Annotated in this window: 49 protein-coding genes and 1 riboswitch (2 of these 50 cut by a window edge); of the genes, 24 read left to right on the top strand and 25 right to left on the bottom strand. The window is 60.7% G+C overall.

The genetic code is table 11. The features are described 5' to 3' along the window. From BLW55_RS08295 to BLW55_RS08285, 3 genes are all read left to right on the top strand, one after another. Positions 1–1,021, top strand: partial view of a M23 family metallopeptidase gene (locus BLW55_RS08295; RefSeq protein ID WP_177175052.1) — the 3' portion only. 545 nt of this gene lie to the left of the window's left edge; only the last 1,021 of its 1,566 coding nucleotides appear in the window; its start codon lies beyond the left edge, outside the window; the stop codon is at positions 1,019–1,021. A gap of 315 nt (positions 1,022–1,336) precedes the next feature. Continuing rightward, positions 1,337–2,002, top strand: coding sequence for a flavodoxin family protein (locus BLW55_RS08290; protein WP_090328178.1), 666 nt, complete (start codon positions 1,337–1,339; stop codon positions 2,000–2,002). A gap of 6 nt (positions 2,003–2,008) precedes the next feature. Then, positions 2,009–2,884 carry a sigma-70 family RNA polymerase sigma factor gene (locus BLW55_RS08285; protein ID WP_090328176.1) on the top strand — a complete coding sequence of 292 codons (876 nt, stop codon included), beginning with the start codon at positions 2,009–2,011 and terminating at the stop codon, positions 2,882–2,884. Between the two features lie 56 nt (positions 2,885–2,940). Here BLW55_RS08285 and add read toward each other — a convergent pair whose 3' ends face one another. From add to BLW55_RS08270, 3 genes are read right to left on the bottom strand one after another with little or no spacing between them, the layout of a single operon-like run. Then, the gene (gene add / locus BLW55_RS08280) at positions 2,941–3,945 is read right to left on the bottom strand and encodes an adenosine deaminase (protein ID WP_090328173.1); all 1,005 of its coding nucleotides are present in this window, start codon (positions 3,943–3,945) and stop codon (positions 2,941–2,943) included. A gap of 43 nt (positions 3,946–3,988) precedes the next feature. After that, on the bottom strand, positions 3,989–4,660 hold the full coding sequence (locus tag BLW55_RS08275; RefSeq protein ID WP_143038425.1) for a histidine phosphatase family protein: 672 nt from the start codon (positions 4,658–4,660) through the stop codon (positions 3,989–3,991). A 59-nt stretch (positions 4,661–4,719) separates the two neighbouring features. Beyond that, on the bottom strand, positions 4,720–6,270 hold the full coding sequence (locus BLW55_RS08270; protein WP_090328168.1) for an MFS transporter: 1,551 nt from the start codon (positions 6,268–6,270) through the stop codon (positions 4,720–4,722). A gap of 309 nt (positions 6,271–6,579) precedes the next feature. On the opposite strand from BLW55_RS08270, the gene BLW55_RS08265 reads away from it, so the two are divergent. Continuing rightward, entirely contained in the window at positions 6,580–7,047 is a 468-nt protein-coding gene (locus tag BLW55_RS08265) for an RrF2 family transcriptional regulator (protein WP_007007366.1), read from the top strand. Between the two features lie 517 nt (positions 7,048–7,564). On the opposite strand, the gene BLW55_RS08260 is transcribed toward BLW55_RS08265, so the two are convergent. From BLW55_RS08260 to aztA, 8 genes are all read right to left on the bottom strand, one after another. After that, entirely contained in the window at positions 7,565–8,350 is a 786-nt protein-coding gene (locus BLW55_RS08260) for an ABC transporter permease (RefSeq protein WP_007007382.1), read from the bottom strand. Continuing rightward, complete coding sequence (locus BLW55_RS08255; RefSeq protein WP_007007383.1) at positions 8,347–9,240, bottom strand: ABC transporter permease; 894 nt, start codon at positions 9,238–9,240, stop codon at positions 8,347–8,349. Before BLW55_RS08255 ends, BLW55_RS08260 begins: the two co-directional genes overlap by 4 nt. Before the next feature lie 37 nt (positions 9,241–9,277). Next, on the bottom strand, positions 9,278–10,768 hold the full coding sequence (locus tag BLW55_RS08250) for an ABC transporter substrate-binding protein (protein ID WP_090328164.1): 1,491 nt from the start codon (positions 10,766–10,768) through the stop codon (positions 9,278–9,280). Between the two features lies 1 nt (position 10,769). Further along, the gene (locus tag BLW55_RS08245) at positions 10,770–11,480 is read right to left on the bottom strand and encodes a (2Fe-2S) ferredoxin domain-containing protein (protein WP_100213114.1); all 711 of its coding nucleotides are present in this window, start codon (positions 11,478–11,480) and stop codon (positions 10,770–10,772) included. Between the two features lie 229 nt (positions 11,481–11,709). Then, positions 11,710–11,920: riboswitch (cobalamin riboswitch) on the bottom strand. 266 nt (positions 11,921–12,186) lie between these two features. Beyond that, entirely contained in the window at positions 12,187–14,019 is a 1,833-nt protein-coding gene (locus tag BLW55_RS21095; RefSeq protein WP_090328161.1) for a ZinT/AdcA family metal-binding protein, read from the bottom strand. 69 nt (positions 14,020–14,088) lie between these two features. Continuing rightward, positions 14,089–15,024 (bottom strand): zinc ABC transporter substrate-binding protein AztC, encoded by a 936-nt coding sequence (gene aztC / locus BLW55_RS08235; RefSeq protein WP_244509021.1) that lies wholly within the window; start codon positions 15,022–15,024, stop codon positions 14,089–14,091. A 16-nt stretch (positions 15,025–15,040) separates the two neighbouring features. Beyond that, a complete protein-coding gene (gene aztB / locus BLW55_RS08230; RefSeq protein WP_090328156.1) occupies positions 15,041–15,919 on the bottom strand; it encodes a zinc ABC transporter permease AztB in 879 nt (292 codons plus the stop codon). Continuing rightward, positions 15,916–16,713 carry a zinc ABC transporter ATP-binding protein AztA gene (gene aztA / locus BLW55_RS08225; RefSeq protein WP_090328153.1) on the bottom strand — a complete coding sequence of 266 codons (798 nt, stop codon included), beginning with the start codon at positions 16,711–16,713 and terminating at the stop codon, positions 15,916–15,918. Before aztA ends, aztB begins: the two co-directional genes overlap by 4 nt. A gap of 107 nt (positions 16,714–16,820) precedes the next feature. On the opposite strand from aztA, the gene BLW55_RS08220 reads away from it, so the two are divergent. The 8 genes from BLW55_RS08220 to BLW55_RS08185 all read left to right on the top strand — a co-directional run bounded on the left by BLW55_RS08220 (position 16,821) and on the right by BLW55_RS08185 (position 23,544). Then, entirely contained in the window at positions 16,821–17,249 is a 429-nt protein-coding gene (locus BLW55_RS08220; RefSeq protein ID WP_090328151.1) for a Fur family transcriptional regulator, read from the top strand. A gap of 22 nt (positions 17,250–17,271) precedes the next feature. Then, positions 17,272–18,513 (top strand): CobW family GTP-binding protein, encoded by a 1,242-nt coding sequence (locus BLW55_RS08215; protein ID WP_090328148.1) that lies wholly within the window; start codon positions 17,272–17,274, stop codon positions 18,511–18,513. 15 nt (positions 18,514–18,528) lie between these two features. Continuing rightward, complete coding sequence (locus tag BLW55_RS08210; protein ID WP_090328146.1) at positions 18,529–19,206, top strand: CobW family GTP-binding protein; 678 nt, start codon at positions 18,529–18,531, stop codon at positions 19,204–19,206. A gap of 7 nt (positions 19,207–19,213) precedes the next feature. Next, positions 19,214–19,483, top strand: a complete 270-nt coding sequence (locus BLW55_RS08205; protein ID WP_007007391.1) for a hypothetical protein — start codon at positions 19,214–19,216, stop codon at positions 19,481–19,483. Between the two features lie 201 nt (positions 19,484–19,684). Further along, the gene (locus BLW55_RS08200) at positions 19,685–20,482 is read left to right on the top strand and encodes an ABC transporter ATP-binding protein (RefSeq protein ID WP_425286777.1); all 798 of its coding nucleotides are present in this window, start codon (positions 19,685–19,687) and stop codon (positions 20,480–20,482) included. Beyond that, on the top strand, positions 20,479–21,507 hold the full coding sequence (locus tag BLW55_RS08195; RefSeq protein WP_090328142.1) for a FecCD family ABC transporter permease: 1,029 nt from the start codon (positions 20,479–20,481) through the stop codon (positions 21,505–21,507). The genes BLW55_RS08200 and BLW55_RS08195 overlap by 4 nt, the downstream gene beginning before the upstream one ends. Continuing rightward, positions 21,504–22,571 carry a FecCD family ABC transporter permease gene (locus BLW55_RS08190; protein ID WP_090328140.1) on the top strand — a complete coding sequence of 356 codons (1,068 nt, stop codon included), beginning with the start codon at positions 21,504–21,506 and terminating at the stop codon, positions 22,569–22,571. The genes BLW55_RS08195 and BLW55_RS08190 overlap by 4 nt, the downstream gene beginning before the upstream one ends. 13 nt (positions 22,572–22,584) lie before the next feature. Beyond that, complete coding sequence (locus BLW55_RS08185; protein ID WP_007007395.1) at positions 22,585–23,544, top strand: ABC transporter substrate-binding protein; 960 nt, start codon at positions 22,585–22,587, stop codon at positions 23,542–23,544. A 149-nt stretch (positions 23,545–23,693) separates the two neighbouring features. On the opposite strand, the gene BLW55_RS08180 is transcribed toward BLW55_RS08185, so the two are convergent. Next, positions 23,694–25,766 carry a TonB-dependent receptor gene (locus BLW55_RS08180; protein WP_177175051.1) on the bottom strand — a complete coding sequence of 691 codons (2,073 nt, stop codon included), beginning with the start codon at positions 25,764–25,766 and terminating at the stop codon, positions 23,694–23,696. Between the two features lie 373 nt (positions 25,767–26,139). On the opposite strand from BLW55_RS08180, the gene BLW55_RS08175 reads away from it, so the two are divergent. After that, positions 26,140–26,910 carry an IclR family transcriptional regulator gene (locus BLW55_RS08175; protein WP_090328135.1) on the top strand — a complete coding sequence of 257 codons (771 nt, stop codon included), beginning with the start codon at positions 26,140–26,142 and terminating at the stop codon, positions 26,908–26,910. Between the two features lie 12 nt (positions 26,911–26,922). Here the strand turns inward: BLW55_RS08175 and BLW55_RS08170 are convergent, their stop codons facing one another. Beyond that, positions 26,923–28,233 (bottom strand): NtaA/DmoA family FMN-dependent monooxygenase, encoded by a 1,311-nt coding sequence (locus BLW55_RS08170; protein ID WP_090328132.1) that lies wholly within the window; start codon positions 28,231–28,233, stop codon positions 26,923–26,925. A gap of 444 nt (positions 28,234–28,677) precedes the next feature. Between BLW55_RS08170 and BLW55_RS08165 the strand changes: the two genes are divergently transcribed. From BLW55_RS08165 to BLW55_RS08140, 6 genes are all read left to right on the top strand, one after another. Further along, positions 28,678–29,586, top strand: a complete 909-nt coding sequence (locus BLW55_RS08165) for a LysR family transcriptional regulator (protein ID WP_090328131.1) — start codon at positions 28,678–28,680, stop codon at positions 29,584–29,586. Between the two features lie 105 nt (positions 29,587–29,691). Further along, complete coding sequence (locus BLW55_RS08160; RefSeq protein WP_090328128.1) at positions 29,692–30,363, top strand: SAM-dependent methyltransferase; 672 nt, start codon at positions 29,692–29,694, stop codon at positions 30,361–30,363. Between the two features lie 199 nt (positions 30,364–30,562). Beyond that, a complete protein-coding gene (locus BLW55_RS08155) occupies positions 30,563–32,122 on the top strand; it encodes an ABC transporter substrate-binding protein (protein WP_090328126.1) in 1,560 nt (519 codons plus the stop codon). Between the two features lie 45 nt (positions 32,123–32,167). After that, a complete protein-coding gene (locus BLW55_RS08150) occupies positions 32,168–33,154 on the top strand; it encodes an ABC transporter permease (RefSeq protein WP_007007402.1) in 987 nt (328 codons plus the stop codon). An 82-nt stretch (positions 33,155–33,236) separates the two neighbouring features. Continuing rightward, the gene (locus tag BLW55_RS08145; RefSeq protein ID WP_244509018.1) at positions 33,237–33,971 is read left to right on the top strand and encodes an ABC transporter permease; all 735 of its coding nucleotides are present in this window, start codon (positions 33,237–33,239) and stop codon (positions 33,969–33,971) included. Then, positions 33,968–35,500, top strand: coding sequence for an ABC transporter ATP-binding protein (locus tag BLW55_RS08140; protein WP_177175050.1), 1,533 nt, complete (start codon positions 33,968–33,970; stop codon positions 35,498–35,500). Before BLW55_RS08145 ends, BLW55_RS08140 begins: the two co-directional genes overlap by 4 nt. A 119-nt stretch (positions 35,501–35,619) precedes the next feature. Here BLW55_RS08140 and BLW55_RS08135 read toward each other — a convergent pair whose 3' ends face one another. From BLW55_RS08135 to BLW55_RS08105, 7 genes are all read right to left on the bottom strand, one after another. Continuing rightward, positions 35,620–36,201 (bottom strand): ATP-binding cassette domain-containing protein, encoded by a 582-nt coding sequence (locus tag BLW55_RS08135; protein WP_025030664.1) that lies wholly within the window; start codon positions 36,199–36,201, stop codon positions 35,620–35,622. Next, a complete protein-coding gene (locus BLW55_RS08130; protein ID WP_244509017.1) occupies positions 36,198–36,932 on the bottom strand; it encodes an ABC transporter permease in 735 nt (244 codons plus the stop codon). Before BLW55_RS08130 ends, BLW55_RS08135 begins: the two co-directional genes overlap by 4 nt. After that, complete coding sequence (locus tag BLW55_RS08125; protein ID WP_090328118.1) at positions 36,929–37,831, bottom strand: ABC transporter substrate-binding protein; 903 nt, start codon at positions 37,829–37,831, stop codon at positions 36,929–36,931. The genes BLW55_RS08130 and BLW55_RS08125 overlap by 4 nt, the downstream gene beginning before the upstream one ends. 1 nt (position 37,832) lies before the next feature. Next, on the bottom strand, positions 37,833–38,837 hold the full coding sequence (locus BLW55_RS08120; RefSeq protein ID WP_025030258.1) for a class I SAM-dependent methyltransferase: 1,005 nt from the start codon (positions 38,835–38,837) through the stop codon (positions 37,833–37,835). After that, positions 38,831–40,909: a TonB-dependent receptor gene (locus BLW55_RS08115; RefSeq protein ID WP_090328115.1), complete on the bottom strand. Its 2,079-nt coding sequence runs from the start codon at positions 40,907–40,909 to the stop codon at positions 38,831–38,833. Before BLW55_RS08115 ends, BLW55_RS08120 begins: the two co-directional genes overlap by 7 nt. 86 nt (positions 40,910–40,995) lie before the next feature. Continuing rightward, positions 40,996–41,916 (bottom strand): helix-turn-helix domain-containing protein, encoded by a 921-nt coding sequence (locus BLW55_RS08110; protein ID WP_244509016.1) that lies wholly within the window; start codon positions 41,914–41,916, stop codon positions 40,996–40,998. A gap of 305 nt (positions 41,917–42,221) precedes the next feature. Then, entirely contained in the window at positions 42,222–44,342 is a 2,121-nt protein-coding gene (locus BLW55_RS08105) for a TonB-dependent receptor (protein ID WP_090328111.1), read from the bottom strand. Between the two features lie 444 nt (positions 44,343–44,786). Between BLW55_RS08105 and BLW55_RS08100 the strand changes: the two genes are divergently transcribed. Beyond that, positions 44,787–45,431, top strand: coding sequence for a TetR/AcrR family transcriptional regulator (locus tag BLW55_RS08100; protein ID WP_090328109.1), 645 nt, complete (start codon positions 44,787–44,789; stop codon positions 45,429–45,431). A 30-nt stretch (positions 45,432–45,461) separates the two neighbouring features. On the opposite strand, the gene BLW55_RS08095 is transcribed toward BLW55_RS08100, so the two are convergent. Genes BLW55_RS08095 through BLW55_RS08075 form a run of 5 tightly spaced genes read right to left on the bottom strand, consistent with a single transcriptional unit; the run spans position 45,462 to position 51,818 of the window. Beyond that, positions 45,462–46,457 carry a siderophore ABC transporter substrate-binding protein gene (locus tag BLW55_RS08095; protein ID WP_090329925.1) on the bottom strand — a complete coding sequence of 332 codons (996 nt, stop codon included), beginning with the start codon at positions 46,455–46,457 and terminating at the stop codon, positions 45,462–45,464. A 37-nt stretch (positions 46,458–46,494) separates the two neighbouring features. Beyond that, complete coding sequence (locus BLW55_RS08090; protein ID WP_090328107.1) at positions 46,495–47,445, bottom strand: iron chelate uptake ABC transporter family permease subunit; 951 nt, start codon at positions 47,443–47,445, stop codon at positions 46,495–46,497. Next, positions 47,442–48,386 carry an ABC transporter permease gene (locus tag BLW55_RS08085; protein WP_090328104.1) on the bottom strand — a complete coding sequence of 315 codons (945 nt, stop codon included), beginning with the start codon at positions 48,384–48,386 and terminating at the stop codon, positions 47,442–47,444. The genes BLW55_RS08090 and BLW55_RS08085 overlap by 4 nt, the downstream gene beginning before the upstream one ends. A 34-nt stretch (positions 48,387–48,420) precedes the next feature. Next, positions 48,421–50,172, bottom strand: a complete 1,752-nt coding sequence (locus tag BLW55_RS08080; RefSeq protein WP_090328102.1) for an ABC transporter ATP-binding protein — start codon at positions 50,170–50,172, stop codon at positions 48,421–48,423. Then, positions 50,169–51,818, bottom strand: coding sequence for an ABC transporter ATP-binding protein (locus BLW55_RS08075; RefSeq protein WP_210184096.1), 1,650 nt, complete (start codon positions 51,816–51,818; stop codon positions 50,169–50,171). The genes BLW55_RS08080 and BLW55_RS08075 overlap by 4 nt, the downstream gene beginning before the upstream one ends. Here BLW55_RS08075 and BLW55_RS20775 point away from each other — a divergent pair. From BLW55_RS20775 to BLW55_RS08055, 4 genes are all read left to right on the top strand, one after another. Continuing rightward, positions 51,793–52,491: a hypothetical protein gene (locus tag BLW55_RS20775; protein WP_177174987.1), complete on the top strand. Its 699-nt coding sequence runs from the start codon at positions 51,793–51,795 to the stop codon at positions 52,489–52,491. The genes BLW55_RS08075 and BLW55_RS20775 overlap by 26 nt on opposite strands. A 476-nt stretch (positions 52,492–52,967) precedes the next feature. Beyond that, positions 52,968–53,627, top strand: coding sequence for a helix-turn-helix domain-containing protein (locus BLW55_RS08065; protein ID WP_143038423.1), 660 nt, complete (start codon positions 52,968–52,970; stop codon positions 53,625–53,627). A 148-nt stretch (positions 53,628–53,775) separates the two neighbouring features. Beyond that, complete coding sequence (locus tag BLW55_RS08060; RefSeq protein ID WP_177175048.1) at positions 53,776–55,044, top strand: MFS transporter; 1,269 nt, start codon at positions 53,776–53,778, stop codon at positions 55,042–55,044. After that, positions 55,041–57,671 carry the 5' portion of an ABC transporter ATP-binding protein gene (locus BLW55_RS08055; RefSeq protein ID WP_177175047.1) on the top strand. Its footprint extends 951 nt past the window's final position, so the window shows 2,631 of its 3,582 coding nt (coding positions 1–2,631); its start codon is at positions 55,041–55,043; its stop codon lies off the right edge, out of view. The genes BLW55_RS08060 and BLW55_RS08055 overlap by 4 nt, the downstream gene beginning before the upstream one ends.

Here is a 57,671-nt window from a genome sequence, read left to right as displayed (position 1 = left end):
CGCAGGACAAGATGGATCACAGGTGCGCATCGATCTGGCGAAATTCACGCCGGAGCAAGGCCCCCCGCGGCTTCTCGCGCGTGTAGACGAGGCAACCTTTGCAGAAATCAGGCAACCTTCTGTCTACGAGCGCCTCGTGGCCGAGGCCCTTTCAGGCATGCAGAAGAAAAAAGCCTCGCTGGAAGACCAGAATCTTTCCGGAGAGTTCGAAAAGGCGAAAAGTGAGTTCCCGCATCTCACGACTCTCCTGGCGGAAGCCAGGGTGCCACCGGAGGTATCCGTTCAGGTGGCGACACTGGTACGCTCCAACAATATTGATGTCGCCCGTCACCCACACCTGAGCGCCAAACTCGACTTGGTCTTTCGCACCAATGCGGATGGCAGGGACGAGTTGGTGTCTCTTTCCTTCAATGATGGAAAGTCACGTCAGCGTTTTTTTCGCCACCGGGTTTCCCCGGATGTGGAACCTGAGTTCTTCGACGAGGATGGCCGCTCCGTGTCAAAATTCCTGATGGCGAAACCGGTTCCGGCGGGCCGATGGGGCGACAAGTTTGGCTGGCGCATTCATCCAATCCTCGGCTACCGGAAATTCCACAATGGGGTGGACTTCCCCGCGCCAAAAGGCTCGCCCATTCTGGCAGCGGGTGACGGGGTCATCCAGCGCATCGCCTGGCAGGCCGGCTACGGCAACTATGTGCGCATCAGGCACGACCCTGGCTATACAACCACTTACGCACACCTCTCGGGCACGCCAGAGACGCTCAGGGTCGGCCAGCGCGTCTCTCAGGGGCAGGTCATTGCGTATGTCGGATCGACCGGTCTCTCCACCGGGCCGCACCTTCACTACGAATTGCGTGTTGATGGCCGCCATGCAGATCCCACCAAAACACGCCTTCCGGCCGGGACCAATTTGAAAGGCAAGGCGCTTGAGGCGTTTCGCGATCGGATTGAACACATTGAACACATCTCCGGGCTTATTGATCCCTCGGCACAACCGGTGAATGCAAATCTGGTGCGATAAGGGAAACCGCCGTAGAGGCTGTTCCCTCGACGGTGTGGCTGTTTCTCGACCGGAGCGTCATCGCGTATGAAAAAGACGGCGCATCCGGGCCGCCTTTTCTGGAAGGGAGCAGTGCACGATAGCGCGCCGAGGAAGTGCTGGACGCCGCCCTCGCTACCGCGAGGCACATCTGGAATCGGCACGGTGCCATCGCACGAACGGGCCACCCCACCGGCCACAGACCGCATGAACAGGCATGATCTCGCGACCATCGCATGTCACAATGCGCCAGGCAGTCCTGTCATGTCATTCATAGCGTTCACGAAGGAGCAAAGCATGGACAGCACAGGCACAAGCGACAAAGACGGGTCTGTCGAGCCGGCGCCACCAGCGCCCACGACCCGCATCGCCATCGTCTATCACTCGGGCTATGGCCACACCGCACGGCAGGCGGAAGCGGTCGCGGCCGGCATCAGGCAGGTGCGCGGCGTCGGGGTCCTGCTTCTGACGACCGACGAGGCGCAGATGCGCTGGGAGGAGTTGAACGCCGTGCAGGCGATCGTCTTCGGCGCGCCGACCTATGTCGGCGCGGGTTCCGCATCCTTCAAGGCGTTCCAGGAGGCCAGTTCCAACGCCATCATGGCCAAGGGCTATCTGTGGAAGGACAAGATCGCGGCGGGCTTCACCAATTCCGGCACGCAGTCGGGCGACAAGCTGTCGACGCTCCTGCAGATGGCGCTGTTCGCCGCGCAGCACGGTATGCACTGGGTCAACCTCGACCTGCCGCCGGCAAACTGCTCCTCCACGGGCTCGGATGAGGATCTGAACCGGCTCGGATTCTGGCTCGGCGCAGCGGCACAGTCGAATGTCGATCACGGGCCGGACCTAGCGCCGCCCGAGGCTGACCTTGCAACCGCCCGGCATCTGGGTCAGCGCGTGGCAAGCGTCGCCCTGCAGTTTACCCTCGGGCGCGAACCGGCGCTCGCCGCCCTGGCGGGATAGGCCGCGATGTCGGCGGCGGATACCGATGCGATCTTCACCGGCCTTCGGCCAGGGCTGATCCGGCTGGCCTACCGCATGCTGGGTTCGGTCGCCGACGCGGAGGACATCGTGCAGGACGCATGGCTGCGCTGGTTGAGCCATGAGCGCAGCGATGTCCGTGAGCCGGCGGCCTTTCTGCGGACGATCGTGACCCGGCTCTGCGTCAACGAACTGAAATCGGCGCGCCGACGGCGCGAAACCTACATCGGCCCCTGGCTGCCCGAACCGTTTTTCGATCCGGAGAACGAAGGCGAGCTAACCGAAGACATCACTCTGCCGCTGATGATGGCTCTGGAAAGACTGTCCCCTCTGGAGCGGGCGGCCTTTCTGCTACACGATGTGTTCGGCGTCGGTTTCGAGGAGATTTCCGCAGCGCTCGGCCGCGACGCCGCCGCGTGCCGTAAGCTCGCCAGCAGGGCGCGGCTCCACATCCACCAGGCCCGGCCCCGCTTCAGCGCCACCAAAGAGGAAGGGCGAGCGCTGGCCGCCGCCTTCTACACGGCATCCCGAACCGGCGACATGCAGGCCCTGAACGGCCTTCTGACGAAGGACGTAGTGATCTATACGGATGGTGGCGGTCGGATTGCAGCCCCCACATCTCCGTTGACCGGGATCAATGCCGCCCTGAAATTTTTCAGGGGGCTGGCCCGCTACTTTGCACGGTCGCCATCGCGCCTCGTCCGCTATGCCACAATCGACGGCCTGCCCGGCTTCATCACAATCGAGGCCGGCGGCATCGTCCAGACTTCAGCCATTCTGGTCAATGACGGCAGGATCGCGGCAATCTATGTAACACGAAACCCGGAAAAACTGCATCACCTCCCTCGATGCGGCCCTCATTGACAGCCCGAACAGCATGCCTGAAACGAATGGCAGCAGCAGATGCCGCCACAGTCACGCTATTCGCTCATCTGATCCGAGGCATTGATGAGTTGGCTTGATCGTTCTCTATCCATGAAGGCCGAGCGAAATGCGTTGCGTTGAACCAGAGCAAGTGTCGCTTCGTCGAGAACGCCCGCTTCGTGCAAAATTCTGTAATGCTCACTTAGATAGCCGTTGAAATATGCAGGATCATCCGTGTGGATGGACACATTCAGGCCGCGGTCGAGCAACCTTAGAAAATTATGCTCCGCGAGCTCGCGAAACACTTTGAGATGAATGTTGGACAACGGGCAAACCGTAAGGGGCGTAGCCGTTTCCGCCAGCCGCTCGACCAGCCTATCGTCGACCTCACACTGCACTCCGTGATCGATGCGATCGACCTGCAATATGTCGATGGCTTGCCAGATGTAGTCAGCGGGGCCTTCTTCGCCGGCATGCGCGACCGCCTTCCATCCCATGGTTCGTGCATAGGCGAAGCACTCCTCAAACAGGCCCGGCGGATAGCCCAGTTCTGCACCGTGCAGCCCGATGGCGAGCACGTCGTCCCGATAGGTCCTGGCGTATTTCTTGAGCATGGCGAGCGCCTCGCCGACCGGGCGATGCCGCAGGCAGGCCAGTATCGGCCCGCCTGTGATTCCGAAATCGCGATAGGCATCCTTGAAGGCCGATATGATACCATTGAACGCTGCTTCATAGGGCACGCCGCGTTGCGCCGGGCCCTGCGGGGAAAACGCCATCTCCGCATGAACGATATTGTCTTCGGCAGCACGCTTCAGGTACCCGAAGGCGATCTCGTAAATGTCTTCCTCGGTCTGAATGGTTGCCGAATTACGCCCCATTACAGAAACGAAGTCATTGAGGCCGTCGAAGGTGTATTCGGTTCTCAGCCTCTCCAGCGTTTCCTGTTCGAGCTTCACATTGTTGCGAGCCGAAAACCGGATAACCTGCTCAGGCTCGAGGCAGCCTTCAAGATGGACGTGCAGCTCTGTTTTGGGAATTTCTTTGAATATGTCAGCGTTCATTATCGAAACGCCCCTTTTTGATGCATCGATGAAGAAGGGCGCGTCAATTGTGTTTGGGTGCGGCGTCCATGCGCCCAGAGTGCATTGTCGCGTCGATTATGACGTCATTCCAACCGTTGGCGGGTACGACGCCAAGAAACTCTGGTTTACCGTCGGAAACAGAAAACACCGCAGTGTCGCCTTCGGCCAGGTGCCCGCCCAGCGCGGCAGAGTATGTGCCCAAGTGGGTAACAAGGACCGTGTTTTGCTCTTGGCGCGTTCCTTCCAGGATCAAAGCCTCAAAGGTGCTCCGCACGGTGTCGGGGTCTGTTCCCCTGCCAAAGAGTGCCTCGTTGGCTTCAACCCGGCCAAACATCAGACGGGCGGTTTCAAGGGTGCGGCACATGGGGCTCGCGAAAACATTTCCGACAGGAAGGTTCAGAAAGCGGATGACCGCGCCGTTTTCCATGGCATTCGCGTGGCCTGCGACGGAGAGATTGCGCTGGGTTTCGCAACTTCCGATCTCAAACTCACGATCATCCGGAATGAAGGCGTTTGTTCTCTCATGACGAACCACAAGAACATGCCCGCCCGACTTGAGGCGTTCAATCAGAGCCGCAGTTTCAGGCTTGAGGTGCTGGTGCGACATTCCTTGTTTCTGGGCGGCAAGTGATGAAGCCGCTGTTGCCAGGAAGAAGAATGAGACTGACAGGATCCTGAGTGTACGGGAAGTCATATATGATTGTCCTTCTGTAGGGGAGGAAGGCCAGCCGGCCTTTTTTTGAACCAGAGAGATCACGGGCGTGACTGGTCAGGGCTTTTGTGGGCCTCGAAAGAAGCATCACTGCTGCTTTCCTTCAGGGCGGCACGCAGCGAGATCGCGATCAGCCCCGCATAGATGGCGATCGGCAACCAGAGCACGTTCTGAAATGCCGACACATGGAGTTGCGGGGCGTCTGCCTGCGTCAGAGACGAGAAATAGATCTGTCCGAGGATGGCGATGCCGAGGGCAATACCAACCTGTTGAAGTGCCTGTAACGCTCCGGAACCTGCACCGGCATCTGATGCTTCAACTTCACGCAGGATGGACTGAAACAGAGCAACGATCGCTGTTCCTGCACCGGCGCCGATTAACGTCAAAGGTCCCCACAACACCAGAGGCCAAGCTTCAAGGGCAATGAGCCTTTGCATCAACAGCATTCCCAAAAACAATGCTGCAAATCCAAACAGAATACGTTTCTGCAGATGCCGCGCTCCCAGTCGGCCGGTCGACAGAGACGCGGCCATGGCGGCGAGCGGGTGAGCCGCAAGTATCAGCCCTGCACTGGCAGGCGAGTGTTCCAAGCCTGTCTGCAACACGATTGCAAGGATTACGACCGAACCGGCCAGCCCCGTGAAGAGCAGTGTTGTTTTGGCCAGTCCCGATAGAAATCGGGGGCTTTGAAGGAGGTTCGCCGGCACCAATTGCGACCGGCCGCGTTCGGCCAGCTTGTGTTGCCGCCCCCAGAACAACGCAAGAAGTACAAGAGAGATGACAAAGAGTACCAATATCTCCAGCGGCCATCCCCTGCTGCGCCCCTCGATTAAAGGGTACATCAGGGCAATTGTCCCACCAGCAAAAAGCACAGCACCAAGCCAGTCGGGTTTGCGGGTTTCGGCCTCCGGTAGAGGTTTCAGGGACAGTAAAACGCCAAAGAAAGAGATTGCACCGATTGGTAGGTTGATCAGGAAAATCATGCGCCACCCAAGGCCGAAGAAATCGGCAGAGATGATCGCTCCTCCGATCAATGGTCCTGCCAGCGCTCCAAGGCTGCTGACCATTGCGAGGTAGCCGATGGCTTTGCCCTTCTCGTGCGCGGGAAAGGTCGCGTGCACGATGGCCAAAACCTGTGGGAGCATGATTGCGGCCGAAAGCCCCTTGAACAGGCGCGCGGCGATGAGTGTTTCCATGTTCGGCGCCAGCCCACACAGCGCCGAGCTTGCGAGAAATCCAGCGAGCCCCCACAGGAACAGTTTACGGCGTCCAAACACGTCGCCGAAGCGGCCGAACGGCAAAAGTCCTCCCGCAAAGGCCAGTACATAGCTCACAAGAACCCATTGAATTGCGGTGTCGGTCGCATTGAACTCGGCCTGTATCGAGGGCAAGGTCAAATTTACAATTGTAGTGTCGAGCAGGTTTATGAAAGCCGCGCCAAACAGAAAGCATGCTGCCTGCCAATGCCGTTGGAGCGACAGCATTGTCTTCGATCCCTGGGCCTGCTCCCCTGCCTCCTGATCTGCTTCCGGATGAACGAAGCCTTTCCGCGAGGCCTGAGCAGGTTTTTGAGAAACCTTGGCGGAGGTCATTTGTGTATCCTTTTCGAGCAGGGCTGGTCGGTCGGCGATGGAAACAAGGCGCGGTCAGAACTGGCACCCAGGGCGGATATCGTATTTTGTAATTCTATGAGTTACATTATAGTCGCCCTGCCGCGAGTTCAAGAACTTTGATTGTTACAATTCTTCTGATGTGATAGAGCCAGGCCCAGGATCGCCATGCGTCTGTTCGGGCACGTAGGAAGAGTCTAAATCATTGTCGGAGCATCGACGTATCCGGAATGTGGATTCGACGTTTCGGTCCGATACTCTGCAGACATTCAACGACCGGTGAGGACCGACGTGCCGCGCGACAACAGGATATCTCGTCTTCTGCATGTTCTTATCCATATGGATCGGCATGTAGAGCGCCCGACTTCGGAACAGATTTCCAAGATGCTCGGGACCAACCCCGTGGTGGTGCGCCGCATGATGTCCGGGCTTCGCTCGGCGGGTATCGTGTCCGCCGAACGCGGGCAAAACGGCGGCTGGGTCCTGAATAGATCCTTGTCCAGGCTGACGCTGTTGGATGTCTATGAGGCGCTGGGTGCACCGTCACTCTTCAACGTTGGCCCAGGCAGGGAGAAGGCTGAGTGCTATGTGGAGCAGGCCGTTGACCAACGTGTGAAGGCAACTCTGGAGAGGGCTGAGGCCCACATCAGGCAACAGTTTTCAGAGATCACGGTCGAAGACATCGCCAGGGATTTTGAGAGCCGGATGGCCTCGGAAGCACCGGCGCGCCCAGCCTCGTTTCGATGTTCGCACCGGTGACTCTTCTGGAGAGGCGAGGAACCTTGCCCCGGAGGGAGCGCAATATCTCAGCCATCAGCGCCCCCGTTTCACCGATAAGTCTGCGACACAAAGAACGCGCGACTTCTCAACTGGTTCAAGGGTAAATCGAATACGCGTTTGTTGCCGAGCATTGTCGATCATCGGGGCCTGAATTGCCCCCCGGGATTTGTGGACGCCTTCTTCACTAACTTTAAGGGAATGAGGCCCTGACGGGCACTCGCAATTTCAGCGATGCGTTCAAGCGCGATGCTGTCGCGAAGATTACCGAGTGGGGCTATCCGGTTGCGAATGTGTTGAGCTTGTACCGTGCGCGGCGATTGTTCGAAGTCGCCAGACGAATGTCCTTAGCATAGCTTCGCAGACGTGGTGCAGGTTTCAAGACTGAAAGTATCGTTTCGGTCCTGCTCTGCCCCCATTTCGGTCGCGCAGGTATAGGCACCCGTTGCTCGAAAACGGACACTGGCCGAGCGCGAGAGCGGCTGTTGTATAGGCCAGTTCACCGGGCTTCATGAGGTCGTACGTCGTCGAAGGCCATGTTGATCAGAGTTGCCATCGATGCGATTGCCAGACCGGGCCAGATCATCAGCATGGGGTCATCGAAAATGAACATCCGATATTCGAACAGCATGGAACCCCAGTCGGGTTTCGACGGGTCTGCTCCCAGTCCGATGAAGGCAAGCGAAGCATAATTCACCACCGATTGTCCGGCATTGCTGCCCACATGGGTGAACATGATCGGCAGCGTGTCGGGCAGTACGTGCCGCACCACCAATCGTGGCGTATCAGCGCCCAGTGCCTGGGCCGCCTGCACATAGGACAGGGCCAGTGTGCGGTGGGTCAATGAATTGGCGAGTAGGGCGTAAGGTCCGATCCCTGCGAGCCCAAGCGCCAATCCAGCGGACAAAGGCGAGAGCCCGAAGATTGCGGCAGCCGTCAGGGCCCAGATCAAGGTTGGCACCACGATGAACAGTTCGCAGAAGCGCAGCATCAACCGTTCGGTCCCGCCGCCCAGGATCGCTGCAAATGTCCCCAGGAGCGATCCGCCGAGAAAGCCGACAGTGCCTACAGCGAGTACCACCAGAGCCGTGCGCCAGCCGGCGACAAACATGCGCGAGGCGATATCTCGGCCAAGGTTGTCGGTACCGAGAAGGTGTTCAGTCGACGGACGCTGATGACGAGACAGGATGTCTACCGCGTCGGGGTCGTGCGGCTGCCAGAAGCCTCCCGCCAGCAGGGAGATGGCGAACACGAAAAGCAGCGTGAAAACTACTGTGCGCCTCATGCCGAGCGCGGGTCCAGCCGTCGCATCGTGAGTTCCATCGCAGCGTTCATGGTCAACATCCAGACGGCGACAGTCATGATGTAGGCAAGCAGAGCGGAATAGTCGCGCGCGCTGATGGACTGCACCAGAAACTGGCTGACACCCGGCAGACCGAACAGCACTTCCAGCGTTGCCGTCGTGCCGATCGCCCAGCCTGCCTCGGAGCGCACTGCCGACAGCATTGCATAGAGCGCGCTGCAATGGCAGTGATGCCACATTGCCTGCCTACGGGTCAGTCCCTTGGCGATAGCGGTGCGGAAGTAGGGTTGCCCGGTCTGTTCAAGCATGTCGCGCCGGTAGATGCGCGCAAACAGACCAATTGAATGCAGTGCGATGAGGACGATGGCCAGCGCATAAATCGATGGCCCGCCCGAAAACGGTCGTATGAGCTGAAATTTGACGCCAAGCACCCAGATCAGGAGCAGTCCGAGCCAGAAGGCAGGCACCGCCTGCACGCTGATTGCGAGGCCGCGGCTGAAACGGTCAGCAATGCCCCGCGGCCGCAGAGCGGCAGCGAAGCCCAACGGCACCGCCAGTACCCCCGCGAGCACCAGGCCGGAAATGCCGAGCGTAAGCGAGAGTGGCAGGCGTTTCATGAATTCGTCAAAGACAGGCTCCCCGGTGCGGAACGAGCGCCCCCAGTCGCCGGTGACGAAGCCCGCGAGCCAGTTGAAATAGCGCTGTGCCAGCGGCTGATCGAGCCCCCATTCGGCGCGCATCGCCGAGACCGTTGCTGGATTGGCGGGCAGGTTCCACGCGCGGATGGCGATCTCGACAGGGTCGGCCGGCATCAGAGCGACAACGAGGAAGGCGAGCGCGGAGACCGCCAGTAAACTGGCGGCCGCACGCAAGCCCAATCTCAGCGTATGCTCCAGCACGCGAGTTCGTTCAGCGCGCCTCCCCCATCTCCGGTCGGAACACGTGATAGTCTGAACCCCACGGCTTGTAATTAGGCAGGCGCTGCGAGAGGCCGACATGCCAGCTCGGTGACACGAGGAAGGTTGCAGGAGCATCCCTATAAAGCTGCTCCTGCGCCTCCAGCGCAATCTCCGTGCGCTCTTCCAGCGTTCCCGCCGTCGAGAATTCGGCAATGATCGCGTCGAACGCGTCGCTCTTGTAGCGCGAATGATTGAGCGGACCATCGCTCTTCAGCATGGAATTGAAGAAGTAGGCGGGGTCTCCTGCGGGCGCCGTATGCTGCGCCCAGAGCGCAATGTCGAAGTCGCCACCGGCAGCATAGTCGCCGATGTTCTCAACGACCCTGGTATCGGAGGCAATGCCGACGCGGGCGAGGGCCGCTTTGACCACCGGCATCATGGTGACAAGGTCCGGTCGCTGCGGATAGGTGACGATCAGTATGGAAAGTGTCTCGCCGTTCTTCTCCTGGATCCCGTCACTGCCGGGTGCCCAGCCGGCCTCAGCCAGTAGAGCCTTCGCCTGGTCGAGATCCGTTACGCGCGGCTCCTTCGCCGCAAAGGGGAAGTAAGGCGCAAAGGCGCCGGTGGCCCGCGAGCCTGCATTGATCGCCGCGACCAGTTCCTGGCGATCGATGGCAAGGTCGATTGCCTGTCTCACCCTGACGTCGGAAGTGAAAGGTCGTTCAGTGTTGATGAAGCCGAAATACTGGTAGCCGACCGGAAAGGATTTGACCGCGAGATCCGGATTGGCTTTCAGACGCGAAAGACCTTCGGACGGCAGGCCGAAGGCAAGATCGAGTTCTCCGGCCTCGAAGGCCAGCGCCATCGTTTGCGCGTCGCCGAAACGGCGTAGGTTGATTGGTGAGCGGCTTTCCGCGCCGGGAAAATGCGGATTGGGCGTGAGTTTAAGGTTCTGGTCGACATTGAACGCCTCCACCGCATAGGGGCCGGTGAACAGGAACGAGCCGTCATCCTTCACGGTATAGGCCATCAGCGGCCACTCGGCGAAGAGAGCGGCGATCAGGGGAACGGGTCGCTCGGTGGTGAGCGCGAGTGTGAGATCGTCCAGCGCCTCGAACTCGATCATGCCGCCGGTGGATTTGGCTGCCGGCAGATTGGCGAAGGTGTGGTCGAAACCCTTTTTCAGCGCGGTCGCCGTGACAGGCGAGCCATCGGAGAAGAAGCGGCCTGGCGCGAGCTTGACGGCCCAGCTTAAATCGCCCGTACGCTCGGCCGTTGCGGCCAGCTCGGGTACGAGATTGCCTTCGCTGTCGACCATGAAAAGTTTCTCACCGATGCCATGGCTGACCAACGCCCAGCTTGAAGAGCCCTTGGTTGGGTCAATCGCGGCGGCAATGAAGGTCGCGCCAGCCTGGATGGCCTCCTGCGCAACTGCCGGCAGGGCAAGCATGCTGGAAGAAGCGATCAGCGCGGCAAGCGCTGCGCGGGTAATGTGTCTCATGTCAGTCTCCTGTTGGATCGGAATGGGTATTGTCGCGCAGGCGCTGTTTGCGTCCCGTCGGGTGATAGGCGAACTCGTCGACGACGCGGTCACCGAGCAGATGCTCTTCGACGATGCGGTCGATCGCCGCCTCTGTAACGCCGCCGTAATACGTGCCCTCGGGAAACACCTGCACCACCGGGGCGAGCGCACAGGGGCCGAGGCACGTGGATTTCGCGGTCATCGTGCCGGAGCCCGACGCGCGCAGCTTGCGGCGCTGTTGCTCGTTGCGCAGATGTCCCCAGATCGCGTCCGCCCCGGCGGCGTTGCAGGCTCCGCCTTCGCAGACCAGGACGCGCCGCTTCTGTGCAGGCACCAAGGACGCCGCGGGTTTTTCTTTTTCAGGAACAATGTCGGGGGCCATGGCCGCGCCTTCGATCAAGGCGGCGAGCAAGGGTTCGAAATGCCGCTCCTGCGCAATATCGCGGGTGACGCGTATCGGTGGCCAGCCGCCGGCAGCCTCCGTCTGCCAGCGCTTTAGCGAGCGTGTCAGCCAGTTCATGAAGCCAGGCTCCATCGGCAGCACCAGCGGAACGATCAGAATGGATGTGAAACTGCGGTCACGAAGATCGAGAAGCGCCTCCCGCAGCGACGGTTGACCTTGTTCGGAAAAGCATGACGTGGCCTGCGCCACACCGGGAAGGCGCGCGGCCATGCGCGCCAGTCGCTGCATTTCAGCATACGGTGCGGCGGCAAATGCGGATTTTGCCACAAGAAGGACAGCCTGGCCTTTGAGGGAATGTCTGTCCCCCAGGTCGTATTGGCCTGTGTCCGCTGACGTTGAAGCCCGTTCCAATCAAAAACCCCCGTTGCGATGCAGACGGGGATCCGGAGACGTCGCGCGTGTTCAGTTCTTGCGAACCGGACACAGAGTGCGCGCTCCTGCGGCAATCCCCGGCCACGGAACTCTATGCGGTCAGGCAGGTCTCCTGGCTCGCGGGTCATCGCTGCTTTGCCTGTCTTCCCGGCTAAAACGCCAGTGACATCGATGGCAAAGCGGCTCTCCGCTCACAGTTGCGGGTCAGCTCCGGCATTCCCCGAAAGGTCACCGGATTCCCTCTTAGCTCCCTCCCGGCAATGCCGGCAGGGAGAACCTTGACGCGGCGAAAGTCTCGAATTGTGTTCCACTTGTCAATCGCGATTGAGCCGTTTTGCTCAGCCTCCACGATCAAGGCGCCAATGCCGTCAGTCGATTGTCGGGCGCACGATGTTTGTTGGTTGAAAAGCGTTGTCCCGCGCGCCGAGGAACCTGGTCACACCGGAAGGCGGTTCGAGGGTTTGGCTGTGTCGAGCATGGCAAGTCCCCTGACTTTGGGATGATCGAAAGGTTGCGCCCGGCTGGAAGCCGGGCGCGGGTTCATTGAAAGAAGCGTACCTAATCAGTGCGCGATCATCTCGTGAACGATCTCATCGGCCTTGAGAGAGGACGGATAGTAGGTCGGCCAGTTCGTCAGTTCTTCCAGAATGGCAGCACGATCGTCGCCCCAGTAGAGGTGATAGTGGTCGGTCACCTCGGGCGCGATCCTGTGATCGCTGAACTGGATGAACGCAGGCGCGTCGTCGTCGCCTTCCGTCTTCTTGAAGATGAAGCGGACGCCGCGATTGCCCTTCTCATAGGTCAGGATCTCGTAGCCGTCATAGGCGTAGTGGCCCTCAACTGGCTGGCCGTCGCGGTAGAAGGTGACGACGTCACCCTTGATCGTGATCCGCTCGACATCGGTCTTGTAGCCCGTGTCGTAATAGGCCTTCCACTCGTCGGCGGTCTTGTCTCCGTTTTCAGCCTTGTGCTCCCAGACCGGATCAAGCGTCCCGTCCTTCAGATGCGGATAGACCGACTGCCAGTCGCCTGCATAGTCCGAGAGGGGGCGGTCCTTGATCTGGCTGTCCTCGAAATAGCCCTTGTAGACCTTCTCGTCGCCGTGATCGTGAGCGTGGTCGTGCCCCTTGTCATGAGCGTGACCGCCATCATGGCTGTGGTCGTGGCCTTCCTCTCCCTCATGAACCTTGCCGCTGCCGCCTGCGACAGCGATGTTGTAAGGCATGCCCTCGACTTTGATGGTTCCGGCTTCCTGAAGCGTATCCTTGGCAATTCGCCGAACCAGACCGGCCTTCGGATCGCTCATGACGATCTCGTCGCCAGCCATGGCGATCCGCGGGCGAGGGTCATTCCAGTGGCCATCCATCGAGTAGGGCTCGGTCACCTTTTCGCTTTTGGCGACCTTGCCATCCAGAACGTCGACCTGATGCAGTGAGCCGTCTTCTGTCAGCACATAGCCGAAGCGTGCATTGGCGGGATCGAGCGCGAAATCGATGCGCCGGAACGGGAGCTCGATGTAGCGGAAGTGCGGTTCGTCGGCAGGGTCAACCACGACCAGGCCTTTGGCCCCGTAGTTTCCAAGGAAGACCTGCATGCTCTTTGCACCGAGCAGCGTTCCCGTCTTCCCACCGGCCGGCAGGTCGCTGGCGTAGTTCAGCATCTTGAAGGTGGGTGCATCGCTCCCGGCCGTGACGGTCAGGACGCCTTCATCGCATCCCGCCGCAAGGAATGCACCGGAGAATGCTTCACCATGGATTCCGGTGCAGGTGGCAACTTCGCCAACAGGCGTTCCGTCTTCCTTGACCGTTTGCATGCCAACCCGCTTGGGAGAAGCATCGCCTTCAACCGGCGCGTCCGAAGCGACCGTTGTGACCCAATGCTTGCCGATGGGTGCCGCAAAGCCGTGATGCGCGCGGGCTTGAGGCAAACGAGTGGATTCAAGTTCACCATCAGAAAGTTCGTGAGCGTCGACAATCTCGTTATACCCGCCGCGATCAAAATTGATCACCACCTTGCCGTCATGGTCGATGACGTGGAACGGGCGCGGACCGGTCAGGCTTGCTTCGACCGCCTTGGGGTCCTCAATGTCGATGTCGGAATGGTCGCCGTGCGCGTGCAGCGAGATGCCGCTGTCGATGAAGTTCACGACGTCGTTGTTGGACTGCACCGCTACAATAGCCGCGCCTTCGTCAACACTATAGAGCTTGACCTGGCCAGTGGTTTCGAACGACCAGCGCTTGTCCGGTTCACCGAGGTCAAACGCGGTGATCTTGCCGGCCTCATGGTCGCCAACGAAAACGCGATAGAGCGTGACGTCTTCCTCCGCGAAAGCCACGGGGCCGGTGAGCCCCACGGTAAGGGCAAGGGTGGATACACCCAGGATAAACCGTCTCATTCATCTCTCCTTTGGTACGGTATTACGTTACATATGAGGAGCAAATTCACCCCCCATCCTTGTGGGCATTCACTCGCCGTTGATGGCGGTCACAAGCGTCCCGACATTGTGACGCATCATGTCGAGATAATTGGCTGCCGGGCCACCTTCTGGCGAAAGGGCGTCGGAATAGAGCGTTCCACCGAGCGTCAATCCGGCTTCAGACGCAATCTGCTCGACCAGGCGTGCATCAGAGATGTTCTCGGCGAAAACAGCAGCGGCGCGCTTCTCTCTGATCTCGCGAATGAGTGCGGCGACATCTGCAGCCGAAGCTTCGGACTCGGTCGAGATGCCTTGGGGCGACAGGAACTGGATGCCATAATCGCGCTCGAAATAGCGGAACGCATTGTGCGCGACGACGGCGACGCGGCGATCCTCGGGAATATCTGCGATCGCCTTCTTAATGTCCGCGTCGAGTTCGATCAGTTGCTTCTGATAGGCCTCGGCGTTCGCACGATAAGTGTCGCAGCCTGCCGTATCGGCCTTGCAGAATGCTTCCGCGATGTTGCGCACATAGATCTGTGCGTTGGCAACCGACTGCCAGGCGTGCGGATCATTCGGGGTGGCATGGAAGATGGCTTTGCCATCGACATAGTGATAGTGCCCGCCCTCCGGATCATTCACGATGTTGGCGCCCTTGGTCAGCACGGCCGCCTCGGCGGTCGTGCCGCTCGCCTCGACCAATCGTTCCATGAAGCCCTCGAACAGGAGTCCATTGGTCAGGACAACATCCGCCCGTGCCAGCGCGATGGCGTCGGCCGGGCGGGGCTCATAGACATGGGCATCGCTGTCCGCGCCGACCAGGGTCCGCAGTTCGATCCTGTCACCCCCAACGACCCTGGCGAAATCGCCAATGATCGAGAAGGTCGCGACGACGCCTAGTTTCCCGTCCTCGGCAGAGGCGGCGGGAACGAGCGAAACCGAGGCAAGGCCGATGGCGCAGATAAGGGTTCTGAGAAATTTCAAGGTACGCTCCTGATTGTCAGGCGGTTCGATGGGCGGTGCGGGGAAGGCGAGACAGCAGCACGCCGCGTGGAGCCAGCAGCACCGATGCGACATAGACGGCTCCGGCTGACAGAATGATCGCCGGTCCGGAGGGCAATGATGCGTGGTAGGACAGGAGGAGGCCGGAAACGGAGGCCACAAGTCCGATGCTGATCGACACGAGACACATGGACTCGACACGGTTGACCCAGAACCGCGCTGCCGCCGAGGGAAGGATCATCAAGCCCACGGAAAGCAGCGTGCCTAGGGCCTGGAAACCGGCCACGAGATTCACGACAACGAGCCCGAGAAATACGAAATGCACTGGCGAACCGAGCTTTGAGACAGATCGCAAGAACAGTGCATCGAGGCATTCCGCAACGAGGACACGCCAGAATGCGAACAGCGCGACCAGTGTCAGGCCCGATGACAGCGCGATCAGAAGCAGCGCATCATTGTTGAGAGCGAGCACCGTCCCGAACAGCACGTGCATGAGATCAACACTTGAGCCGCGCAGCGAAACCATCAGAACGCCGAGCGACAGGGAGATCAGATAGAAGGCTGCCATCGACGCATCTTCCTTCTGGACCGTCAGGCGCGCGACCGCTCCGGCCGACAGAGCTACAACCATGCCCGCGATCAGCCCGCCGATGGTCATCGGCACGATCTGCAGGCCATAGAGCAGGAACCCGGCAGCCGCGCCTGGCAGAATGGCGTGCGCCATCGCATCGCCCGTCAGGCTCATGCGCCTCAGCATCAAAAACACGCCGACCGGGCAGGCGCTCAGCGAAAGCATGACAGCGCCCGCGAGCGCGCGCTGCATGAACACGAACTCGGTGAAGGGCGCGATCAACCAGTCGATGGGCGAACCGCTCATGCCGCCCCCCGTTTCCCGTCACGGGAATCGTGGCTGTGCTCATCATATCGATGATCGTGGTGGTGGCCCGACACGCACCACGGCGCATCCTCGTCCCATGCTTCATGAAACTGGCGTGCGCGCAGAAGATTCCGCGCAGACAGGGCTTCTTGCGCCTCTCCCCAGGCTACGGGGCGGCGGGCGAGCAGCAGGGCTTCGGGGAAATGCTGCCTTACCAGATCCAGGTCGTGGACAACGACCATCACGGTGCGTTCCTCGCCGTGCCAGCGTTTGATGAGTCTGATCAGATCGTTGACCGTCCGCGCGTCGATGGCGTTGAACGGTTCGTCAAGCAGGATGAGCTCAGCATCCTGCACCAGGACGCGCGCGAACAAGGCTCTCTGCAATTGTCCACCGGACAGGGTATCGATGGGTCGATTGTCAAAACCCTCCAGCCCCACGGCCGAGAGTGCTTCACCCAGGCGCTCGCGATCTTCGGCACGATGGCGGGCAAACATGCCGCGCCGTGGCCATAGACCAAGTGAAACGAGGTCAATGACGCGCGCAGGGAAAGATCGGTCCAGTTCCGATTGCTGTGGCAGATAAGCAATGCTGACCCCCGCCGCAACGGAGCAGGTCCCCGCCATCGGCTTCAGGACCCCCGCGACACCCTTCATGAGTGTCGACTTGCCAGATCCGTTGGCGCCGACGACGGCTGTCAACGAGCCCTTGCGCACCGATCCATCGAGGTGGTGGACGGCTGGATGACTATTATAGCCAAGTGTCAGGTCGTGGAAGGTCAGGCATATGGTCATTCATTCAGTCCCGGCAGAACAACCCGTCCCGCTCTCTTGACGACCGATTATGTTATGTTATGACATTCGTCAAGAAATATGTTATACTATGACGGTTGAAATCGCGAATGAGAACGGTTGATGCCCACTCCGATAGTCGGCCGAACAAGGTGCAGCATGGCCGCAATCAGAAACTTGTTCTCGACGTCCTGAGACGCGCAGACAAGCCGCTAGGAGCCTACGAGGTCCTGCGCCTGCTCCGCGACGATGGACTTCGCGCACCGCTTCAGGTTTACCGGGCACTCGAACGCCTCATTGCAGCAGGCGCCGTTCACAGGATCGAGAGCGTGAATGCCTATGCGTTGTGCTCCCATGAGCATGGCGACACCGACGGACACGCCGTCTTCACGATCTGCACCCAATGCGGTCACGCCACAGAGCTTCACGAGCCCGAACTCGACCGCCTGTTGAGCAGGCTCGCCTGCGAGCAACAGTTCAGCACCAGGGCGACGATGGTCGAGCTCTCAGGTGTGTGCAAAGACTGCGCCAATGACTAGAGCAAGTTGCAGTCAGGGGGAGATGCCTGAGGTCCGCAACAATGCGGAAAAGCCGGTAGACAGGGCGGAGCAGCATTCCCGTGAAACGGTGCACCGCTCCAGGATACCCGTCTTCATCCTGACCGGGTTCCTCGGGGCGGGGAAATCAACGCTTCTCAACAGTGTCCTGCGTGATCCGGCGTTTGCGCGCACCGCCGTCATCGTCAACGAGTTCGGCGATGTCGCGCTCGACCATGACCTGGTGAGCATCGGGCAAACCCAGGTGGCGCGCACAACGACCGGATGCATGTGCTGCACCTTCGGCAGCAATGTCCGGGCAGGGTTGCACGACCTGCACACGCTGGCAGCGGCCGGTGAAGTGTCGTTCGAGCGCGTTATCGTGGAAACCACTGGCCTGGCCGATCCCGCACCGATCATCAACGATCTGATCCCCGGGGGGTCTCCTGCCGTCGGCTTGCGCGACCATGTCGTTGCGCGCACCTTCGAATTGGCTGGCGTCGTGACGCTGGTTGACGTCATGACAGGTGCGACTTCAATCGAGAACCATTTCGAGGCGACCAAACAGGTCGCTTTCGCCGACCGGATCGTGCTGACCAAGACCGATCTCCTGCCCGATCCCGGGCCATCGCCCGATGTCGAGAGCTTGACCGCAATGCTGGCAAAGCTCAATCCTTCTGCGCCGATCGAGGACCGCATGGCGACTGGCTTCGCTCAAGGCCGCCTTTTCGATCCCCGCGCCTATGTTCCCGCTTCGCTGGGCGACGACGTGACCGGCTGGCTGGCGCTGGACGAGGCGTTGCGCGCCGAGAACGCCAATGCGCCCTCCTCGGGGCACGACGACAGGGACGGTATTGACAGGCATGGTGGACGAATTCGCGCCTTCACGCTCACACGTGACGACCCGATCGAGCAGGTAGCATTGGACAAGTTCATGACTTTGATTAGCGCTGCGGCAGGCCCCCGCCTTCTTCGCGTCAAGGGGCTGGTCAATCTGATGGAGGATCCCGGCCGCCCTCGGGTCATTCACGCGGTGCAGCACGTTGTTTATCCGACCCTGCTGCTCGAGGCTTGGCCAAGCGACGACCATCGCACCCGTCTTGTCTTCATCACAGACGGCGTCGATCCGAAACCGGTCCGTCAGCTGTTCGACGCCGCACTCGACAACCGCCTTTCACGCATCAGGCGGCTGCTCGCCGAAATGGGAGAGGGGCTGAGCCAGGCCCTTCGCTTGTCGGCATCGCGGATGACCAGAAACGCTTCCTGATAGAAGGAGCCGAACATGTCAGCCGAAACGCTCCCCACACCCGTCACCGCTCTCACCGGGTATCCCGGTGCAGGAAAAACCACTTTCCTCAACCGAAACCTCACCGAGGACTACGGCAGACGCTACGCAGTCATCGTCAATGAATTCGGCGCGATCGGCATCGACGGCGCCCTTGTCGTCGACGCGGATGAGGAGGTGTTCCAGCTCAATAATGGCTGTGTCTGTTGTTCGGTTCGCGGAGATTTGATCCGCGTCCTCGAAGGGCTGATGCGTCGCGGGGATAGATTTGACGCCATCCTCGTGGAGACGACCGGCCTTGCCGATCCCGCACCCGTCGAGGAGTGCATCCGGCGCGTTGACGACACGGCTTCTATCCGGCCCTCGACACGCTGCGATGTTGCACTTGAGGATGTGCTCGACCGCGGAGCGTTTGATCTGGATCGAATTCTTGGGATCGACGTGGAGTTTCTCGACGCTGGGTACCAGCCGGAGCATGACCACGATGTGAGCAGCTTCTCGCTGGAGAGTGCAGTGCCGCTCGAGGGGGGACACCAGTGCCGTTGGGCGCCGAATGAGACACGAGCCAGCCGCATGATATTCATCGGATGCAACCTGCCGCGCGATGTCATACGCAACGGTTTCATGGAGTGCCGCGCGGTCCGGCCGCTGTCGGCGCTCAGCGCTAGACTGTGATAACGTCATGCCGATGAATCTTTTCGACAATCCGTTGGCGCCGCGCCGCGCGCTCCCCCAAAAGACGCGTCAGATCAAGGGCTGGGTGCGCGAGCTGTATGACTTGAGTGATGATGCCGTTGTGGCTGTGTCCGAAATCGCATGCCGGGATGAGGGATGCCCGGACGTGGAGACAGTGATTGGCATCATGCGACCGGGTCAGAAGATCGTATCCCTGCGCGTTCATAAAGCGCTGGGCGACGTGGTCCGCGAGGATCTGCCCTTGCCCGCGATGTAGAATTCACACCTGGGTTTTGACTCCGGATCTCGGTTTCCCATCTTCACCCTTCATTCCATTTGGGAACTGTTGCGTTCACTGCTCTGCTCACCGCAGAAGCAGATGAGAAGCAAGGCTCAGGCCGGCATCACTCTTGATATTGTGGAGTAGATTTGTCAGGTATGGGTGGTTGATCTTCGATAGCAACCACCGGTGGCCTTCTTGCTCTCCTCACACACTCTTTCGGTTTCTTACGGCCCCAAGGGCGCGCGTGTTCTGGGCGGCTTTTCAGCGGGTTTCGCCCATCGGCGTTTCACCGCTCTTGTGGGGCCGAACGGCTGCGGAAAGTCCACCTTTCTCAAAACGGTGATGGGGTTCCTGAAGCCGGATTCCGGAGAGGTGACGCTGGATGGAAAGCCCATTGCCGGCATCGGCCGGCGTGCGCTTGCGCGCCGCATCGCCTATCTGCCGCAGGAAAACTTCTGCCCCGACTATCTGAGCGTCGGAGAACTGGTGGAACTGGGCGGTTATGCACGCTATTCGCTCTTTGGCGGACCGAGCGATGCCGACCGCAAGGCATTCCTCGATGCGCTCGCGACGGTCGGCCTCTCCGATATGGGGCATCTCCCGGTGAACAGGCTTTCGGGCGGGCAACGGCAGCGCGCCTGGATCGCCATGGTGCTGGCGCAGGACGCCGACATCATCCTTCTGGACGAACCGGTCAACCATCTCGATCTGCGCTTTCAGTATTCGGTGCTGGAGCTGGTGCGCGACCTCACGATCCAGCGCGGCAAGACGGTGATCTCCGTTCTTCACGACCTGAATCTCGCCGCGACATTCGCCGATGACGTGGTCATCATGCGGGAAGGGCGAACTATCGCCGACGGCCCGACGGAACAGACCATCACGCGCGAAAACGTGATGGCCGCGTTCGACATTGAGACGGACGTTTTCGCGCGCGACGGACGCATCGTTTGTCTGCCGGAGCAAAAGCGAACACAACAGGCGCTGGCTTCATGACCATGCGAACCGGCTTGCCGGTCGGCTTAGCCCCCGCCGGCGCGGTGTTGATTCTTGTGGCCGCGTTCCTGGGCAATCTCTCTCTTGGCGCGACGTCGATTTCGCCACGCAGCGTTGTGGAGGCCCTGCTGTTCTTCGATCAGGAAGAATTCGACCATTTCATCGTGGCCTATCAGCGTCTCCCGCGCGCGCTGATCGCGATGTTCGTGGGGGCTGTCATGGCGTGCGGCGGATGCGTCCTTCAGGGCCTCACGCGCAATCCGCTGGCATCTCCGTCTCTTCTTGGCGTCAGTTCGGGAGCAACGCTTTTTGTCATCGCCGGCATATTCCTGCTCGACATTCCGCTCGCCTGGCAGGGCGTTGTCGCAATCGCGGGTGGTCTTTTCGGTTTCGCCAGTTGCCTCTTCGTCACCCGCCTCACCGGCATGTCGCGCGATCCGCGCGGACTGGGCCTCATCCTCTCCGGGGCCGTGCTTTCGATGCTTTACTCCGGGCTCGCCAACGCGCTTCTTCTTGCAAGCCCTTCGCGCCGCAGCGAGTTTTTGAGCTGGGTGAGCGGCAATATCAATCACGCCTATGCCGATCGGCTTTACAGTTTCTGGTGGCTGGGCGCGATCGGTGTGGCGCTTCTCTTCGTTCTCGCACGCCCGCTGACGCTGGTCATGCTCGGTCGAGAGAAGGCTGCTTCCGCCGGTGTCGATGTGGAGCGTGTCAGGTTCATCGCCCTGGCGGCGGTCGTGGTCTCGGCCAGCGCTGCGGTGGCGGTGTGCGGCCCCATCGGGTTTGTCGGTCTGATCGTGCCGCATATGGTGCGGCCGTTCGCGGGTGCTGCATTCAAGAAGGCCCTGCCGGCCAATGCGGTGCTGGGGGCGGCAACCTGCCTTCTGGCCGACCTTGCCGCACGGACAGCCTTCACGCCTTTTGTTTTGCATACGGGGATCATGATGGATCTCCTCGGCGGGATCGCTTTCGCGATCATCGTCAAGCGCTGTTACCTTTCACCCGGCGCGAGGACGGCGCTGTGACGGTGATTGCACAAGGCCTTGACCGGCGTCTGGCGCTTTTCCTGCCCGGCGGGCTGAAAATCCGCCTTGTGGATCTGAGCGCCTTTTGCGGTCTGCTGCTTGCCACGCTTGCAATGCTGGCTTTCTCACTCTCGGTGGGCACCACCGACCTCGGGCCTCTGGCCATCGTCCGCGCGCTCGTGAGCGGCCCCGGCGGCAGCGATGCCGCATTCGCCATCTGGGATGTGCGTCTGCCGCGCATTCTCATGGGGCTGATGGTCGGCTGGTGCATCGCGCTGACCGGGGCGATGCTGCAATCCCTGTCTCAGAATCCTCTCGCCGATCCGGGGTTGCTGGGCCTGAGCCAGGGGTCGCTGACCACGATCATGATCGCGCTGGTGTTTTTCCCGGCGTTTCCGCAAGCGGTTCTGCCGCTCGCCGCGCTCGCCGGCGGGCTCGCCGTGGGGTGCTTGCTGATCGCCCTGGTGGGAAGAAGCAATGCCAGTGGCATGAGCATTCTCCTCATGGGCATCGCGATTGAAACCAGCCTTTCCTCCATCACGACAATCCTTGTGCTCTATACGCCTCCGGAGGTATCGCAGGCGCTTGGAGACTGGATGGCGGGTTCGCTGTTTCGCTCGTCGTGGAGCGCTTTGGCGGCTTTCATGCCATGGTGTGTCGTCAGCCTGCCGATCATTCTCTTTCTGGGCCGAAGGTTACGCAGCTACGACCTTGGCGACCAGATGGCCATGGCTCTTGGAGAACCGGTGCGCTATTCCAAGCCGCTGATCCTTCTTGCCGCCGTGCTTCTGACATCCGCGTCGGTAACGGCTGTCGGCCCGCTGGTCTTTCTGGGCATCATGGCGCCGCACATCGCCAATTTCATCGCACCGGCTTCAGGCAGGGCACGCCTCGTTCTCTCGGCCATGGTTGGTGGTCTTCTCGTGATCGCCGCCGATGCCCTGACGCGCGCGCTTATAGGCGAAATCGCGATGCCGACCGGGTTGAGCATCGTGCTGATTGGCGTTCCCGTTTTCATCGTCACATTGCGGCTGCGCGCCCTGGCGCGGCGCGCCACCCATTGAGGAAGGACACTCCATGAGAAGGTTTGCAACAATTTGCGCAGCGCTGATGCTTGGCACATCCGCTCTGGCCCAAACGAAGCAGGTGACCGACGATGCCGGGCGCTCCGTGGAGATACCGGTGGAGCCGAAACGCATTGTCGCTTTGCACGAACCGCTGATCGGTCTGCCCATGATGGAGCTGGGGCTGAATGTCGTCGCCCTCTATGGCCGCGCGAAGAACGGTGAAACGCTCATGGACATCGACTTCGTCGAGGGCGTTTTCGGCATCAGTGCAGCGGAGAAGGGCTTGACCGGCATCGGAGCCATCGGTGATGTCGATCTTGAACTCGTTCGCTCGCTGAAGCCCGACCTCATGGTCGGCATCACACAGCAACAGCGGCTTGCAGAGACGTTTTCGAGCATCGCGCCCGTCTATCTGCAGGACTTCGCGTCCGACGCGGTGACAGGCTTCGCGGTGGAGAAGAAAATCGCGGCCGCGCTTGGTCGCGAAGACACGTATGCCCGGCTGGAAGCCGACTATCGCAGGCGCGTTGACGAAGTGCGTGCAACCCTGCCGCAGGGCGATGAGGACAAGACCTATCTTGCCGTCATCGTCTTCGACCAGATCAACGTCCTGCGCAACAAATCAGGCGCTGTTCAGGCGCTTGAGGACCTTGGATACAGCCGCGCTGCGCTGCCCGATACGGATGACAGAAACGAACACGGCCTTGGGTTCATGGCCCCGTTGAACTCGGAGACTTTTGTAAAACTCGATCCCGACATTCTGGTCATTATGAACGGCTATATGAGCACCGAACAGGGCGAGGCGGCGGTGCGCAAGAACCTCGATGCACTGGCTCCGGGTTGGGATCGCTTCATGAAAGCGGCAAAGGAAAAGCGGATCGTGTTCGCCAATTCGATAGCCGTTGCAACGCCAACGATCGCCAGCGCCCGGCATATGCTTGACAGCATCGAGGAATGGTCCCGGCAGTAAAAAAGGCGGTCCACTCCGGAACCGCCTCAGGCACTTCGTTTGTTGAGCCCGGCGCCGGAAAGAGCGCCGGGATTTTTGTCACATCGGTTGCTGGAGCATCGGCCGAAACAACGAAGCCTGTTCTCGATCCGCTGCCCCATCAAGACGGGTCAGAACTGCCCGCGCACGCCGATGCCGAATTCGCGGGGGCGAACGACGGAGCCGCTAAGGCTGCCGCGGAAGTTGGAGATACTCGTCGGTGATGTGTCGTTGAAGATGTTCTTCACATAACCGAAGACTTCAAACTCATCGCGGGGCTTGTAGCTGACCTGTGCGTTGGCGACCGTGTAGGGTTCGATCTTGAACTGCGGATCGTTTTCGCTATTGGAGAAGTAGCTTCCCACATGCCGCAGGTCGGCATTGACCGCCCATTGTTCGGTAATGTCCCAGTTCGCGCCGATGGAGAAGCTGTAGCGCGGCGAACGTTCGAACTCCTTGCCTTCGAAGTCAGCCGCCGAGTTGGTGAATTCGACAACCTCGGTTCGCAGCAATCCGGCAGACCCATAGATCTGGAACGCGTCGTTGAAGCGATACGTCCCGCCCACTTCCAACCCGTAGCTGCGTGCGCGTTCCGCATTGACGGTCACGCTTTCAGGGAAAACGGAGGAGATGAAGTTGATGACGTTGCGCTGTGCGTCACGGTGGTCGGTGTAGAAGAGATTGCCGGTCAGCGTCAGGCGATCGTCCAGAAGATTGGCGCGGCCGAAAAGCTCGTAGTTCCAGGCTGTCTCCTGCTGAAATGGCACCGCGATGTTGGTGCGGCTGCGCAGGCTCACGCCGCCCGGGTTGTAGCCTCGGCTGACCAAACCTCCAATGACGATATCCGGCGTGACCTTGTAGGAGACTGAGAGTTTTGGCAGAAGAGCGCCGAAATTCTCCTGATAGTCATGCGTGGAACCCGTCGGCAGAGCAATCAGACGCTCCACCTTGTCGTATTGGTAGCGCAGCCCGCCGGTTACAGACCAGCGGTCGGTGATGTCATAGGTGAGTTCCGAGTAGACACCCAGACTGGTTTTCGTGTCATCGAAGTCGTAGTCACCCAAAAGGTTCATGTACTCGTCGGACACGACCTGCCGCGCGAACAGGCCCAGAACACCGGTGAGGCGTCCATCCATGGCTTCGAATGTCGCGCGGGTTTCGTTGGACACGTCGGTCTGGTCGAGCGTCACCGTACCCAGATTGGCAATGCGATAACGCCGTTCGATATCGGCCTGCGAATACTGAAACTGGTTGAACAGGGTGATGCCGTTGTCCATTTCGTAGCTGACATCGGCAATCACGGCATCCGACTTGATAGGCCAGCCGACCACGGCATCCGCCGTGCTTTCCCAATTGTCGAAAGGAAAGCTGACACTCTCTGCCTGCGGGCCGTTCGATTCTGAATGAGAATAAGTCAGTTTCGCTTCCAGGCCCGGCACCGAAGAGGGGGTCCACAGGAGCTTGAAGCGGCCGTTGCGTATCAGAATGTCCGTCTCCGCGTCGCCGGGATCGAAGGCCGGGTTCACGAAGTCGACATAGGTGTCGCGGTCGAAGTAATCGAGCGCCAGACGCGCCGCCAGCTCATCTTCGATGATCGGGCCCGAGAACGCCACGGATGCCCGCTTCATATTGTTGCTGCCATATATGACCTGATAGGCGGCCTCTGGTGTAAATGTGGGATCCTTGGTGTTGACGATGATCGCGCCGGCAATGCTGTTGGCGCCCTGCGACGTGGTCTGTGGCCCGCGGAAAACTTCAACGCTTTCCACATCCCACAGAGACGATGTTCCGAAATAGAGCTCGTTGAAGCTCAGATAGCGCCCGTCGACATTGAGGGTTGCACGCGGAACCGTGCCGGCTGTGAACGCACCGACGCCCCGGTTCGGGCCTTCCGTTGCCTGACCGCGAATGACGGGCGCGCCCGTGTCCCCCGGCATGTGCACATTGGCCATGCCGTCAACGATCTCTTTGACGCTCTTGCCCGGCGCTTTTTTCTTTAACTGTTCATCGCTGACGACCTCGACCGAGGAAGCGGTATCGAAGACGCTGCGCTCCACCCGCTCGCCGGTCACCATCAGGGTTTCGAGAACGGTAAAGTTCGATATCGTATCGGCTTCCTGAGCCTGTACCGATAACGCATTTGCGACGAGAATTGAAAGCGCGCTGGCGCCCTGCATCAAGGGTCGCTTGATCGTGATTGACATGGAATGCCCCCGGATTGCCATGAAGAATGCTGGCTGGGGAAAACCGTGGCTCGCATGGATTGGAAGATCGTTCCACAATAAAGAACACATTCCACCGGTCAATCATTCCTATGGAAATTGCGTGCCAGCGAGGCGGTCTCGAGCGCCAAAGTGAAATCATTGTGACATGAAAGGCACAGTTTTGATGGTCCGAAACATGGGCGGAATGGACGGCTTGGCGCCAGTCATGCGACACTGTTTTATCACGCTGACTGCTGTTCCAAGTCTTTGAAAACAGAATGGGTTCTGGCAGACTGCCGCTTCATTTCCGGATGAATTGACTGACGGCCATCAGGCGGAAAACGGGTTATGTCGCGGGGGATTAGCGAACACTATGTCATTGAGCGACGCAGAACCCGGACAGCGGGAAAAACGTGCCGGGACGATACAATCGGTATCGATCGCAATGCGTTTTCTGAAAATTCTTGCCGATGCAGAAACGCCTCTGCCTCTGGGCGAACTGGCAAAACGCGCAGGCACGGGAAACTCTTCCGCACACCGCTATCTGCAAAGCCTGGTCAAGGAAGGGCTTGCCGATCAGGACGCCCTGAGCGGCAGATACGATCTGGGGCCGCAGGCGCTCAATATCGGCATCGGCGCGCTGCGCCGCATCGACCCGGTGGAGGCGGCGACGCAACGGGTAAAACAGCTTGCCGCCGAGATGACAACGGCATGCGGCATCGTGATCTGGACCGATCGCGGCCCGACTGTCGTGCGCTGGTTCAAGAATGCGCGGTTCACGATCAGCACGGTCAGCCTCGGTGATGTTCTTCCGCTCGACAACTCGGCCTGCGGATTGGTGTTTCAGGCCTATCTAACACCGCAGGAGATTGCCGTGGCGCGGGAAACCCAGCCCGACATGGTTCGCGGAACCCCACCGCCTGAAACCCGGCTTGAAGAGGTTCGCCGGGAAGGCGGTGCCGAACTGAGCGAGCATCTTTTCTCCGCGCTCACGGGCAAGGCGGCTCCTGTGTTCGATGCACAGGGAGAGCTCGCCTGCGTCATGTCGACGGTGTCGCTTCTGGAGAACGCCGCCAACGAGAAGCACCGCGAGGCGCTGTTTCTGGCTGCGCGCGATGTCTCGCTCGGCACTCGTCCGGCATAAGCCGGCTCCTGCTCATGGAAGTCCGAGATGCTCCCGCAGCGTCGAGCCGCTGTAGTCTTTGCGGAAAAGCCCGCGCTCGACGAGCATCGGGACCATCTCATCGAAAAACAGGTCGACCGATTGACTGGAACCGCCCGGAAGAGCGATGAAGCCATCCATCGCACCTTCGCGAAACCAGTCCTCCACATCGTTGACCACATCCTCGACGGTGCCCAGTGAAACCCAATGGGCCGATCCGACCACTTCGGGGCGGGCAAGCAGCACCTCCACGGTGGGTTGCTCGCGCTCGATATAGCGGCGCAGAAGGTCGGCATGGGTTCTGCTGCGAACGGGCCTGTCCGGATTGGGCAGCATATCCGGTGTCACCCGCCGGTCCGCTTCAACCCCGGTAAGATCGAGGCCGAGCACGGATTTCACGGAATCGATGCGCTTCTGCGTGTCGTAAAAGGCATGGGCCGCGCGGTGCATCTCGAAAGCCTCTTCACGCGTCTTTCCAAGAAAGAAGTAGAGGCCGGGAAGAACGCGTACCGCATCCGCTGGCCGACCCTGCGCCACTGCGCGTTTTTGCAGGTCGCTTCTCAGGTCAATGCCGGCATGAATGTCGGGTGTGGCTGCAAAGATGGCGTCGGCCACCGATGCCGCAAAATTGCGTCCCGTGTCGGAAGCGCCGGCCTGAAAGAGCGGCGGCGGGCCGGCGCGGTGTCCGGGCACGTTAAGCGGGCCTTTGACGCTGAAATGATCGCCCGTGTAATCGATGGGGGCAGCGTTCTTTTCCTCGACACCCGCCTCATAGCAAAGGGCCTCATAGGGATAGCTTTGCCACAATTGGCGAACGATCTCGGTGGCTTCCTCGGCCTTGGCGTAGCGCTCCTGCGGCGAGGGCATTTCCGCCAGTCCGAAGTTTTCCGCGCCTTCGATCGAGGTGACGATGTTCCAGCCCGCACGCCCGTCGCTCAACCAGTGCAGCGACTGAATCTGCCTTGCCATTACATAGGGCGGATTGAAGGTCGTCGACGCCGTTGTGACCAGACCGATCCGGTCTGTCTCACGCGCGAGCGTGGCGAGCATCAATGTCGGGTCGAGTCCCACAAAGCCGGAGGATTTTCCGACCATCGCGGGGTTGTGGTTGAGCGTATCGGGCTTGAACACGAAGTCCAGCTTCGCCGCTTCCGAGCGCTTCGCCAGATCGGTGTAAAACGCGACCGTGTCCTTTTGCTCAACGGTCCCGTCTTCCCTTGTGAAGTCTTTTCCGCGCAGCCATGTCGCCGTGAGGCTGAAGCCGATGCATAAATGTCTTCTTCCCGTTTCAATTCTATCGCTCATGATGAAAGCCCCTCTGCAAATTCAAACCTCTTCTGCTGATCGCTTGATCAGGAGGAAACGTCGTCCGTCTTGCGGGCGCTGTACTGTTCGTAGGCCTCGCGCGCTGCCTGATGTTCGCGCATGAGGGTTGCGGCGACGGCCGTGCTGCAGAAGGTGGATGACATGATGTTTCCTGTATGCGCTAGAGACGCGCTGAATTAATCTAGACTAGAAATATCATATTTTGTGACGTTTGTGCGTGAACGTCAAGAAGGCGAGGCCGATCCGGTGGCAGATCGCGGCTTGTCTACTCGTACAATTGCGGTTAGGCCTGTGACTTCGAGTGAGGATGAAAACAAGCTCGGCGCTTTGCAGGGAGCGTGGCCGTGAGGTAGCGCTGGTACCGATTGAGATCGTGCGCGTGCGTTCTGCTCGATCTCGAAAACAGCCAACAGACGAAACTGCATGTCCCATCCCGATCTGAACCTTCTTATCGCGCTGGACGCGCTCTTGAGCGAAGGCAGTGTGGCGGCGGCTGCAAGGCGGCTGAATCTCAGCCCCTCGGCCACCAGCCGGGCACTTGCCCGTCTCAGGGAAACCACCGGCGACCCACTGCTCGTACAGGCCGGGCGCAGGCTGGTGCCGACGCCCAGGGCGCTGGAACTGCGAGAGACGGTCGGGGCGCTGGTGGAAGATGCGCAGACCATGCTGAGGCCGCAGGAAAATCTGGACCTTGGCCGGATCGAGCGTGATTTCACCCTCAGGACCAGTGACGGCTTTGTCGAGAATTACGGTCCGGCGCTGATCGCCCGCCTTGGGGCCGATGCACCGGGTTTGCGGCTACGTTTCGTTCTCCGGCAAGGCGCGGACAACAGTGGCCTTCGCAACGGTCATATCGATCTGGAAACCGGTGTCGTCAATGCGTCGATGGGGCCGGAATTTCGTACGCAGGCGCTGTTTCGCGACCGCTTTGTCGGCGCGATGCGTGCGGACAGTGCCGTGGCAGATGACATTGCTTCCGCCAAAGCCTACGCGACGCGCCGCCATGTCGATATTGCGCGCCATGTGGCCGGTTGCGAACACCCGCATGCGCCGATTGACGATGCGCTTGCGCTGCTCGGCCTCAGGCGCGATGTCGCTGTTATCGTGGGCGGTTTTTCAAGCGTTCTTGCGCTGGCGCGCGAGACGGATCTGGTCGCTACAGTGCCGGATCGCCATACGGCCAATCTGCGGCATGGCCTGAGCACATTCGAACTGCCGTTTCCAAGCCCGCAGGTGACCGTTTCCATGCTCTGGCACCCGCGGCTGGAAAACGATCCACTGCACCGCTGGGTCAGGCAGTGTCTCAAAGAGACGTGCGCCCGAACCGTTTGAAGGGTGCATGACATGCACGGGCGGCATGCGTGCGCCGCGCCTGTTGCCGGGTTGTTTCCATCGCTAGTTTCGCGACTGAAACGAAGCGACAAGTGGAATCGAACCATGACCGATGCCGGAAAGTCTACCGCCACCCCCTCCTACCAGCCGGACACCCGGCGTAAGCCGACCCTTAGCCGCGAAGACTGGAACACGCGCTACCGCGCGACGGACAGCCTCTGGGGCGCAAAGCCGAACCGGGCTTTCGTCGCGGAAGTTGAAGACCTTGCACCCGGCCGTGCACTGGATCTTGGGGCAGGACAAGGCCGCAACGCGCTCTGGCTTGCGGAACGCGGATGGAATGTGCGCGCGCTCGACCTGTCCGATGTCGCCATCGACAGGGCAAGGCAGGCGGCGGACACACTTGGTCTTTCCGACCGGTTCGAGGCCGAAGCGGTGGATCTGCGCAGCCATGTTCCGGAAGCGCGCCGATACGATCTGGTCGCGATGATCTATTTTCACATTCCCGCTGCCGATCTCGCCCCGGTGCTCAAGCGGGCCGCCGCCGCCGTGGCCGAGGGCGGAACCTTCCTTCTCGTGGGGCATGATCTCAGCAATCTCACCGAGGGATATGGCGGCCCGCAAAGCCCCGATTTCCTCTACACCGCGCAGCAGGTTTCGGACGCGATTGGCGAAGAGCTGAAGGTTGAACGAGCGGAGCGCATTGCCCGGCCTGTAAGCACTGATGCGGGCGAACGCACTGCCTATGATTGCCTGGTCCGGGCGCATCGCCGGTAAATCCCCGTCGCTGCCCTGCACTTCATTCGTGCGCCGCATGCATGAATGAAGTGCAGGAGACGCGTGTTTTGCAAACATGAGAATTTGAGTAGGGTTTTTATGTGTCCGCGCTTCGCGCGACGCGTCTCATTCCAACTCATTCCCGAGAGCGGCACGTTCGCAAAGCTGCCCATCGGGATCGCCTAATGCGGGGGCTGTCATGTCGAGAATTCTGATCACCTTTCTTGCGATGGGGCTATCTCTTCCCGCCATAGCAGGTCTGCACACCGCGCTGGCGCAGGCAGCGGGCGAACGAGTTGTCATCGCCGACGACGATCCGGATTGGGGCCTGCCGGCGCCTTATCTTCAGGGGCGCGGCGGCATGGGCTACATCCTGACATCCTGGGTGTTCGACAACCTCGTCGGGCAGGATTCCAAAGGCAAGCCCGCGCCCGAGCTCGCGCGGGAATGGAAGCGCTCCCCAGACGGATTGAGCTTCGATCTGACTCTGGATGAAGCCGCGCGCTGGCATGACGGTGAGGATGTCACATCCGACGATGTGGCCTTTACGTTCGACTATATGCGAACCAATCCGCACGTTTTCGTTTCGCTGGCCAATGTCGCTGGAACCGAGATACTCGACGAGGACCGCATTCGCATCACGCTGAGCGAACCCGACGCCGGTTTCGAGGCGGGGGTGCTGATGGGGCTGCCCATCCTGCCGCAGCATATCTATGAAGGCCGCGAAAATCCGAGGCGCTTCACCGATGACGCCGCGCTTACGGGAACTGGCCCATTTCGTCTGGTCTCTCATGACAGGGCGCAAGGACGTTATGTTCTCGCTGCCGTAGAGGATTACTACAGGGGTGCCCCGCGCTTCGGGGAACTGCTTGTGGTGAAGATGTCTTCCGAGGCGGCGATAGAAGCCATTCGCGCCGGTGAAGTCGATGTGATGACCTCCGTTCCCTTTCGGCTGATCGACCGCGCCCGGAAGGCGGGGCTTTCCATAATCGAATCCGCGGCGGGCCATCCGGCGAAGCTTCGCTTCGAACACGAAGGGGTTTTCGCGGATGTGCGGCTTCGGCAGGGGCTTGCCCATGCCATCGACCGCGCGACGCTGGCGAAGATCGCCTATCGCGGCGGAGCCGTGCCGGCAAACCTCGGTTATCTTCAGGATGGATCACGATGGTTCAACCCGGAAGGGGTTGCATCCTATCCGCCCGATGCCGAACGCGCGGCGGCGCTTTTCTCCCAAGCCGGCTGGGCGCGTGGCGACGATGGCCGGTGGATGCGTGATGGCGAACCGGTGACGCTGCGCATCATCACACAAGGGCGCGAAGAGCGGCTGGCAGTGGTGCTGGTGGATCAGCTGGAGGCGTTTGGCATCGGCGCGGAGCTTCGTGTGCTTGAGTCCGGCGCGTTCCGTGAAGCGGTGGATGCTCGCGATTACGATCTGGCCCTGGCGATCGGCAGCACGATGGGCGATCCTTCTACGGTTCGGGAGCGGGTGTTTGGCATGAAGCGGAACAATGAGCGGTTTACCGGCGATGGCCGCTTGCGCGCGCTGGCGGACGCGCAGGCACGCAGCCTCGACCCGACCGAACGGGCCGAGCTTTTGCATCAGTTTCAGGAAGCCTATGCCGAGGAACTGCCGACCATCATGCTGGTGAACACCGTCTGGGCTGCAGCACATGGACCGCGTGTAACACCGTTTTTCTTCCCGGATGGTGTTGCTGTTGGCATTCCCGTGGCCGTCCACAAATACACTTTCCTGAAATGACGAAGCTGGCGGCGGGCAAAGCCTGCCGCCGTCCGGGAAAGTGCTATGCCTGCGATGAATCCCACCTTTGCGGCCTATCTGCTGCGCGGCCTCGCCGCGCGGCTTGTGGTGTTTGGCCTTGTGTTCGTTCTCATGTCGGTGCTGCCCCGGCTTTTGCCTGGCGATACATTCGACAGTCTGATGGCGTCCGATCTGGTGCTTGGGCTCGATGCCGGCACGGAGGCGGCGCTGCGCGAACGCATGGGTCTTTCGGGAGGTCTGTGGCAGCAGGTCGGGGCGGAGACCTTTGCCGCCTTGCGTGGCGAACTTGGCTTTTCGCTGATCCACGGTGCGCCAGTCGCTGACATTCTTCTGGGTGCCTTACCATGGACCGGCCTTCTGGTGATGCTTGCCGTGCCGCTTTTTCTGGCCATGGGGCTGGCAACCGGGATCGAGGCCGGACGTGCACCGGGCTCGCGCATGGATCGCGCGATCACGCTGGGCATGAGTGTTCTTGCCAGCATTCCGTCCTTTGTCATGGCCGTCTTTCTGCTGCTCCTGTTTGGCATTGTCTGGCCGGTTCTGCCTTCTGCCGGGGCGGAGCCCGTGATACCGGCAGCGGACCCGTTGGAACGGCTCGTCGCCATTGCGCGCCATGCGCTTTTGCCGGCCATCGCGCTTTCGACGCATGAACTCGTGCGCTATTTCTTTATTCTTCGGTCTGAAACCATTCTGGTGTCGCGGCGGGCCTTTCTCGTCAATGCCCGTGCGCGTGGCATTGGCGGTTGGCGCGAACGGTGCGACTATTTCGGGCGCAATCTCATGGCCGTCGTCTTTGCGCGTCTTGGCCAGTCCATCGCCACGCTCTTGAGTGCAGCGCTCTATGTCGAGGTGATCTTTGCTTATCCCGGCATCGGTCGTCTCATGTATCAGGCGGTACTCGACCGTGACTATCCGCTGTTGCGTGGAGCCATCGCGGTTCTGGCCATACTCGTTCTGCTGCTCAACTGGATATTCGATGCGCTTACCGAGGCGCGGGCGCGGCGGGGCTGAGGAAATGCGCTTTCGGTTTTCTTCAGGTGCATGTTTTAGCGCAGCCGCCCTTGCGGCGGGGGCGGTGTTGCTGGCGTTGGTCATGTTTCTGCCACCCTATGTGACCGGGCCCGACACGCTCTCCCCACCGGGGCGTGAACACTGGCTTGGCACCAATGACATCGGGCAGGATGTGTTGACCGGTTTGCTGCGCGCCGCACCGACCACGGTCGGCCTTGCGTTGATTATTGCCGCATCGGCGCTTTTGATCGGGTTTCTTCTGGCAGCAATCGCAGCGGGCTTGCGCGGGCTTGCCGGGGGGCTGGTCCTGCGCATCGCCGATATTATGGAAATCATTCCCTCAATCCTGATCCTGCTGCTCTTTGCTGCGTGGGTGAAGCCGGATGCCTGGGGGCTGGTTCTTCTGATAGCGCTCACCACATGGCATGATGATGTGCGCCCGCTGCGCGCCATCCTGTTGCGGGAACTGTCTCGCGAGAACGTAGCGCTGGCGCGCCTGATGGGCGCGTCATGGCCTTATCTTCTGGTGCGGCACGTCGCTCCGGCGCTCTGGCCGACGCTCGCCGCCATTTATGTCCAGAACGCGGTTCAGGCGGTGATGCGGGTGGCGGGTCTGTCCTTTCTGGGGCTGGTCGATCCGCGTCTTCTCACTTGGGGTGGTATGATACAGGACGCCGTGGACTATCTGCACGAGCCGGCCTGGGTCTGGCTCCTTCTTCCACCCGCCTTCTGTCTTTCGGCCTTTCTCTTCGTGCTGCTTGGCATCGGCCGCAGACTGGAAGAAAGCGCAGCGGGCGTGCGAGGGCAAACGTTGTGATCCAACTCGAAGGTGCAGGCGTGCGGGCCGGGGAAACCGTTCTGCTTCAGGATTTGACGCTTTGCGTGGCGCGCGGCGAGACGCTGCTTCTCATCGGCCAGTCGGGCGCGGGAAAGAGCAGTCTTGCAAGACTTCTGGCGGGCTTTCTGCCGCCGGCCATCCATACCTTTTCGGGTTCGGCGCGCGTGGCGGGTGTCGACGTGATGCGCGCGTCCGCATCCGAAATGTCGCGCCTGCGCGGACGCCGGATCGGCCTCATCATGCAGGGGCTGGCAGACGCGCTCAACCCGCAGATGACGGTTCGTGCGCACATCGCCGAAATGTTGGCCATACACCAATGTTTCGGGGTGACGCCCGAACAGGTCTGCGCCGGAGGCAACATTCCGGAACACCTGCTCGACCGTCGCCCCTTGGGCCTGAGCGGCGGTGAAATTCAACGGCTTTTGACCGCGCTGGCGCTCATCCCCCGGCCGGACTGCCTCATCCTCGACGAGCCCACAGCGGCGCTCGACAACGTCAACCGCCGCCTGGCGCGTGACGCGATCGCACAGGGGCGTGAAAAGCGTGCGCAAATTCTGATAACGCATGATCCAGCCTTCTTCGCGCCGATTGCCGACCGGGTCGCCGTTCTCGACCGGGGGCGGATCGTTGAAGAGGGGGCAGTGCATGACGTGCTGACCTCACCGCGCCACGCGGCTACGCGCGCACTTCTGCGGCTGCCGAAGCCAAAGGCAACGAAGCGAGCCCGGAGCGCGGGCCAACCGGTTGCGCTGAACGTGTCAGGGCTCTGCCATCACCATGGGGCCCGTTGCGTGCTCCATGATCTGAGCTTTTCCGTTCCGGCAAAGGCCTGCCTTGCGATACGGGGCGAGAGCGGTGCTGGCAAATCGACGCTTGCACGCCTCCTGATCGGCCTCGAAGCTTTGCAACAGGGTGAGATACGCCATATACGGAAGGCTTCCGGCGCCCGGACTGTCGGTTATCTCTCGCAGCATCCAGGCCGTTCCATCCCCGGCCATTTCACGGTTTCGGGCACGGTGTCCGAGGCAATGCGTCTGGTGGCTCGAGGGACCGTCCGGGAGCGCATCTCAACCCATGAAGTGCAACGCGCGGTGGAAACGGTGCTAAAGAAGGTCGGGCTTAGCGCGGAAACTGATTTTCAAAATCGGCGTATCCGCACGCTTTCCGGCGGTGAAGTACAGCGCGTGGCGCTTGCGCGCGCTCTTGTGCAGCGCCCGCGATTGCTCGTCGCCGATGAACCGACCTCGGCGCTTGATGTTCAATCGCAAACCCATGTGGAGAAAGCCATCGCTCTGGCCATGTCGGAATGGGGCATGTCCGTTGTTCTGTTTTCCCATGATGGGGAACTGATTGCGCGCATGGCTGATACCATCATGACCCTTGAAGGCAGGGGGTTGATGACAGAGGAAAGTGCATCGCCTCCAGGCGAGGGCGTTGTTGAGCGAAGTTTTCAGGAGTTAGAGTCTACCGGCGATGATTGTCTCGATCAAAACCACTGGCGGGACTGATCTGACACCGGCAAACTGGCCCAGCCACGCTGCGTCAGCGAACTGGTGAGGCGCCTCAAAGTCGTTCTTGATCTCATGTGCTCTTCGACCACGTCAGATTAGCGCGCTACCTCATGCTCCTAGGCAAGACATATTCCTTTGGCGTTTGCTGAAAGCAGTCTTGCGGGATCGTGGCTGATCTCGATCAGTGCCAGCCCGTCTCGGTTTGCCCGCTCGAAGACCAGATCGCGCACCACCTGCCAGACCCGTGTGTCGAGCCCGCCGAACGCTTCGTCCAGAAGCAGGATATCAGGCCGCGCGAGGAGCGCCCGGAGGAGGGCGACCCGCTGTGCCTGACCTTTGGAGAGGCTGGCGGCGGATTTGTCAGCCAAGTCTGGAATGTTGACCGCATCGAGCATGCTCCGAGCCTCTCTCCCGGCGTCGGGGGCGATGAAGAGCAGGTTTTCCAGAACGGAAAGCCGTGGCAGCAGGCGGGGCTCGGCAAATGCCATGCCTGTGTTTTGTGGCAGGGCGAGAACGCGTCCGGTCGTGGGGCGCTCAAGCCCGGCGATCATCCGCATCAGACTGGTTTTCCCGGAACCGCTCGGACCGGTGAGACGAAGATTGTCGCCTTTGCGGATGGTCAGTGAGAGATCGCTGAACACGGGTTCGCAGCGACCTGGAAACTGCAAACCGGCTTTCTCGGCGGCGAAAAGGATCATGACCGTTTCCTTTCCCGCAAGAGAGAGGTCAACCCGGCTTCGGCCAGACCGATCAGGGCAAGAATTATCAGGACAAGGGCGAAAAGGCGGTCGGTTTGCAACCAGCTCTGCGCCGACTGCACCGCTGACCCCAGCCCTTCGGCACCTGACAGCAGCTCGGTCAGAAGAGTGACGCGCAGTGCATTCGCAAGCGCGATGCGCAGGGCGGGGCCGAGCGCCGTCCATACGGCCGGCAACACGATGCGGTGAAGCCGGCGCGCCGCCGGAACGCGGAAAACGCACGCCATTTCGGCAAGCTGCCTGTCGATGGCCGACATGCCTTCAGCCGTGGCAAGCTGAAACACAGGCAGCAAAAGCGCTGCCACGGTCAGGATGACCGTCACGGTTCCGCCATCGAACCAGAGGATGCAGAGTATGGCGAGGATCGGTGCCGGCATCCCCATCAGGATCAGGCGCAGCGGTGCAAAAAATGCCGAGACGGCCGGCCAGCGCCAGCCAAGCAGGCCGAGCGGTGCACCGACCGGAAAGGCCAGCGCCAGCCCCGCAGCCGCCCGGCCAAGACTGGGCAGAAGCGTTTCGGTCCAGAACGTCCGCTCGCTGAGGATGGTGCCAAGCGCCTTTGCCACGGCCAAGGGGCCGGGCAGGATCGCGGGCAGGCTTTCGCGCGCGGCAAAGGCCCAGAGCGCGACCAGCCCCGCAAGACCCGCCAGAAAGGCGAGGCGCCGCATCATCGTCCGTAGAAGTCCGGGCCGGGGAGTGCGCCGCCAATGGCGGCGGGCTCGATGCTCATTATCTCGGCAAAAAAGGCCGCCAGCACGTCCTGCCGTTCAGGCATGGGCAGGTCCAGCGCCCTGATCCTCGAAAAGCCCGCCCTCGCGCGGTCCATATGCGGAAAATGCAGGGAAAGCAGGTCTGCGGCGTTGCCGGGGTTCGCTGCAAGGGCGTGGAAAGCGGCAAGATAGGCTCCCCGGATCTGCGGATTGTTCTTAAATGCGTCGTTCACGACGACCACGCCTGCGGGCGGGCAATCGGTCAACTCAGTCGCAGCGCGCCAGAGCGTGCAAAGGTCGGCCTTGCGGCCAAGGGCGGCATCCTGCGTCAGAGCAAGGGTCGCCATCGGCTCCGCGAGCAGCGCCGTATCGACACGCCCGGCGATGAGAAGCTGCATCCCGGCGACAGGGTTGCCGGTGTAATGCGGCTGCCAGCTCTCGGAGCCGGGTTGCGCGATGCGTCGCATCATCAAGTCGGGCAGATATCCCTTGAAGGGCAGGGCGAGGGAAGCGCCTTCCAGATCGCCGAGGCGGGCGACTGGCGCACCACGCCCGACGATGGAGATGCTGCCTTCGGTGACGGTGGCCGACATGACACGCAGTCCGATTCCGCTGGCGGCGAAGATCGCCGCCGTCGGCGATGGCGCAACCGCCATTGCCGGCTGGTCCGACATTATCGTCTTGCGCAGTTCCTCCGGGCTGCCCCATGGGCGGAAGGTGAAGGTAACGCCATCGACCGGCTGGCCTTCCGCAAGTGCGATCAGCGGCGCGCTTTCCCAGATGGGTGGGCCGGTGAGGACAATCTCCGCGGCCTGAACTTGCAGGGGCAAGAGCGCAACGATCAGGGCGAGAACGCGCATGTCAGGCCTCCTTGCGGGCAGCGTCGAGCCGGAAATGCCCGAATGGCGTGGAAAGGGTCTGCGATGTGGGCCTTGTCAGCCCGGCATCGGCCATGGCTCCGGCAATCTCGCCGTCACAGAAAGACACATCGCCGTGGCGCAGCGCAGGCAGCAGGCGGCCGATCACATGCTCGGACGGACCGGTGCGGTTTCCAGTCAACGCTTCATGAAAACTGACCAGAACCCCGCCGGGAGCCAGACGCTCCACAAGGCGCGCGATCAGCGCGTTCAGGCCGCTATCGTGGAAATAGAGCGTCATCGAACACCAGATGATGTCGAAGCGGTTTTCCGGCAGGCTGTCATTGTAGTTGCCCGGCACGATGGAAATCGGCAGATCCGATGCTTCCTGCGCGATCCGTTCTGCAACCGGCGGCAGCTCAAAGAGCGTGACGGCAAGGTCCGGGCGCAGCGAGAGGAGCCGGCGCGCGAGAACGGCCGATCCCGGTCCGATCTCCAGGAAAGACCGGGCGTCGGGCCACTCCGGCAGAGCGGTGAGGGCAGGCTCCACCACATCGGCGGCAATCGCGCGATGAAAGGCTGCAAGCGACCGGTGGCTGGCATCCCAGTGCGCGTCGTCAAAGAGGCGCGGTCCAGCCGGTTGCGCCGTGCCGGCAATCAAGGCGTCGAGGTTTTCAAGACCCGCATGGCGCGTCTGCGCCATGCTGCGGAAAGTCTCGGTCATGGCATGCGGCCCCCCGGCTGTCACAAATGGCAGGATCGCAGGGGCCGTGCGATATTGCTTTTCTTCATGTTCCATCCACCCGGAAGCAACCAGCGCCCGCAGCGCCAGTGCGAGAGATTTCGGCGGAAGGTCCATCTTCTGAGCAAGGGTTTCCACCGTTATGGGGCTCTGGCAGAGATTGAAGACCTCGCTTTCAAGCGCCCATTTCAGAAGGGCAAAGCGGATCGGCCCTTCAAGCGTTTCCAGAAGCCGCCGCGCACCGGCCTGTTGTTCCGTCGTTACCATGTCGTCCGCCAGTTCACCCCGAACGTGCGGGGACTGCCATCTTCCACCACAACGCCGCGCATCGTGTTTGCCGCCGCGCTGTAGTATTCCTGATCGAGAAGGTTCTTCGCCCAGAGCGTCAGGTCTCCGCTGCCGAATTTCCGGGATATCTCGGCATCGACGGTGACGAAACCATCCTGCTTCACGCTGTTTGCCGGGTCGAACCAGTAGCTGCCGGAACCATGCAGGCTGACGCGGCCGCTCCAGACGTCGCCGCGATGCGCCAGCGCCAGCCCCCAGGTGATGTCGGGCGCCATCGGCAGGGCGTTGCCCGACCAGTCTACGGGCACCAGTGTTCCGGCCGAAGGGTTCATCGAGGTGGTGCGGAAGGCTGTCGCCCGCGCCCTCTGCCAGCCGGCATTCGCGGCGATTTCCCACCCATGTCCCAGAGGTGCGACCAACTCGGCTTCAATGCCGTAGCTTTTCGCTTCGCCGGCATTCGAGATGAACTGGGCTGCACCGGGAATGGTCTCGGTGATCTGCTTGTCCTTCACACTGGTGTGGAAGGCGGCGAGGTTCAGAACCGCACCATTGGCAAACTCATGCTTCAGTCCCAGCTCCGCGTTCCAGCTGTATTCGGCATCGTAGCTCAGGCTGGCCGCACTGTTTGCGAAACCGTAATTGTAGCCGGCGGGCATATAGCCGCGCGCATAGCTTGCGTGGATCGTCGTCGCGTCGGAAAGGTCATAGGCTGCGGTGAATTTCGGCAGAAGGGCGGTCGATGTGTCGCTGCCCGCATAATGCAGGTTTGCCATTGGCGAGGTGAAACGCTGCCACGCATCCGAGGCTATGTGATCCACCCTGAGGCCCGCGCCGACGCGGAAGCGCTCGTTGAGGGCGTATTCGGAAAAACCATAGAGTGCCGCGCCCTTCTGGTCGATTTCCGTGTGGCGGTCGGTCGACATGGCGCCGAGGTTGAAATCGGCCTTCGTGCTCTGGCTGAACACGTTGACGCCCAGTGTCCATTTCAGCGGGCCTTCACCGGTCGAGGTCAGACGGATTTCCTGCGAAACGGTTCGGTCGCGAACATCCATCTCCGTCACGCCGAGCGGCAGGGGGGAGGCGTCGAAGTCCAGCTCGAACTCCCGGTCGAACGTGGTGAAGCCGGTGATTGCCTTCAGGTCGAAACCATCGAAGCTGTGGCCGTATTCGAGCGCATTGATGCTGCTGCGCCGGGTTTCCCAGGATGGATCGGAATAAACGCTTTCATAGCGCTCTGTCGCAAACGGTCCGGAAACATAGCGGAACTGCTCCTTGTTGAGCTTCTGGTCCTCGCCCACGGTGGTCAGCTTGAGATAGCCGCTGTCGCCCACATCCCACTGGACACCGAGGAAGCCGGTGGCGCGCTGGTTTCTGCCACCATCGTCCGCGCCCGTCACCGGGTTCCGGATCACGCCGGGGTCGCGGGCGAACTCCAGACCGAGTGAAATTGCCGGGCCGCGTTCTGCCTGCCCCGACCAGATGACCGAGCCGTTGCCACCAAAAGGCGATGCTCCCGCATCCGAGCCGAACAGACCGAGATTGACTTCTCCACCTTCGCGGCTGCCGGGGGCGATTGTGTCGAATGTCAGCAGGCCGGCTTCCGAGTTGCGCCCGAATGTGGTGCCCTGCGGCCCTTTGAGAAGCGTCACGTTCCCGGCACCGAAAAAGTGCGGTAGCTGGATTGTGCCCATGGGCAGGGGAACGCCGTTCACCATATAGCCGACCGGGTCGGACAGCGCGTTGTCGAAGGCCGACATGCCGCGAACGACCAGTCGCTTCTGGGAGTTGGCGCGCTGGAAAACCGTGTTGGCGGAGCGGGCGGCCATCGCATCGAGGTCGGGAGACACCGGCGCTGCAAGCACATCTTCGGGCAGCACCGTTGCCGTTGCGGGCGCTTTGCGCGCAAGCTCTTCCCAATGGTTCGCGAAAATGGTGATCTCGCCCAGATGGGTCGTGCCGTCCTCGGCTCCTGCATGAACCGGCAGCAGAATGCCAGTCAGAGCCGTTGACAGGCTGAAAAGCACGACGCGTGAAATGTGAATGCGGGACATTGATGGCCTCCTTTGCCGGAAGCCGTGCCACGAACCGCTTGGGAAAACTTGTAACCGCCGAAAACACGCTTGCGTTTTGTGAAGGGTCAGCCGTTTTTGTTGCCTCGGCGACGCCATTCGCTCGCTGTCACGCCGAAGCGTTTGCGAAACGCGTTGGAGAGATGGCTGGCATCGGCAAATCCGCATGTCGCCGCGATGTCCGTAAAGCTGCGATCGGTGTGGCGTATCATCTGCTCGGCGGTTTCGATCCGCAGCATTCGCAAGCGCTCGAAAACCGTCATGCCGGTCTCCGCCCGGAAAACATGGTTCAGCGTTACGTGGCTCATGCCGGCGACCCGCTCCAGCTCCGGCATCGTTATCGTGTCCGCCATCCGTTCGGACAGGAGCGCGGTGATCCGGCTGACCAGAAGGGTGCGATGATCGGCCACGACACTTGAGCCGGGACAGGCTGAAAGCTCTTCGAGCGCGTGGCCGACAAGAGCGAGGCACTGACCCTCCTTGCGCAAAAGCGCGGCCGGGCCGCAGCGCTCGTCCAGCAGCATGTCCAGTTCGGCCCGTCCCGGCACGGGAAGGCGCAGACGCCGCAGCGGGCGCGTGGCGGGCAGCGCCTTTTCAAACTGATCGGAAAGGGCGGGGTCGAGGCGGGACATTGCGAGGGCTATGACGATGTTCGAGCAGCCTTCGCCTTTCTCCACGATCCGTTGCAGAGGCTTTCCGCCGGTCCGGATGATCCAGGCCTGACCACCGCCGATCTCATGCGCCGTGCCGTTGTGGCCGACAAGCTGCATCCGGCCCGAGAGATTGAAGGTCAAAAGCAGGTCGCCCGCCGGGCGGCGGACAATGTCGTCCTGCCGCATGTCCTTTGAGAAGTGGCTGCACGCCAGCACGAGCCCGGCCGTGATCCGCCGTACATCGACATGGGTTTTGCGGGGCAGGCTCGGCAGAGTGACGGTCGCCGTCGTTCCCGCCTCGACGGGTGTAAAGCGATGCGGCTCAATCAGGTTCATGCAAACATCCAGCGCAATCATCGGAACAGTCCGCGGGAACGGAAAGGTCCGAAAGCGGCGGGCCGGTGCTCCAACTATCAAGGTGCTCTAACTGTTACAGAGCGGGCTGGCAAATCAGGCTGGCTTGCCAAGTCTGAGCAATTTCTTCCTGAGTTGCAAGGCTGTTGACTGGCAGCGGCCTGTCTGGACCGCCCATTGATGAAATGCGGCCTGGCGGGAGGGGAAACCATCGGAGGCGGATGGCAACGCGCCCCGTCTGTCTTTCGGGGTGGGGGAGAACCGTTTCCGGTTCTCCTGAAATTCCTTTAGAAATTCACCTTCATGCCAATTCCAATCTCGCGCGGCGCGATTATCGATGCCGAAGGCTTGTTTGCCATTCTGTCGAAAGATTTCTGGATCGGCGCGCGATTGTCGAAGATGTTGTTCGCGAAGGCGAATATCTCGTAGTTCTCGGTGGGCTTGTACGACATGCGGACATTCGCGATGTAATAAGAACCGACGCGATAGTCGATCTCGTTGATGTCGTTCGAGAAATAATCGTCCGTGAAGCGCAGGTCGCCGCTCACGCGGAACGTATCGGTCACGTCCCAGTCGGCGCCCACATTGAACATGTATCCCGGAGCCTTGGCGAACTCCTTGCCCTCGAACGCATTGCCACGGTAGTCGGCAAACCGTGTGATGTCGGTGCGCAGAAGACCAAGACCGCCGCGCAGTCGCAGATTATCGAGCACCTGATAATCGGCGCTCAGTTCCAGCCCGTAGGCGTCGGCGCGGTCGGCATTGATGATGATCGAGCCAAAGGGGCGCCCGTCAGGAAGATAATCCGTGACCGAGCGCTGCGAGCCCTTGTAGCGGGTGTAGAACAGATTGCCCGTGATCGAGAGGCGGTTGTCGAGAAGATTGGCGCGCGCGAAAAGCTCGTAATTCCAGGCGGTTTCCTCATCGAACGTGTAGTATTCTCCGCCACGGAAGTTCACGCCCGTACCGCCGGGAAGATAGCCACGGCTTATCAGACCGCCGACGGTGAAATCGTCGGTCACGTCATAAGCCAGGGAGATGCTGGGCAGGATGGCGTCAAACGTCTTTTCGTAGTCATGCCGCACGCCGGGGACATAGCTCGAAACCCCGTCATGTCCGATACGGTCGTTCTGGTAGCGAAGGCCGCCAGTCAGCGCCCAGCGTTCCGCAAGACGCCAGTTCACCTCCGAGAAGATGCCGACGCTCTGATGCGTCAGGTCGGCATCGGCTGAGCCGAGAACATTGTTGAACCTGTTGTGCGTCCTGTCATTGGAATAGTAGATGCCGGCAACGCCACTCCAGACGGAATCCTCATTGCCGAAATTGACGCGAAACTCGTTCGAGAGATTTTCGTAGTCGCGGCTTGCCAGACCGGAGAACGGTGCGGCAAAGGCGAAATCATAGGTTCCGTCCGAATATTGAAGCTGGTTCCTCAGGACCACATCGTTGCCGAAATCATATTTCAGATCGAAAATGCCTGTGTCGGTTCGGGTTCTGACGCTGTCGACATAGATGGTCTCGTTTTCGAGATTGTCGTAGGGATAGGTCGCGGCCTCGTCGGATGGGCGTTTGATCTGTGTGCGCGAATAGGTGAGCTTTGCCTGCAATCCGGGTATTTCGCTTGGCTCCCACAGAAGCTTCATGCGCGCATTGATGTCCCGAAAATCCTGATCCATATCGCGTGCGGTGAAGGCCGGATTCGTGTAGTCGATGAAGGTCTCGCGACCGCTGTAATCGAACGCGAAGCGCGCTGCGAGATCCTGCATGATCGGCCCGTTGGCCATGAAGGAAACACGCTTCTTCTCATAACTGCCATAGAGAACCTGGCCGGCCAGTTCCTGCGTGAAGGTCGGATCTTTCGTGTTGACGATGACCGCGCCCGCCATGCTGTGTGCGCCCTGCGTCGTGGTCTGCGGCCCGCGGAAAACCTCAATGGAATCGACGTCCCACATGGACGCCGCTCCGTAGTCCAGTTCGGACGGGTTGAGATAGCGGCCATCGACACTGATCGTCGCGCGCGGGATCGGCTTGGCGAGATAGGCATTCCCCTTCACGATAGGGCCTTTGGTGTCGATGCCACGAATGATCGGCGCATCGACATTGTTCGTGAACAGCACGTTGGGAATGCCCTGAAGCATGTCCGCAATGGTTCCCGCGTCGGGCTTCTGCTCAATATCGTCTGCCGTTACCACGGAAACCGAAACGGCAGTGTCCTGCAGCGAACGATCCATTTTCTGCCCGGTCACGGTTATGGCTGGCAGGGTCGTTGTCTCGGCATAGCCGTTTTGCTCCTGCGCAACTGCCACTCCCTGCAGGGCGCCCGTCGAACATGCGGTGAGTGCGGTGGTCAGCAACAAGCGGCGGCAATCAGCAATTCTTCCGGCCCCAATGCGGTCCCCAAGGCTCATTTCTGAGTTCCTTTCCAGCGTTTTTGGATTTTCTTGATTTTCCGGAACTGGCTGGGGTGTTTCGCTTGAAAAAACCGTTGCTTGTTCGGGATTGAAGCTTAGTCCCGTATGTGTTTCGCCTCTCCCCGAAGCCGCATGCCGGACGCTTGAACCTGGACCCGCAAACGGCTGCTGCATGCGCGAACGGATGTCTTCACGTACAAACTCTGAGGATGAGGGAGCATTGCCCCCGTGCGTGGAATCGATATTAGTTTATATATACTAAACTAAAATGTGATACTGGTCAATGTGAAGGCTGGAGATCTCGCCAATCGGCATAGCGAAGCGCAGCATTGCTTGAGGCGCGGATTGTGTCGCCCTATGGTCCCGCATTGTCAGCAGCCCGGGTCAGCAGTCCGGGTCAGTAATCTGGCGCGTACGGCTTGCCACCGAAGAAAGAAGCGCATGAACAGTGAAGAAACACCGCCTGCGCGGGGGCGCCCGCGGACCATTACCCGCGAACGCCTTGCAGATGCGGGTATCGAAATGGGTCTGCCCGATCTCACCATCGTAGGCGTTGCCAAACGCCTCGGTGTGAGCCAGATGGCGCTCTACAAGCGGATCGAGAATCTTGCTGCACTCAAGTGCCTGGTCGCAGAGGAAATCTTCGAGCGATGGCCACTTCCGGAGACGCATGGCAAAGGCTGTGAGAATCTGGAGGGCTACCTTGCCGCGTTCAGCGAATCCATGTGGCGGCTCATCGGCGCCCATCCCGGACTCGCGCCCTTCCTGCTCCGCCGCGACACGATAACACCGCCCATGATGGCAAAGATCGATGCCCATCAGGTGCATGTGGCGAACGCGTATGGAATCTCCAGATCGCGGTCGCACTGGCTGCTTTTCACCATAGCCTATCACTGCGTCGCATTGGCCGATACCGTGCGCGAGGATGCGCAGAGCATCACCGCTCTTTCAGGCGACAAGCTCGCCGGGACGAAGGGACTGGATGCGATAGACGCCGAACATGCGCTCGGCGTCCGTGCCCTCATCACGGGGGCGCTGAAGCTCCTCGAACAGGCCGACATACCATTGATTGACGATATGCGGTGACGCCGGGTCTGCTTCAGATAGCATGACCGGTCATTCACCATAGCCCCTGATGACATCGTCGATCATCAGTTCCAGGGAAGTCACACTGGCGGCCGTCACATACCAGGCCTCCGCATCCACGAAGATCACGCGCCCGTTCTTCCAGGCTTCGGTCTGGCGCAGCAGCGGGTTGCCCATGGTTTCGGCATTCAGGGTTGGACGCTGTTCCATCACCGCCGTCCGGTCGATGATAAACAGAATGTCCGGGTTGGTTTCCTGAATGAACTCGCTGGAGATCGGCTGTCCGTGAAGACCGGCTTCAGCTTTCTCGCTCGCCGGTTTCACGCCGAACGCATCGAACACGAAGCCATAGCGCGATTGCACGCCAAACGAGCTGAAGGCACCATTGTTGTGCATCACGATCAATGCCTTTTCGGGGCGATCCTTCGTGACCTGTTTTACGTCTTCCAGCTTTTTGTCGAGGGAAGCCGCTTTCTCATCCGCGATCTTCTCTTTGCCGAACACCTGCCCCAAAGTCGCGAGATGCTCTTTCACCACCTCCACATGATCGTTGGCGCTGTTGCGGTAGTCCACATCGAAATGAATGGTCGGAGCGATGCTGCTCAGTTCCTCATAATGCTGCGCCTGTAGCGGCGAAATCAGAATAAGGTCGGGCTTCAGTGCATGAACGCTTTCCAGATTGGGTTTGACGATGAAGCCCAGATCGGCCACCGCCTCATCGTCCTTGTACTTCTTGAGAAAGTGCGGAACGAAATCCTTCACCGTTCCGGCAACCGGCACGCCGAGCTGGTCGAGGAAATCGACCTCGTTCATGTCCAGTGCGGCGACACGTTCGGGCCGCTTCCCGATCACCGTCTCGCCCAGCCCGTGCGTGACCGTGATCGGCGCGAATGCACTCGCGGCCTGCTCGTCTGCGGCAGGTTGCGCCGGGGCTTCCGCCGCCTTGTCATCGCACGCCTGAAGGCCGAGAACGGCAGCCAGCAGAAGGGCGGAGGCCCAACGCCCGCGCTTTGTGTCCAGCATCATCATATGTCTCCTGTTGAGGTGAGGTGTTTCGTGGTCGTCATGCCGTGCCTCTCCTGCGCATCACCAGCGCGAGGAAATAGGCTCCGCAGACGAAATTGATGAGGATGCCGACCGTGGTCTTGTGATCGAAGACATGCTCCACCAGAAGCTGCGCGAGGATGAAAACGGCCATTGCCGTCGCACAGCCCAACGGCAGCGTGATGCGGTGTTTCATGGTTCCGGCCAGCGCATAGGCGATGTTGGCCACGAAAATGCCCATGAAGGCGGTGGGGCCGAGAAGGCTGGTGGAGACGGCCACGAGAATGGCGATCAGGGCGAGCAGGAATGTCACCTGCCGCTGATAATCCACGCCCAGCGAGATGGCGTGATCCCTGCCGAGCGCGAGAATGTCGAGTGTCGGCAGCATCCTGTAGACGAGGATGCACACCAGCCCCACAAGCGGCACGGAATAGACCAGTTGCGCGGCGCGCACCCGGTCGAAGGACGCCTGGCTGAAACCCTGAAAGATGGCGAATTCGCCGGGGCTGATCTTGAGTTGCAAGAACTGTGTGAAGGTGCTGATGACCATGGTCAGCACCAGCCCCAGAAGAAGCAGGAAATAGACATTGTTCCTGCCATCCCTGAAGAGCCAGCGGTGGATGCTCCAGGAATAGGCGAGCATGAGCAGGATCGAGATGGCGATGTTGCCGTGTTGGCCGAGAAGCGCCAGGCTCTGTGTGCCCAGAAGCAGGATCAGGAGGGCCTGAAGAAAAAGATAGACCGCCTCATAGCCCATCACGGCCGGCGTCAATATGCGATTGCCGGCAATGGTCTGGAACAGGATCGAAGAGACAGCCACGCAGGTGCCGCCAAGGCCGATGGCCGCCAGCCGAACCAGCCGCCTCGGGATCACATAGTCGAAATCGAAGCCGGATCGCAGCAGAACGAGCGTCAGCGCCAGAACGATCACGGCGGACCAGAGGGCAAAGGGGCGCGCCAGCCTCTTCATCGGTTTTTCCTGATGATGAGCGCGAGAAACACAATGCCGCCTATGCTGCCCGCCGTAAGGCCGATAGGCACCTCATAGGGGTAGATGAGCAGCCGCCCGAGAATGTCGCAGGCAAGCAGAAGCGATGCGCCGCCCAGCGCCACGAGCGGCAGGGTTCGGCCAAGATTGTCACCCCGGTAAAGCGCCACCAGATTGGGAACCACGAGGCCGACGAACGGGATCGTTCCGACCGTGATGACCGTTGCCGAAACGGTGATGGCGACCAGAAGCAGGCCGAGCGTCACCGTTGCCGAATAGCTGAGGCCAAGGCTTGTGGCCATGCCTTCGCCCATGCCCAAAATCGTGAAGCGATGGGCAAAGAGATAGGTAACGGCGACAATCGGCAGGATAAGATAGACGATCTCGTAATTGCCCTGAACGATCTTTGAAAAGTCGCCGAGGAGCCACCCCTGCATGCTCTGCAATATGTTGTTCCGGTATGCGTAGAACTCGGCAATGGCGCTCAACACGCTGCCATACATGAGACCGATGACCGGAACGAGCACCGTGTTGCGGAACTGGATCCGGCGGATGATCGCGACATAAATCAGGCTTGCGCCGAAACAGAAGACCAGCGCAAGCAGCATCCGTGTCGTGGCACCGGAAGCGGGAAAAGCGATCAGCGCCACCAGAATGCCAAGCTTGGCGGCATCAAGCCCGCCGGAGGTTGCCGGTTCGACAAATCTGTTGCGCACGATCTGCTGAAGGATGACGCCGCAGATCGAAAGCCCGACGCCGGTCAGGACCAGCGCCGCAAGGCGCGGGAAGCGGCTTGCCGTCAAAGTCAGCCAGGCATCGTCGTCGAGTGCGAGAACGTCGCTCCACGCAACCTGCTTCACGCCGACCAGGAGGGAGGCAACGCAAAGGCTGAGGAACAGGAGAGGGAAGGCCGCGCGTGTCATGGTCCGCCTGGGGTCATACGAATGGGGCCTGATCCTAAGGTGTGGCGGCGATATGCCAGCCCTTCGCCGCCTGCCGCTGTTTCAGAAAGCGGGCATAAAGCCCGTCCTGAGCGCGCAGTGCATCGTGCGACCCTTCTTCACGGATTTGTCCGGCATCGAGCACCACGATCCGGTCGGCCATGGCGAGGGTTGAAAGCTGGTGTGCGATCACGATCAGGGTGCGCTTGCCGCGCAGGCGCGACAGCGTTTCGGCGATTGCCGCCTGATTTTCCGCATCGAGCGCAGCCGTGGCTTCGTCGATCAGAAGGATCGGCGCATCCTTGATGAGCGCACGGGCAATCGAAATGCGCTGGCGCTCGCCGCCGGAGAGACGCGCGCCGCCTTCGCCCACGACCGTCTCCAGCCCATCCGGCATGCGCGCGACAATTCTCTCCACACCGGCCTGCCTGATCGCCTCCGCCAATTCGGCATCGCTTGCATCCGGCCTGCCGATGCGGATGTTCTCGGCAATCGTTCCCTGAAACAGATAGGTGTCCTGGAAAATCTGGCTGATCTGGCCGGCAAGCCGCTCGCCTGTCATCTCGCGCACATCCACCCCGCCCACCAGAATACTGCCGGTCTCCACATCGAAGAAACGTGCAACCAGCCGCATGAGCGTCGTTTTGCCCGAACCGGACGCGCCCACCAGCGCGACCATACTGCCCGGCTCAACCTTCAGATCGATGCCCTGCAACAGAGGAGGCTGATCGGTTGCATAGCGGAAGGTGACATTGCGCAGCTCGACGGAGGCGTCCTTCGGCTCGCGGGGCGCTTCCGGCTCGGCGAGGGGGCTGATTGCCAGTATCTCGCGCACCGCCTCAAGCTGGTTGCGCGCGCCGCGCAGCGCCTCGCCATAGCCCGCCACGTCCAGAAGGGGCTCCACAAAACGGTTGGACAGAAGCAGGGCCACCACCAGCCCGATCACCGGGCCGGCTTCCTGCCCTGCGCCGAGGCGCGCCTGAATGTCCAGCACAGCAACCATGAGCAAAGCCGCCAACACGGCCTGCACCACCCATGAATTGAGCACGACGGAAGCGGTCGACAGCAGGATCAGCTCTCTGCCGGACCGGCGTTGCCGGTCGATGGCCTGTTCGAGGAAACGGGTGCCGCCGCCTTCACCGTTGAAGGCCCGCAACACCGATTGCGCCTGTGCGAACTCGATCATGCGCTGGCTCGTCCGGGCGGCATTGCGATGATAGGTCTCGTCTGCACGTCTCCCGAAACGCGCCGCGATCACGAACACGGCGGAAAACACGGGAAGCGCCAGAAGTGCGATCAGCCCCATCTGCCATTGCAGCGCAAACAGCACCACCACGATGACGACCGGCGTCACCGCGCCGCTGAAAACAGGCGTGAAGACATGGGCGGGCAGTTGCGCGATCTCCATCATGCCGTTGGAAACCGAATGATTGAGGCGGGCGGTGTTTTCCGGGGTAAACCAGCCGATCGGGAGGCGGGCAACGTGATCGCCGATGCGATGCCGAGCGCCCTGCAATACGGCGATGCCCACTCCGATGCCGGCCTTCTCCACCTGCCGTCGCCATGCCCAGCAGGCAACGACGCCGACAAGGAGCACGCACAGCCAGAGCGCCGATCCATGCGTGTCACCGGCCAGAAGCCGCGTCAGAACCGGCACCAGAGCCGCAATGGTGAGGCCACTCAGAAGCCCGTAGAGCACCGCCATCCATACATAGCGGCGGAAAATGGGCGCATCTTCTCCAAGAAGCTGGATGAAGGTTCTCATCATGGCGCCACCGCCTCTTGCACGGCATCGGCATAGCCGCCCGATTGCCAGAGCCGGGCATAGGCTCCGCCGGCGGATAGCAATTGCGCGTGGGTGCCCTGTTCGCGGACCGCGCCGTCTTCCATCACGACAATCCGGTCCGCGTGCATGATGGTGTCGAGCCGATGCGCGACGACAAGCAGCGTGCGCCCGCGCGCCATGCGGGAAAGGGCCTTTTGTATTGCCGCCTCGTTTTCGGCATCGGCGGCGGATGTCGCCTCGTCGAGCACCAGAACGGGCGGATCCAGCAAAACGGCGCGGGCGATGCAGATGCGTTGCTCCTCGCCGCCGGAGAGTTTTGCGTCCTCGCCCACGACCGAGTCATAGCCGCGCGGCAAAGCCAGAATGCGCTCGTGAATGCTGGCTGCTTGTGCCGCCGCCTCCACCTGCTGCCGGCTGGCGCAAGGCCGGCCGAGCGCGATGTTGTCGTAAACGCTCGCGTTGACAAGCCGCACGTCCTGCAGAACGAAACCGATGGATCGGTAGAGCTGCGAGGTTTCGATCAGACGCAGATCCGCACCGCCGAGCAGAATGCGCCCTTCCGTTGGATCGAAAAACCGCAGAAGCAGACGCGCGAGCGTCGATTTGCCCGCCCCCGATGCACCCACAACCGCAGTGACGGTGCCGGGCGCAAGTGTGAGATCGATGCTGGAAAGCACCGCATTCTGCCCGTCATAGGCATAGCCGACATTCTCGAAACGGACCTCCGTTCCGGCAGGAACCTGCAGCGTTCCCGGAGCGGGTTGTTCCAGACGTTCGGTTTCAAGCAGCGCCTGCACGCGCTGCGCTGCAGCCGTGCCATTGGCAACGCCATGCGAAATGAAACCGAGCAGCATTAACGGTCCGGAAATGCCGGGTGCGATCAGCGCGAAGGGCAGCACATCGACCGGCGCTATCCAGCCGAGGCTCACGAAAAGAGTGCCGAATGCCAGCACGACACCAAGGACCGTCACCGGCGCGATGATCGCATTGGCGTTGGCCAGTGGCGCGACAAGAGGCTGGGTGAAGCTCAGAAACGCTTTCGTAAAGGCGTCCACCGCCTCGCGATATGCGCCATGCGCCTTGCCGCTGACGCCGAAAGCCTTGACGACCGGAATGCCGTTTACGAACTCGATCACCGCATTGTTGATCCGCGCCTGGCCGGTGACGAATTGTGTCATGCGCTCTTCGCTGATGGCCTTCTTCGCCGCGCCGAAGATCAGATAGTAGAAAGGGAAGGGAAGCAGCGAGGCGATCGCCATGCGCCAGTCCACGACAAGCATGTAGACGACGGAGAACAGGATCGCGCCCCCGGCGCGCCCGAGCGTGGTGTAGTAATGCGCGGTCAGTTCATGCAGCGTGCCGATGTCGTCCTGCATCGCTTGTTTGACTTCGCCCGACGCTCGGCTGCTGAACCAGCCGAGAGGCACACGGGAAAGCCGCTCCACCAGCGCACGCCGCAGACCGTGGGTCAGGCGGTTGTCAGCCAAATGCGCGGCCAGTTCGCCAGCGGCGATCAGCGCCAGTCCAAGGAAGAGGCAGGCGAGGCTTGCCAGCGCGATGAGCCAGATGCCGCCTGGCGCACCCTCTGTTCCGGCTCCGTTAATGGCGATCTTTGCGATTTGCGCCATTCCCGCCAACGGTGCCAGCGTGAGCATCGAGCCCAAGCCCGTCAACGCGATAGCAACAATCAAACGACCACGAATTGGGCGCAGCAATTCGCGGATGGGACTTGAGCCTTGGAGTTTCACTGGGTTCGTAAGTTCAGCATTGTTTTTGTGTGCAGCCCTGAACAAAACCACCGGACCGACCGGGTACGGGAGGGGGAAAAGGAGAACTCTTCGCTGTTGGCTGCGCGCAGGAAAAACTGCGGGTGGCTTGCCTCACGTAAAGCGCGAGCGGCGTAATTTGTTTATATCGAATAAACTAAAAAAACATCAGGGTCAACGGATCGTTCATCCGCCGCTCGCCAATAGAGCAAAGCATTATCCAGTGGCTTTTGGTGATTTTTTGATCGACGTTCATGGCTGCGAGATCGAGACGGGCGCGGTGTGGAACAATGAGGCAGGCCAGACCAAAGATGATGCCCGACACCGGGCGATCATGCTGACGGCGCTGACTGCATTGGCTGGCGGCGCGCTTCTGCAGTCGGATCGCTCTTCTGCACAAGGGGCGTCTCGTTGCCAGGGGCCGTGGCAGCACATGCTAAATGGGTGCGTTTTCCAGAACTTCACCATGTATGTTTGCTCTGTCTTTGGGGCTGGCTGCCGTGCAATGCCTGATGCGAAACGCGATGCAATTTAGTCTGTTATCAACAAACGAGTGCTTGTCGCTGATCAATGGTTGTTGAAGGTGGGTGTCTGATTTTTATGGCGGCAAACACATTGCGTATGGGATGCGCCCTTCGGACTCCAATGGCGGAAAAATAAAGATGACAATAAAAGTCATATTAAATACAATGCACAGTTTCAGGGTGGCATTTTCGAGGGCGGCACTTGCCGGAAGCTTTGCAGGGTTTGATCAGACGGGATATCGCGTCGGATAGCGCGAGTGGATATGTCTTGACCCGACAGATCAGGGCGGGTCTGCAGGCCAGTTTCTGTGATGTCACTTACACGCGTGATACTATCTTGCGAGCGGATGTCCCGCCGTCTGTTTTCATTGGTGTCCTGGTTGGTCGCGATGCGTCAAACCTTCGTGTTTCGGGGACCGGAACAGTAGACATCCTCCCACATATCCCGCTTGTGGCCCGCCTTCCCACTGAGCGGGAATGTATAGGTATGCATAAGTCCGGCGCGCGCTGTCTGAATGTGGGTCTGTCGCTTTCGCACGAATGCATTCAATCCATGCTGGAAGACTATGGCGAAGAGAGCATGGGCGCGATCGCGCGGTTTCCGGAGGGTACTGGGGATCTGCGCACTTTGCACAGGTCGGGTGAATTGGCGTCGTATCTCAACGGCATGGTCGCACCCGCCCAGCACCATGGCCGCCTCAGCGCATTACAGTTCGAAGGTGGCGCTCTGGCCCTTCTTGCCGCGATCAATCGCATCGCGGGGGAGAATGACAGAATGGTCGCCTCGATGGGGCGCCGAGAGCGGGATAGGGTCCATGCGGTGCGGGAGTTGCTCGAAGCAAACATCGACACGCCGCCAACGCTTGCCGAATTGAGCCGGAGAGTGGGGGTGAACGTGACCACGCTCTCGCAACAGTTTCGCCAGGCCTTTGGGTACACCATTTTCGGCTATCTGCGTGTGCGGAGGCTGGAGCACGCGCAGCAGCTTCTCCGTGAAACCGACCTACCGGTTTCGCAGGTCGCCTACAGGGTCGGGTTCAGCAATCCCGGTGCTTTTGCGACGGCGTATAGGCGCCATTTTGGACACGTTCCGCGAGATGAGCCGCGCCCCATTGCGGCCGACGGAGGCTGTTCGCCGATCCATTGAGGCGAACGCCCTGAATTTCTTGATTGCGCAAACGCATTTCGTGATTGCGCAAAACTACCTCCGTGGACCCGATTATTATGATGTGAAAAGTCTTCTTTTGCGTGAGGCTTTGCTTCGCGCGATCCTTCACCAAATGCAGAGACGTTCAGTGAATTCTTCTTCCACCAGTGCCGGTAGTCTCGTCGCCCGCAGGGTCTTCGGTAAAAAGCTCGTCCTTGCACCGATAATCCTCATGGGCTCGTTCAGCCTGTTACAGGGAGTGCCCAGCTATTTCTTCACGCTTGGCTTGCCGGCAGTTCTCAGGGAGAGCGGCGCAACGCTCGATCTCATCGGTTTCACTTATGTTGTGTGGCTGCCGTTTGCGTTCAAATGGCTATGGGCTCCCTGGTTTGACCGCAGCACCGTCCGACCGTTCGGAGGCCGTTTGGCGTGGCTCAGGTTTCTCGCATTCCTTCTGGCAGGATTTTTCCTTCTGGTGGCGCTCTTCAGACCTGAAACGTCACCCTGGGTGTTGATTGCTCTCTCGCTGCTGTGTGCCTGTGTCGGGGCAACGATACAGTTGATCCTTGCGTCCTGGCTGATCGAGAATGCAGATGTGAAAAGCCGGGCTGTAGCCAATGCTGCCGGCGTGGCTGCCATGGTGCTTGGTGCGATGGTCGGCTCCGGTTTTGTGCTACGCCTCAACGACCTTTTCAGTTGGGAAATGAGCATCGTCGCGGTTTCGCTGACGGTGCTCGTGTTTTCTCTGCCGGCCTGGGTGCTGAAACAGGATCATCCCGTAACGGTAAAGAGTACGGGAACCACGGTCGTTGAAAGGCCGGGTGTGGCCGCATGGCGCCGGTTCCTTGGCCACGATCGAATTGGTCCGATGGTGTTGGCCATAGTCTGTTTCGGAATGGCAGCCGGTGCGGACGTGCTGGTTCCCGCGCTGTTGATCGACAGGGGGTATTCCGCTTCCGAGGCGGGTTGGTTGCTGGGTACGGTTGCGACCGGCTCCGTTATACCCGCCAGCTTTGCGATGGGTTACCTGCTGAGGCGTTTCGGGGTGATTGCCGTCATGGGGCTGCTTTATGTGGCAAAGGCGGGTGTGTTGTTCGCCCTGATCTGGGCTGTCCATTTTTTGCCTGCCACGGTCGCAGCGCTGGCAATTGGCGATTTCTGCCTCGCCGGGGCGCTGACAGTCGGTACCTGGCAGCTTTACATGAATTTTGCGAGCCGCGAGCACTCCGCCACGGACTATGGCCTGATGACATCGCTGGATGCATTTCTGCGTTTTCTCGGCGGGCTCAGTGCCGGGCAAGTGGCGGTCTATATCGGTTATGGCAGTGTGTTCGCCGGAGCGGCTCTCGGTGCCCTTGGTGCATGCTTTTTCTGTTTCCTCCTTCGAGAGCGGCACTCCGCGGAGGCAGGTCGATGAAATCGATATTGCTTCAGGAACGAATGGCACTGGCGATATCGGCGGCATTGGCATTTCTGGCCAATCTCCTGGGCCTTGCTCCCTGTTATGCAGTATACCGGGTGGCGATACTTGTGAACGACGGTCGCCTTTCGCACGCGGCGTTGTGGACGTTCATTACACTCGCCTTTGCAGCAATCCTCGGCAGGGCGGCCCTCTCTGCCGCATCCACCTCTCTCTCGCACAGGGCTGCCTATCGGGCGCTTCATGATCTGCGTCTTGTGTTGATTGAGCGCCTGGACGGGGTCTCGCTTGGCTTTTTCGCCAAGCGTTCAACAGCGGAACTCAAGAAGATCATATCGGAGGATGTGGAGCAGGTGGAAGAAGTGCTCGCGCACGCCGTTCCCGATATTGTCTCAGCAACCGCTGTGCCGCTGACGGCTGGTCTCTTCCTTGCGTTCTTCGACTGGCGACTGGCGCTTGCAGCGCTGGCCATGTTCCCGCTGATCGTTGGCCTGTACCCGCTTTCGCTGATCATGGCGAGGAACGAGGTCGCCGGGTATTTTGCGGGTAGTGTTGCGTTGCGGGCGGCCGTTGTGGAGTTTCTGCGCGGCATGAAGGTGATACGCAGCTTTGTCGGGGGGCAAGGAGCCTTCAGGCGCCTCGACGAGGCAATTGGCGGCATGGCAGATGCCACCTATCGAATGTCTGTTGCGGCGGCCCTACCCAGCGCGCTCATGATGGCGGCGTTGCGGGCGAATGTCCTTGTAGTGCTGCCAACGGGCGGGCTGCTTTATCTGAGCGGCGGTATCGACCTGCCGACACTGATCCTGTTTCTTCTGCTGGGATTGGGTGTGAATGCCTCCGTCTACAAGCTGCTCTACACAGCCGGAAGCTTTGCAATGCGCATGCAGACGGCGGGTGCCAACATTCGTTCCATACTCGATGCGGAACAGATGGAGGTGCAGGGCAGCGGCGTCGAGATTCCAACCCGTTACGACATTGCCTTTGACAATGTCTCATTTGCGTATGGAGAGAATGGACGCGGTGTCCGTGGCACAGACTTCCGGGTCGATGCCGGGGAATTGGTTGCCATTGTCGGTCCGTCGGGGAGTGGCAAGACAACCCTCGCACGTCTCGCTGGTCGGTTTTGGGACGTGGATGGGGGTGCCGTCGCTGTCGGCGGTGTCGACATTCGACGCATCGATCGGCAGTCGCTATCTGCAATGATGAGCTTCATTTTGCAGGATGCTTATCTGCTCAACGACACCATCGCGGGCAATATCCGTGCAGGGCGTCCAGACGCAAGCGATGCCGAGGTGGAAGACGCCGCCCGAAGGGCGCTCGTATTCGACTTCGCGCTGGAGCTCGAAAGGGGGCTCGATACGCCCGTGGGAGAGGGTGGCCGGCTGTTGTCCGGTGGCCAGCGCCAGCGCGTGGCCATTGCCCGCGCCATTCTGCGCGCCGCACCCATTGTCATAATGGATGAAGCGACCTCCGCGCTGGACCCAGACAGCGAGGCGGAGGTGCTGGTGGCTTTGCGGGAACTCTCGAAGGGGCGTACGGTTATCGCCATCGCGCATCGGGTCGACACGATCCGGCATGCCGATCGCATCCTCCTCATGCGCGAGGGTGAGATTGTTGCTTCCGGCAAGCATGAAACGCTTCTGAAGGAGAGCCCGGACTACGCCAGGCTCTATGAACAATATGCCGCGGCCGACGGATGGTCGCTGGCGAAGGGTTGCGCGGCAGGCAGCCCGGAAATCGCCACGCAAGCGGAACAGAAGCCGTTTGTAGACACTGCCCAACCGGCGTTGGACCTTCCCGAGGAAGGTGGAACTCTGCGCACTGCACTGGCGCTTGCCGGCCCGATGCGGCGCGAATTGTTCGGCAGGGCCCTGCCGCTTCTGATGCTGGAAGCGCTCATGATGGGCGCGCCCGTGATCGCCGTTCTGATGCTTATGCTGGATGTGATCTCCGGCGAGCTGACGCAACAACGCATATGGTTTTATGCTGCGGTTGTTCTGGGGCTTTTCACCCTTCAGGTGCTCTGCAATCTGGTGGCCAACCGCAGTCTCTGGAAGGTGCAGACCGGCGTGGTTGCTGCACTCCAGCGCCGCCTGGCCGACCAACTCGCTCACATTCCGCTCGGGCAGCTAACGCGCAGGGATACGGGAGCGCTCGAGACATTGCTGACGCAGCATACGACGGAGCTGAATTATGTAACGCCCGCGATGCAGCTTGTGCGCTCGCTCGTGGCTCCCGTCATCAGCCTGATCCTGATGGTGCTGCTCGACTGGCGCATGGCGCTGGCCATCGTAGCGACTGTCCCGGTCTTCCTGCTCGTGGTTGCGTGGTCGGATAGGGTGGCTGTTGGTGTATGGCAGCGCATGGTCCTCGCACGCGAGGATCTGAGCGCGCGCATTATGGATCATCTTCAGTCTATACCGACATTCCGCTCGCTGGGGCTCGAAGGGCGCGTCAGTGGTCCGTTGCGCGAGAGTCTGGCAGGGCACAGGGACATCAGCCTTTCCACTGTGACCCGTGTCGCGCCGACCGTGGGGCTCGGCCAGGCTGTTCTTGAAGCAGGTTTCTGCGTTCTGCTCGGCGTCGGCGGAACACTGGCGATCTCGGGCCGCATCGACTCC

Source organism: Nitratireductor aquibiodomus (assembly GCF_900105565.1).
In the GTDB taxonomy this organism is placed as follows: domain Bacteria; phylum Pseudomonadota; class Alphaproteobacteria; order Rhizobiales; family Rhizobiaceae; genus Nitratireductor; species Nitratireductor aquibiodomus.
The sequence above is the reverse complement of the archived record's forward strand: the minus strand, read 5'-3'. Positions and strand labels throughout refer to the sequence as shown.

What these genes read in the sequence shown, in the direction of transcription:
- aztB (WP_090328156.1), bottom strand. Translation starts at nt 15,919, where the DNA reads ATGAGCGGTTCGCCCATCGACTGGTTGATCGCGCCCTTCACCGAGTTC.
- BLW55_RS08170 (WP_090328132.1), bottom strand. Translation starts at nt 28,233, where the DNA reads ATGAGCGATAGAATTGAAACGGGAAGAAGACATTTATGCATCGGCTTC.
- BLW55_RS08195 (WP_090328142.1), top strand. Translation starts at nt 20,479, where the DNA reads ATGACCATGCGAACCGGCTTGCCGGTCGGCTTAGCCCCCGCCGGCGCG.
- BLW55_RS08260 (WP_007007382.1), bottom strand. Translation starts at nt 8,350, where the DNA reads ATGAGGCGCACAGTAGTTTTCACGCTGCTTTTCGTGTTCGCCATCTCC.
- BLW55_RS08080 (WP_090328102.1), bottom strand. Translation starts at nt 50,172, where the DNA reads ATGATGAGAACCTTCATCCAGCTTCTTGGAGAAGATGCGCCCATTTTC.
- BLW55_RS08165 (WP_090328131.1), top strand. Translation starts at nt 28,678, where the DNA reads ATGTCCCATCCCGATCTGAACCTTCTTATCGCGCTGGACGCGCTCTTG.
- BLW55_RS08075 (WP_210184096.1), bottom strand. Translation starts at nt 51,818, where the DNA reads ATGGCGCAAATCGCAAAGATCGCCATTAACGGAGCCGGAACAGAGGGT.
- add (WP_090328173.1), bottom strand. Translation starts at nt 3,945, where the DNA reads ATGAACGCTGACATATTCAAAGAAATTCCCAAAACAGAGCTGCACGTC.
- BLW55_RS08115 (WP_090328115.1), bottom strand. Translation starts at nt 40,909, where the DNA reads ATGTCCCGCATTCACATTTCACGCGTCGTGCTTTTCAGCCTGTCAACG.
- BLW55_RS08130 (WP_244509017.1), bottom strand. Translation starts at nt 36,932, where the DNA reads ATGATGCGGCGCCTCGCCTTTCTGGCGGGTCTTGCGGGGCTGGTCGCG.
- BLW55_RS08160 (WP_090328128.1), top strand. Translation starts at nt 29,692, where the DNA reads ATGACCGATGCCGGAAAGTCTACCGCCACCCCCTCCTACCAGCCGGAC.
- BLW55_RS08105 (WP_090328111.1), bottom strand. Translation starts at nt 44,342, where the DNA reads ATGAGCCTTGGGGACCGCATTGGGGCCGGAAGAATTGCTGATTGCCGC.
- BLW55_RS08180 (WP_177175051.1), bottom strand. Translation starts at nt 25,766, where the DNA reads ATGTCAATCACGATCAAGCGACCCTTGATGCAGGGCGCCAGCGCGCTT.
- BLW55_RS08275 (WP_143038425.1), bottom strand. Translation starts at nt 4,660, where the DNA reads ATGACTTCCCGTACACTCAGGATCCTGTCAGTCTCATTCTTCTTCCTG.
- BLW55_RS21095 (WP_090328161.1), bottom strand. Translation starts at nt 14,019, where the DNA reads ATGAGACGGTTTATCCTGGGTGTATCCACCCTTGCCCTTACCGTGGGG.
- BLW55_RS08210 (WP_090328146.1), top strand. Translation starts at nt 18,529, where the DNA reads ATGTCAGCCGAAACGCTCCCCACACCCGTCACCGCTCTCACCGGGTAT.
- BLW55_RS08135 (WP_025030664.1), bottom strand. Translation starts at nt 36,201, where the DNA reads ATGATCCTTTTCGCCGCCGAGAAAGCCGGTTTGCAGTTTCCAGGTCGC.
- BLW55_RS08175 (WP_090328135.1), top strand. Translation starts at nt 26,140, where the DNA reads ATGTCATTGAGCGACGCAGAACCCGGACAGCGGGAAAAACGTGCCGGG.
- BLW55_RS08120 (WP_025030258.1), bottom strand. Translation starts at nt 38,837, where the DNA reads ATGGTAACGACGGAACAACAGGCCGGTGCGCGGCGGCTTCTGGAAACG.
- BLW55_RS08205 (WP_007007391.1), top strand. Translation starts at nt 19,214, where the DNA reads ATGCCGATGAATCTTTTCGACAATCCGTTGGCGCCGCGCCGCGCGCTC.
- BLW55_RS08150 (WP_007007402.1), top strand. Translation starts at nt 32,168, where the DNA reads ATGCCTGCGATGAATCCCACCTTTGCGGCCTATCTGCTGCGCGGCCTC.
- BLW55_RS08095 (WP_090329925.1), bottom strand. Translation starts at nt 46,457, where the DNA reads ATGATGCTGGACACAAAGCGCGGGCGTTGGGCCTCCGCCCTTCTGCTG.
- BLW55_RS08270 (WP_090328168.1), bottom strand. Translation starts at nt 6,270, where the DNA reads ATGACCTCCGCCAAGGTTTCTCAAAAACCTGCTCAGGCCTCGCGGAAA.
- BLW55_RS08245 (WP_100213114.1), bottom strand. Translation starts at nt 11,480, where the DNA reads ATGCAGCGACTGGCGCGCATGGCCGCGCGCCTTCCCGGTGTGGCGCAG.
- BLW55_RS08285 (WP_090328176.1), top strand. Translation starts at nt 2,009, where the DNA reads ATGTCGGCGGCGGATACCGATGCGATCTTCACCGGCCTTCGGCCAGGG.
- BLW55_RS08110 (WP_244509016.1), bottom strand. Translation starts at nt 41,916, where the DNA reads ATGAACCTGATTGAGCCGCATCGCTTTACACCCGTCGAGGCGGGAACG.
- BLW55_RS08220 (WP_090328151.1), top strand. Translation starts at nt 16,821, where the DNA reads ATGAGAACGGTTGATGCCCACTCCGATAGTCGGCCGAACAAGGTGCAG.
- BLW55_RS08155 (WP_090328126.1), top strand. Translation starts at nt 30,563, where the DNA reads ATGTCGAGAATTCTGATCACCTTTCTTGCGATGGGGCTATCTCTTCCC.
- BLW55_RS08125 (WP_090328118.1), bottom strand. Translation starts at nt 37,831, where the DNA reads ATGCGCGTTCTCGCCCTGATCGTTGCGCTCTTGCCCCTGCAAGTTCAG.
- aztA (WP_090328153.1), bottom strand. Translation starts at nt 16,713, where the DNA reads ATGACCATATGCCTGACCTTCCACGACCTGACACTTGGCTATAATAGT.
- BLW55_RS08100 (WP_090328109.1), top strand. Translation starts at nt 44,787, where the DNA reads ATGAACAGTGAAGAAACACCGCCTGCGCGGGGGCGCCCGCGGACCATT.
- BLW55_RS08145 (WP_244509018.1), top strand. Translation starts at nt 33,237, where the DNA reads ATGTTTCTGCCACCCTATGTGACCGGGCCCGACACGCTCTCCCCACCG.
- BLW55_RS08090 (WP_090328107.1), bottom strand. Translation starts at nt 47,445, where the DNA reads ATGAAGAGGCTGGCGCGCCCCTTTGCCCTCTGGTCCGCCGTGATCGTT.
- BLW55_RS08250 (WP_090328164.1), bottom strand. Translation starts at nt 10,768, where the DNA reads ATGAGACACATTACCCGCGCAGCGCTTGCCGCGCTGATCGCTTCTTCC.
- BLW55_RS08290 (WP_090328178.1), top strand. Translation starts at nt 1,337, where the DNA reads ATGGACAGCACAGGCACAAGCGACAAAGACGGGTCTGTCGAGCCGGCG.
- BLW55_RS08215 (WP_090328148.1), top strand. Translation starts at nt 17,272, where the DNA reads ATGCCTGAGGTCCGCAACAATGCGGAAAAGCCGGTAGACAGGGCGGAG.
- BLW55_RS08185 (WP_007007395.1), top strand. Translation starts at nt 22,585, where the DNA reads ATGAGAAGGTTTGCAACAATTTGCGCAGCGCTGATGCTTGGCACATCC.
- BLW55_RS08085 (WP_090328104.1), bottom strand. Translation starts at nt 48,386, where the DNA reads ATGACACGCGCGGCCTTCCCTCTCCTGTTCCTCAGCCTTTGCGTTGCC.
- BLW55_RS08065 (WP_143038423.1), top strand. Translation starts at nt 52,968, where the DNA reads ATGCATAAGTCCGGCGCGCGCTGTCTGAATGTGGGTCTGTCGCTTTCG.
- BLW55_RS20775 (WP_177174987.1), top strand. Translation starts at nt 51,793, where the DNA reads ATGGCGATCTTTGCGATTTGCGCCATTCCCGCCAACGGTGCCAGCGTG.